The organism is Rhodobacter sp. NTK016B, from assembly GCF_017303295.1.
Taxonomy (GTDB): Bacteria; Pseudomonadota; Alphaproteobacteria; order Rhodobacterales; family Rhodobacteraceae; genus Pararhodobacter.
On record NZ_JAFKOK010000009.1, the window covers coordinates 51178 to 107185 of the forward strand.

A 56008-nucleotide genomic window follows, 5' to 3' on the forward strand; every position below is an offset into this window, starting at 1 on the left:
ATATTCGAACCCGTTGGGCAGCCGATACGTGCCCTGCCCGTGCTGCAGCCCGTCGAGGAACGTCCCCTCATAGATGCCGCCATCGGCATATTGACGGGTGATCACCTCGCCCAGATCCGGCGTCGCGTCCTGCGCGGCGGCGGGGCCGATCAGCGCCGGGATGAACGGCGCAGTGACAGACGGAAGGATAGAGGGGGCGAATGACTGGGCGAGGATCAGCGACAATCCGAGCAACAGGGAACTGGTCGGGCGTATCATGGGTCTCCTGGCCGTCTCGTGACCGCATCTTGGTAAAGCTGCCGCCAACCTAGAATAGACGGGCGCTGCAAGACAAGACGCGAGCGCATTCCCATGCGCTCGCGCCTCGCTTCGTGATCGGTTTTCAGCCGATGTCGTCAGCGCAGCGCGCCGTCGACAATCCGCCAGGAATAGCGGCCCCGAACGCCGGTATTCGAGTTCTCGGCCAAAGCCCGCGGGCCACCGTCGAGGAAGCTGCCGGGCACCGCCGAACCGGTCAGCTCGAACGCCGAGCCACTGACGCCGGGCACGAGGCTGAAGCCCGCGCGCGCGCTGCTGCCGCCAAGGCCGCCCTGTCCGCCCGACGCGTCGCCGGTCTCCCATTCGATATGGTCGTAGTTGAACTCAATGGTGAAATCGCCGCTGTTCCAGCCATTCTCGATCAGCACCACCTGAAAGGTGTTCACTCGGTCGGCATGGCGCGAATAATACCCGACATCTTGCCAGATCGCCGAGAAGACCCGGCTTCCGCCGTGCCAGCCGCTTCCGTAATAGACGATGCGGCTGTCGGAATCGCGGGTATCCACATCGGCGAAGAACGGCGCGATCACCGGCAGCGACAGGTTGGCGAGCAGCGTGTTCGGCGTGAAGGTCGACATGCTGCTGCCGAAGGTCAGGTTGCCGTTATTGTTGACGAAAAGCTGCCAGTAGGTCCGGTCGCCCACCTGAACGGGGAAGCCGATCGGCACCGGACCCGCGGCGGAATCATCATTATGCGGCACGCCGAAACAATCGAAGCCATAGGGCCGGCGGAAGGTCCACGGCAGGTGCGTGTCGATGCAGGCGGCTCGGTCGGCCACTACCTGATCGATCCAGGCGCGATACGATGCCACGCGGGTATAGACGCCGGGCAGGCGCGGGCGGGCGCAGCCATAGCCCCAGCTCGTCACGCCGACCTGAACCCAGCCATTGGGCGTCCAGGAGACCAGCGGACCACCGGAATCGCCCTGACAGCTGTCGCGTCCGCCATTCCAGTAGCCCGCACAGAGCATCGAATAGGGGATCGTCTCGTCCGCATAATTGTTCTGGCACTGGCGCGGCCAGATGACCGGCACTTGCACCTGCTGCAGACGGTCGGGGCTATCGCCGCCCTCAGACAGCGCGCCCCAGCCGATCGCCCAGACATTGCGGCCCGGCGCGGCATAAGTGCGGTTGGCCGCCCAGTCGGCCGGTGTCACGGTCGGGCCCCAGACGGGTTCGGCCAGACGCAGCAGCGCGATGTCGTTCTCGTGGGTGTTGTCGTTATAGTCCGGATGGGGGACCATCCCCGCAACCGCGACGCGACGACCGCCGCTCGACAGCGTGGGTGTGCCCACGAGGATCTCGATCTGCGAAGCGACCAGCCCGGGAAGGCAATGCGCGGCGGTCAACACCCAGCGCCGGTCAATCAGGCTGCCGCCGCAGAATTGCTGCCCGGTCGGCTCATAGGTCAGTGCGACCATCCAGCGGAAATTGTTGCGATAGCGCCAGTCCCAGACGGGCGAACCGCCGACGATATCGGGCGCCATCGACGGCTGCTCCCGGTCCTGCGCGACCTGTTCGGCATAGTTCAGGTCTTCGGGCTTGGGCGCGTCAGCCTGCGCGGAGGCGCCCCAAAGGCCGAAGCCGCACGCCAGCGCGAGGGCCAGCGCCCGGGGGGCCAAATACGTTTTGGATAATGAATTGAGGCTCATTTGCACACCTAACATGTCTGAAGACAACAGGACCAAGGTGAAACCACATAGCCGCTCTTCCGGCGATTGTGTCAAACAAAATCCCGGCACCACAGGGCGAAAGGCCCTTGTTTTGAAGGCTACGGGCGGGTCAGGTCCCCGTCTGGTCCGGGTGTAGCAAGGCCTCGATCACCACGAAGGCCTGCGCCCAGGGGTGATCGTCGGTCAGCGACACATGCACCACGGAGTAATGCCCGTCGGGCGTCATGGCAGCCAGCCGCTCGGCGGCCCAGCCGGTCAGCACCATCGTCGGCTGCCCGCCGCGCCGGTTCACGACCGCCATGTCCTTCCACGAAATCCCCATCGCCAGCCCGGTGCCCAGCGCCTTCGAACAGGCCTCTTTCGCCGCCCAGCGTTTGGCCAGCGTGCCCGCCTCGTCCTTGCGGCGTGCGGCCTTGGCGAGCTCGGTCTCGGTGAAGACCCGGTTGCGGAACCGGTCGCCGAACCGCGCGAGCGTGCCCTCGATGCGGTCGATATTGGCCAGATCGGTGCCGACGCCCAGAATCACGGGATCACTCGACCGAAACCGTGCCGGTCGCTTGGTTGATGCGTACCCGCACCGCCCCCGGAAGTCCCGGCTCACCGCGTTCGACGCCATCGTGCCAGTAGCGCACCGGCACCGTCAGCAGCAGGCCCTTGGCCGGGTCATAGCTGGCGGTGACGCCGGGCACGTCGACATCGTAAAAGCCGGTGTTGCGATCCGCCGAGAGCAACGAGCACATGCGGAAGACCGGCTCTTGCGAGCCGTCGCCCGAAGGATGCAGGATCATCAGATGCGCGGCGCAGCAGGCCGGTTCGCTGGTATCGGACCACGCGATGCGGATCGCGCCATTGGCGAAGGTGCGCGACGTCTGCTCCCACGGTTCGACGATCGTCGCCGCAGTGCCCGCCCAATCGCATTCGGCGACGATCTGCGCGGTGGCGCTCAGGGGCAGGGCCACCAGCCCGGCGGCGAGAAGAACGGATTTCATGGCAATCTCCCTCGGATGACGCGGGTCCCAGTTTCGACCACCCGCGCGGTTCCGCCAAGCCCCGCTTGCGCAAGTGTGATCACGTCAGCCGCGCGGTCAGGATCTTCAGCGCCGCGAAACCGAACAGCGCCGCGAAAACCGCGTCGAACCCCCGTTTCGCCCGCAGATACGCGCGCGAGACGGGACCGGCGGAAAAGGCCAGCGCCATCAGCGTGAAGCTGACAACCGAAACCGCCAGACAGGACAGCCCGACCTCCCACAGAACTGCGGCAGAGGCGCCCGACGGAACGGCAACGGCAAAGACCGCGCCCCAGAACAGCACCGCCTTGGGGTTGGTCAGGTGAATGAGCGCGCCCTTGACCCATGACCGGCGCAGCGAGCCTTCGACCACCCGCGCCTGCGCGGCACCGCCGCCCTGCCATGCCGAACGCGCCGATTTCCACGCAAGCCACGCCAGATACCCGGCCCCCGCATAGCGCAGAACCTCGACCAGCCACGCATGGGCGAGCATCGCAGCCCCCAGCCCGGCCCCGGCGACCAGCCCCCAGACCGCCGATCCCGACGCCACGCCCCAGGCCAGCGCCAACCCGTGCGCGCGCCCGCGCTCCATCGCCGTGCCGCTGATCGCCAGCGTCGCAGGCCCGGGCGAGGAAATAGCAATCACCCAGGCCACGAGGATCGGCAACAGGTCGGATATCGGCATGGCAGGCCTTTCGGGGAAAAGCGGGCTCAGCCCCGCGCGGCGTCCATCAGGCGGCGCATTTCGCGGATCGCCGGATCAAGGCCCAGAAACACCGCTTCGGAGATCAGAAAATGGCCGATATTCAGCTCGCGGATCTCGGGCGTCGCGGCGAAGGGCGAGACGGTGGCATAGCTCAGCCCGTGGCCTGCATGAACCTCAAGACCCGCTTCATGCGCGCGACGGGCGCCTGCCAGCAGTTCCGCCAGTTCCAGCGCCGCCTCTTCCGCCGCCCCTTCGGCCACCAGATCGCAATAGCGCCCGGTATGCAGTTCGATCACCGGGGCGCGCACGCGGAGAGCCGCCTCGATCTGGCGCGCATCGTGGCCGATGAACAGCGACACGCGGCATCCGGCCTCGGACAGGGCCGCGATGAAATCCGCCAGCCGGTTCATGTCGGACGCGACATCCAGCCCGCCCTCGGTCGTGCGCTCTTCGCGCTTTTCGGGCACCAGACAGACGGCATGCGGCTTGTGGCGCAGCGCGATGGCCTGCATTTCGGCGGTCGCCGCCATCTCGAAATTCAGGGGCACCTCAAGCGCTTCCATCAGCGCCTCGATATCGGCATCGCGGATATGACGCCGGTCCTCGCGCAGATGCGCGGTGATGCCGTCGCAGCCGGCTTCCTGCGCAATTCTGGCAGCGCGCAACGGGTCGGGATAGGCGCCGCCGCGCGCGTTGCGCAGCGTGGCGACGTGGTCGATATTCACCCCGAGGCGCTGACGAGGGAACTGCGTGGCGGTCATGACGTCTCTCCGGTCTCTTGCGTGCGCTGACGCTGGCGTTCGCGCGCGGCCTTGAACCGCGCCTCCAGCCGCTTCTGGCGGCTGCGCTGATAGGCCTGCACCAGCGGCAGATGCACGAAATACGCCGCCACCGCAAAGGGCAAGCCCAGAAGCAGCCCACCGATGAAATAGGGCAAATAGACGTTGGAATAGAACCCCGCCAGACGCCCCCAATGCGCGGGCTCCCCCGTCACCACGGTCAGCAGGTTATGCGTAAGCTCGCCGCCCGCGCGCCCCACGGCGGCCATCACGCCGCCCACCGACATCTGCACGTCGCGCCCCAGCAGCCAGCCGCCCAGTTCCATTCCCCCCGCCGCCATCAGCGGAAAGGTGATCGGATTGCCATAGAACGTGCCCAGCAACGCGGCCAGCACGTTGCCCCGGATTGCCCAGGCGACCAGAGCGGCGGACAGGAAATGCAGCCCGAAGATCGGCAGGAACGACACGAACAGCCCCGCCGAGATCCCCAGTGCGATCCGTTCGGGCGAGTCGGGCAGCCGGCGCATCCGATGCAGCACATAGGTTGCCGCCCGGCGCCACCCGCCGCGCGGCCAGAAGAACTCGCCAATCGCGGTCAGCAAAGGTCTGGGATTTCGACGCTTGAAGATCACGCGCGGCCGTCCTGTTCAGGGGTGGCGGTGTCGGATGGCGAAGATCGCCGCTGAGGATAGTTCGAAAGGATGGTCAGGGTTTTCGGGTCGGGTCGCGGTCTCGGTTCACCTGCGCGATATCGGTTTCTGCCGACAGGATCGTCAGGATACGGTGAAGATGCGCGGCATCCGATACCTCGATCTCGACGAAAATACGGAAATAATCGGGCTTCCGGTCGAGAAAATGCAGGTCCGAGATATTCGCCTTCTGCTCGCCGACAAGGCTGCAGACCCGGCCCAGCACGCCTGCGCTGTTGGTAATCGTCAGCGTCAGCGAGACATTGTGCACCGCCGCGTGCTTGCCCTCGTGCCAGTGCAGATCGACCCAGCGCTCGGGCTGTTCCTCAAGCGTCGCAAGCACTTCGCAATCGATGGCATGGGCAACGATGCCCTTGCCGCGATAGGTAATCCCGACGATCCGCTCGCCCGGCACCGGCTGGCAGCAATTGGCGCGGCGGAACGGAATATCGGGATCAAGGCCCACCACCGGACGGCTGGCATCGACATCGGCCTGCCCCATCGAGGCGATCTCGGGATAAAGCTGCTCGACCACGGCGCGGGCGCTGATCTCGGCCGCGCCGATCTTCGCCAACAGCTCGGTCGGCCCCTTGATCGCCATCGAACGCGCGGCGGTATCGAGCGCCTTGTCCGTGACCTTGCGCCCCACCCGGTCGAAGGCCACGCGGCTCAGCTCGCGTCCCAGCCGCACGAAGCGCTCGCGATCCTCTTCGCGCAGGCTCCGGCGGATCGCGGCTTTAGCGCGCCCGGTATGGACCAGCTCGATCCAGCTGGTCTGCGGGCGCTGACCGTCGGCGGTGATGATCTCGACCTGCTGGCCGTTTCTGAGCCGCGTCCACAGCGGCACCCGCATCCCGTCGACCTTGGCCGAGACCGTGGCATTGCCGATCCGCGTATGGATCGCATAGGCGAAATCGAGCGGCGTCGCCCCTTTCGGCAGCTGCACCACGTCACCCTTGGGCGTGAAGCAGAACACCTGATCGGCGTACATTTCCAGCTTCACATGTTCGAGGAACTCGTCGTGATCCTCGTCGCGATCCAGCCGCGAGGTCAGGCTTTCGATCCATTTCGCCGGGTCGATGGCAAACGGGTTCACCGAGCGCGCGCCGTCCTTGTAGGCCCAGTGCGCGGCGACCCCGGCCTCGGCGACCTCGTGCATCTCGCGGGTGCGGATCTGCACCTCGACCCGCTTGCCGTCACGCCCCGACACCGTCGTGTGGATCGAGCGGTAGCCGTTAGATTTCGGCTGGCTGACGTAATCCTTGAACCGGCCCGGCACCGCACGCCAGCGCTGATGGATCAGGCCCAGCGCCTCGTAGCATTCCTGCACATGATCGACGATGATGCGGAACCCGTAGATGTCGGACAGGCGGCTGAATTCCAGCTCTTTGTCCTGCATCTTGCGCCAGACCGAATAGGGCTTTTTCGCGCGGCCATAGACGGTGCCGTCGAGCCCGGCTTTTTCCAGCTCGAAGCGGATATCGGCGGTGATCCGCGCGATCACGTCGCCCGATTCGCGCTGCAGCGTGATGAAGCGGCGCAGGATGGCGTTGCGGCGCTCGGGGTCGAGCACGCGGAACGCCAGATCCTCGAGCTCTTCGCGCATCCACTGCATACCCATCCGGCCCGCGAGCGGCGCGTAGATCTCCATCGTCTCGCGCGCCTTCTGGGCCTGTTTCTCGGGCCGCATCGAGCGGATCGTGCGCATGTTGTGCAAACGGTCGGCCAGCTTGACCAGAATGACGCGCAGGTCGCGCGACATCGCCATCAACAGTTTGCGAAAATTCTCGGCCTGCTTGGCCTCGGGCGAGGGACGCCCGGTCGCACCCACGGGCTCGACGGCATTCAACTGAAGATTGGTCAGCTTGGTGACGCCATCGACCAGCTCGGCCACCTCGTGGCCGAACATCTGCTCGACCTCGCTATAGGTCGAGCGCGTATCTTCGATCGTGTCGTGAAGCAGGGCGGTGACGATGGTCGCATCGTCCAGCCGCATCTCGGTCAGGATTGACGCAACCGCCACCGGATGTGTGAAATACCGCTCGCCGGAATGCCGCATCTGCCCGGCATGCATCGATTCGCCGTAATCCCATGCACGGCGAATCAGCGCTTCATCACAAGTCGGGTTATAGTTGCGGATCAGAGCAACGAGATCATCGGGCGTGATCACAGCTCGGGCCCGCCCGTTTCAGTTCAGTCGTTATCGATCTGGGCAGCGACGAGCTGGCGCAGCATCTGCTCTTCGGTCAGATCGTCCAGCTGCGGACGGTCCGGCTGCGAGCCCATGCGCATCGCCATGTCGTCTTCTTCCGGCATGTCGACCTCGTTCTGGGTGCGCATGCTTTCGATCAGACGCTCACGCAGCGCGTCGGCGCCCTGAGTCTCGTCCGCGACTTCGCGCAGGGCGACAACCGGGTCCTTGTCATTGTCCCGATCGACGGTCAGCGCCGATCCGGCGCCGATTTCGCGGGCGCGATGGGCAGCCAGGATCACCAGCTCGAACCGGTTCGGTACCTTGTCAACGCAATCTTCGACCGTCACGCGGGCCATGGAGCACTCCATCTACGACAAAGGGGAGGATCAGCCCCCGGCATGTAACCGCATTTGCCTGCCTTGACAAGCGCAGCGCAACCCCAATCGGCCGCAATCGGGTCAAATCGGCCTGATCGCGGCAATTTCTTCGGGGTCCAGCCTATCGCGCATCTGCGTCACGCTCAAGCCCAGCACCGGATGAACCCAGTCGGGCGCCACGTCTGCCAGAGGCACCAGAACGAAACCGCGCTCGTGCAGACGCGGATGCGGCAGGATCAGTTGATCGGGCGCCTCTTCCATCTGCCGGGCCAGCGGAAGCTCCATCCAGTGCCGCAGCGTTTCACGGTCGGGCAGCACGGTATCGCCGGTCGCCAACAGGTCGATATCGATCACCCGCTGGCCCCAGCGCTTCTTGCGAACCCGTCCCATCTCGGCTTCGATCCGGTGGCACAGGGCCAGCATTTCCTCAGCTGTATGAGGGCTTTCCACGGCCATGCAGGCATTGACGAAATCGGGCCCGGCACCAGGGGGAAAGGCCGGCGTGACATACAGATGGCTGCAACGCAGCGTTACATCTTTCAAGCTATTGAATGTGTGAACCGAACGATTAAGTACCGCAGTGTTCGCGGACGATTCGTCCGATGCATTGCTCCCCAGCGCCAGAAGGTGCAGGTTGCGGTGGACGGAGGCCAGAATTTTGTCCAAGTTGGTATCGGTCGCTATTTCGTCGACCCGCCAGACCAGGTCACCACGGTGTTAAGGCTAATAGCCGGTCGCGGCCAGAGTGTTTTAAGACGCTGCGATTTTGAAAGGAAAGACGATGTTTTACAAGGATGAGCGTCTCGCCCTCTTCATCGACGGCGCGAACCTTTTCGCTGCGGGGAAGGCGCTTGGTTTCGACATCGACTACAAGCTCCTGCGTCAGGAATTCATGCGTCGCGGCAAGTTGCTGCGCGCCTTCTACTATACGGCTCTGCTGGAGAACGACGATTATTCGCCGATCCGGCCGCTGATCGACTGGCTGAACTACAACGGCTACGCGATGGTGACCAAGCCCGCCAAGGAATACACGGATTCCATGGGCCGCCGGAAGGTAAAGGGCAACATGGATATCGAGCTGACGGTCAACGCGATGGAAATCGCCGACCGCATCGACCATGCCGTACTGTTCTCGGGCGATGGCGATTTCCGGCCGCTGGTGGAATCGCTGCAGCGTCAGGGCGTGCGGGTCTCGGTCGTCTCGACCATCCGCTCGCAGCCGCCTATGATCGCCGATGAACTGCGCCGTCAGGCCGACAATTTCATCGAACTCGACGAGCTGCGCGACGTGATCGGCCGCCCGCCCCGCGAACCGCGTGAGCCGCGCGACATGCGCGCCCCGCGCGAGGATGCCGAGGCCGAAAGCAGCAGCGACCAGCAGGACTGACCGCTGTTCCTGTCGCTTGCCGGCCTGTTCGCCGCGGCCTTCGTGGCCGCGACGATCCTGCCCTTCCAGTCCGAAATCATCTTTGCCGCGCTTCAGGTCGGCGACATGGCGCCCGTCTGGGCGCTTGTCGTCGTGGCCTCGCTCGGCAACACGCTGGGCACCTATGTCAATTATTGGCTGGGTTGGCAGCTTGAAACGCGCGGCGGCCATCGCTGGCTGAAGATCCCCGATGAAACCTTCGCCAAGGCGCGCCGCTGGTGGGATCGCTGGGGTTACTGGACGCTGTTGCTATCGTGGCTTCCCATCGGCGATGCGACCACCGTTCTGGCGGGTGCGATGCGCACGCCGCTTTGGCTGTTCACCCTGCTTGTGGGTGTCACCAAGACCACCCGCTATATCGCCCTCGCCCTGATCACCGCCGGAATTTTTGGCTGACCCCGCCCCCGGCGCAATCGTAATCGCCCCCGATCCGGGCTAACGGCTGGACGTCGCGGATACGATTGCTTACCTGTGGGGCCAAGCGGAGTAAGCCATGACCAAGCCCCCCCTGACCCTGTATCTCGCCGCCCCGCGCGGCTTCTGCGCCGGTGTCGACCGCGCCATCAAGATCGTCGAAATGGCGATCGCGAAATGGGGCGCGCCGGTCTATGTCCGCCACGAGATCGTGCATAACAAATTCGTCGTCGACAGCCTGCGCGATCAGGGCGCGGTCTTCGTCGAGGAACTGGACGAATGCCCCGATGACCGTCCGGTGATCTTTTCGGCCCATGGCGTGCCGAAATCGGTGCCCTCGGCCGCGCAGGCGCGCAACATGACCTTCGTCGATGCCACCTGCCCGCTGGTCTCCAAGGTTCATATCGAGGCCGAGCGCCACCACGCCGCCGGTCTGCAGATGGTGATGATCGGCCATGCCGGTCACCCCGAGACGGTGGGCACAATGGGCCAGCTTCCCGATGGCGAGGTACTGCTGGTCGAAACCGTCGAGGATGTCGCCCATATCGCGCCGCGCGATCCGTCGAAGCTGGCATTCATCACGCAGACCACGCTGTCGGTCGATGACACCACCGACATCGTCGCCGCTCTTCAGGCCCGCTTTCCGGCCATCGTGGGCCCCCACAAGGAAGACATCTGCTACGCCACCACCAATCGGCAGGCGGCGGTCAAGGCGATCGCCGGGCAGATCGATGCGCTGCTGGTGATCGGTGCGCCCAACTCGTCCAATTCCAAACGGCTGGTCGAGGTCGGCCGCGCTGCTGGCTGCCGCTATTCGCAACTGATCCAGCGCGCCGCCGATATCGACTGGCGCGCGCTCAAAGGTGCGGCCTCGGTCGGTGTGACGGCGGGCGCCTCGGCCCCCGAAGTGCTGATCCAGGAAGTGATCGACGCGTTCGAGGACCGCTTCGACCTGACCCGCGAGATCGTTGAAACGGCGGTCGAATCGGTCGAGTTCAAGGTCCCGCGCGTTCTGCGTCAGGCGGGTTAACCACGGCTTCGAAGGCTGGCGCTTTGGCGGGACCGCGTTATGATCCCGGTTCAGCCCCAGACCGGAGTCCGCCATGAGCCCCGAATTTCTTCTCACCGCCTTCATCGTCTGCCTCGCCCCCGGCGTCGGCGTGATCTACACGCTCTCGACCGTGCTGGGTCGCGGTCTGGGGGCCGGGCTCTGGGCGGTATTGGGCTGCACGCTGGCCACTCTCGTTCATCTGGGCTTTGCCATGGCCGGGCTTGCGGCCGTGCTGCAGACCTCGGCGCTTCTGTTCACAGCGATCAAATACGCGGGCGTCGCGTATCTTCTGTGGATGGCCTGGGGCACGCTTCAGGGCACCGGCGCCTTGCAGGTCACGCCCGACACCACGCGCCACGCCCCCGCAGCGCTGGTGCGGCGCGGCGTTCTGCTGAACCTCCTCAACCCGAAACTGCCGATGTTCTTCGTGGCCTTCCTGCCGCAATTTATCCCCGCCGGCGCCCCGAACGCGACCGCCCTGCTGATCGAGCTGGGCTTCGGCTTCGTGGCGATGACGGCGGGCGTCTTCCTGCTCTACGCGCTGGCGGCGGGCTGGCTGCGCAGCCGCGTGCTCGGCTCGCCCCGCGCAATGACCTGGCTGCGCCGTGTCTTCGCCGCCTCCTTCGCGGGTCTCGGCGCGAAACTGGCCTTCGAGCGCGCGTGACCGACTCCGAAGCTCTGCGCTTCTACGATGCCGCGGCGAAACGATTGGGCGACAGACTGCCCGACGCCCCGCCCAGCCTTGCCGCTTTCGCCGCTGCCCTGCCCGCCGGAGCCACGATCCTGGATCTGGGCTGCGGCCATGGCGTCGCGGCGGCGCATCTTGCAAAAGCCGGCTTCGACGTGACCGGGCTCGATCCGTCCGGGGGGCTGCTGGCGGTGGCGCGCAAGCTTGCGCCGACCGCGCATTTCCGGGTGGGCGGGTTTGACGACCTGCCCGGCATGGGGCCTTACGACGCGATCTGGTGCCATTTTGCCCTGCTCCACGCGCCACGCGCCCGGATGCCCCGCCACCTGGCCGCGATGGCGCAGGCGCTGACACCCGACGGCACGCTCGCGCTGGCAATGCTCGAAGGCGAGGGCGAGATCCGCGACCCGCGTGGCCTGCCCTACACCTTCGTCACCGAAACCTTCATCACCGCGCTTCTGTCCGAGGCGGGCTTTCGCGATATCAACGCCACCCGCGCCCCTGCCCCGGCCGGGGTCGCGGGCCGCGACATCGCCCTGCATCTGCGCGCGACCCGCGCTCGGGCGGTTGACCCCGGCGCCGTTTGACGGCACCCCCTGCCCCGGAAACAGCCGCAAGGACGATGCCCCATGCCTGAACTCTTCGCCTGGACCGATGGCGCCTGCTCCGGGAATCCCGGCCCCGGAGGCTGGGGCGTGCTGATGCGCGCGATGGAGGGCGAGAGCGTGCTCAAAGAGCGCACGCTCAACGGCGGTGAGCCGGACACCACCAACAACCGCATGGAACTGATGGCGGCGATCTCGGCGCTGGAAACCCTGACCCGGCCCTCGACCATCACCATCACCACCGATTCGGCCTATGTGAAGAACGGCGTCACCCAGTGGATCCACGGCTGGAAACGCAATGGCTGGAAAACCGCCGACAAAAAGCCCGTCAAGAATGCCGAACTCTGGCAGCGGCTGGACGCGGCGCAGAAAACCCATTCGGTGACGTGGAAATGGATCAAGGGCCATGCCGGCCATGCCGAGAACGAGCGCGCCGACGAACTGGCCCGCGAAGGCATGGCGCCCTATAAGGGCTGATCCTGAACGGAGCGTCCTATGACCGTCGTCGCCTTTCTCGAATACCTCTCGGTCTTCGTCTTCGCGCTGACCGGCGCCTTGGTCGCGTCGCGTGCGCAGCTCGACCTGCTGGGCTTTCTGTTCATCGCCTCGCTCACGGCGGTGGGTGGCGGCACCGTGCGCGACCTCGTCCTGAACCGCGAAACGATCTTCTGGATCGCCAATCCTCGCTATATCGGCGTGGCCTCGATTGCCGCCCTGCTGGTCTTTTTCACCGCCCACCTGCTTGAGAACCGTCGCCGCGCCATCGACTGGTTCGATGCGGGCGCGCTGGCGGTCGCCGTCCCGGCGGGCGTCGGGGTGGCGCTAGACCTGGGGCATGGCGCGGCGGTGGTGGTGATGATGGGCATGATGACCGGCGCGTTCGGCGGGCTGATGCGCGACGTCGTCTGCAACGAGGTGCCGCTGGTGTTGCGTCAGGGCGAGCTTTATCTCTCCGCCGCCTTCGCGGGCGCCACCGCCGCGCTGCTGATCCGCTGGGGTTTCGGCCCCACGCCGCTCGCGCTGCTGGGCTGCGCCGCCGTGACCTTCCTTTTGCGCGCGGGGTCGATGATCTATGGCTGGAAACTGCCGGTCTATAAATCGCGCCCGCCGCGCAACCGGATCTGACCCCTCTTGATTCCGCGCGCGCCCGACCCCATTTCGCATTCAACATAGTGAATACGAGGCATCGCCATGGCCACCAAGATCAAGCTGACCTGCCCGGAATGCGCGCAGGTGAACCAGTTCCCCGCCGACAAGGCCGAGGCCTCGCCGAAATGCGGCATCTGCGGTCATGCGCTCAATGACGGCAAGGTCGCCAAGCTCGACCTCAAGACGCTCGAGAAGATGGCAAAGAACGACGATCTGCCCCTGCTCGTTGATTTCTGGGCGCCGTGGTGCGGACCCTGCCGACAGATGGCGCCCGAATTCGAAAAGGCCGCGCGCGAGCTGAAAGGCAAGGTGCGACTGGCCAAGATCGACACCCAGTCGAACCCCGACGCCACCGTGCGCTTCAACATTCGCGGCATCCCGGCCTTCATCCTGTTCCATCGCGGCCGCGAAGTGGCCCGCCTCGCCGGCGCCCGCCCGGCCCGCGATCTGCTGCGCTTCGTCGAGGAAAAGCTCGCCCTCACACGCTAGGGCGCGCAAAGCGGATCCGGACAGCAAAAGGGTGCCCCGTCGCGGGACACCCTTTATCTTTAATCCGGAAATATACTCGGGGGGTGAATTTGCCGTCAGGCAAAGAGGGGGGCAGACAGCCCCCCTGCTTCCTTAACCCGGGCTCATCCCCCGCAGCCGCTCATTGCGCCGACGCAGGATTTCCAGCGTCGCGAGCAGCAGGATCGACAAGGCCACCATCAGCGAGGCCACGGCAAGGATCGTCGGCGAGATCTGCTCGCGCAGGCCGATGAACATCTGCCACGGCAGCGTCTTCTGCCCGGCCGACCCCACGAAGATCACCACCACGACTTCGTCGAACGAGGTGATGAAGGCAAACAGTGCGCCCGAGATCACCCCCGGCAGGATCAGCGGAAGCTGAACCTTGAAGAAGGTTTTCACCGGCCCCGCCCCCATCGATGCCGCCGCCCGGGTCAGCGAGCGGTCGAAGCCCACCAGCGTCGCGGTCACGGTGATGATGACGAAGGGAATACCCAGGATCGCGTGCGCCAGCACAACGCCCCAATAGGTCCCCTGCAGGCCGATCGCCGAGAAGAAGAAATACATCCCCGCCGCCGAGATGATCAGCGGCACGATCATCGGCGAGATCAGGATCGCCATCATCGCGCGCTTGAACGGCACATGCGTCTGGCTGAGGCCGATCGCCGCCAGCGTACCGAGGCTGACCGAAATCAGCGTCGCCATCGGTGCGATGGTCAGCGAGTTCCTCATGGCCAACTGCCAGTCGGGATTGGTGAAGAAGTCCACGTAGTGCTTGAGCGAGAACCCTGCCGGATCCAGCGCCAGCATCTCCGGCGTGAAGGTGAAGAAGTCCTCAGCGTTGAAGCTCAGCGGCAGGATCACGAGGATCGGGAACATCAGGTAGAAGAACACCAGCGCGCAGATCACGCGGAAAGCGTAGTACCAGACCCGTTGCAGCGGGGATGCGTAGCTTGGAAGCGCCATGTGTCGTTACCCCAGCTTGACGTTATCGATGCCGACCACGCGGTCGTAGACCCAGTAGAGCACCAGCACGGCCACCAGCAGGATCGTGCCCAGAGCGCCGACCAGCCCCCAGTTGCCCGAGACGTACCATTGGTGCGCGATCCGGTTCGAGATGAACATGCCCGACGGGCCGCCCACCAGTTCGGGCGTGATGTAGTAGCCCACCGCCATGATGAAGACGAGGATTGCGCCCGCGCCGATACCGGGGATCGATTGCGGGAAATAGACCCGCCAGAACGCCGTCCAGTCATTCGCGCCAAGGCTCTTGGCCGCGCGGACATAGCTCGGCGGGATGGTTTTCATCACCGAGTACAGCGGCAGGATCATGAAGGGCAGCAGGATCTGTGTCATCGCCACGATCACGCCGAACTTGTTGTTGATCATCGTCAGCCGGTTGTCGTCGGCCACCAGTCCGATCCAGACCAGCGTCTGGTTGATCACGCCCTGTTCCTGCAACAGCACCTTCCAGGACGATGTCCGCACCAGAAGGGATGTCCAGAAGGGCAACAGAACCATGATCAGCAACAGGTTCGCGTAGCGCTCTTTCACATTCGCCAGAAGGAAGGCGATGGGATAGCCCAGAACCAGCCCCAGGAAGCAGATCAGCCCCGACATCCACGCCGTGCGCCAGAACAGCATCAGGTGGATAGACCGATCATCCGGCAGCGGCTCGATATGGCCCGAGACCATCGTGCGGTCCACGGCGGACAGGTAATACCCGATGGTCGGAGACGAGGAATACGCCTTGAGCGCGCGCCACGTTTCCAGCTCGCCCCAGCCTTCATGCGACTCGATCATCATGTCGCGGAACGGGCCGTCGGTTTCCAGATCGATCCGGCGGACCAACCGCTGGGCGCGGCGCACCATCGTGGTGAAGCCCGCCAATTCGTAATTCATCCGCCGCGCGAAGGTCAGCGCTGTGCGGTTTTCGGCAGCGACCTGCAGGTCGGCCACCAAGGCGCGGAAGGTTTCTTCCGGCGGCAATTCGGTACTGTCGACGTCCCAGCTCTCGAGCGCCGCGACGGTCTGCGGCATGATCTCTTCGACCACTTCGTTGTCGATGGAGCGCGTGAGCATCGAGCCGATCGGCATCAGGAAGCCCAGAATAACGAACGCCAGAAGCGGCGCGATCAGCAGCAAGGCGCGGATCTTTTGTCGGCGCAATGCGCGACCGAGGCTTTTCTTGAGCGGCTCACCGTCGTGTGTCGACAGCATATCCGGTTTGGTATCGCTGGAGCTCATCCTCGGGTCCCTGTCAGGGTCGGCGCCCGGACAAGCGAAGTCGCTCGGGCGCCGGTGCATCGGTCAGGTACCGGCCTCGGACCGAGGCCGGTACCAGTTCACTTTATTATTGGGCCAGCCAGGCCTGGAAGCGCGCGTCCATCTCGTCGCGGTAATCTGCCCACCAGGTGTAGTTGAACAGGAACGCCCCTTCGAGGTTATCCGGCGCGGTCGGCATGTGCGGACCCATCGGAATACCCAGCTCGGCGTGATCGCCAACCAGCGGCGCCGACGACGTGCGGGCCGGACCATACGAGATATAGGCGGCCTGATCGGCCAGACGCTGGGTGTCGGTCGCGAAATAGAGGTAATCCAGCACGCGAGCGAGGTGATCTTCGGGCAGACCCTCGGGGATCACCCAACCGTCCAGGTCGAACATCTGGTAGCCCCAGGCCATGCCGATCGGCTGGTCCTGCTCGGCAATGGCCGAGAACAGACGACCGTTATAGGTCGACCCCATGAAGACTTCGCCATCGGCCAGAAGCTGCGGCGTTTCGGCGCCGGCGGTCCACCAGATGGTCTCATCCTTGATCGTGTCGAGCATGGCGAAAGCGCGCTCGACGCCCTCGTCGGTCTCAAGCATGTCGTAGACGTCTTCGATGGCCACGCCGTCGCACAGCAGCGCCCATTCCATGTTGCCGATCGGACGACGCTCAAGCGCGCGGCGGCCCGGATAGGTTTCCAGATCGAACACGGCGCAGGCATCGGTCGGCGCCTCGGCACCCTCGGGCACCATGTCGGTGCGGTAGCCGAAGGTGGTCGAATACACGATCTGCGGAATGAAGCATTCCGAGACGATCATGTCGCCGAAGTCTTCCGACGCCGAGGTGCCGTCCGGCGCTTCGGCCAGAACTTCGTCGGCGTCGATCGGCATCGCCAGACCTTCGTCGCACAGGCGCATCGCGTCCGAGGCAACCACGTCGACCAGATCCCAGGTCACGTTGTTGGCTTCGAACATCGCGCGCATGCGGGCCACGGCATCAGCCGAGCTTTCGTCGGTGATGATCTGCACCTCGGGGTGCATTTCCTGATAGGGCTCGTGATAGGCGTTGATCTGAGACTGCTGGTAAGCGCCGCCCCAGGACACGATGGTCATTTCGTTGGCCATGTCCTGAGCGAACGCGCCACCAGCGGTCAGCGCGAGGACTCCGGCGGCCCCCATCATTGTGGTCTTGAGTTTCATTGAAGTACTCCCTAGTCGAGTTGCCCGCTGTTGTCGCAAGCCGTCCTGCGGGCAAGGAATCGGCAAGAGTTTCCCACGCGCCGCGCCGTCAGGCGTCGAGCGCACGGCAATCCTCGGCCTGCCATCCGATTTGAATCTTTTGACCCGGCGAATAGCGGCCCTGATCCTGAGCGTTCCGATACTTCATGATGAAGTCGTCATTCCCGGCAACGCGCAGCCGAACCCGGAATGTATCGCCCATATAGATGAATTCCAGCACTTCGGCGTCGATCAGGTGCGCGTCGGACGCCAGACGCTCGGGATTCGATTCAACCCGCTCGGGGCGGATCGAGACCCGCGTGCGCTCGCCAGACTTGGTCACATTGACCGGCTGCGCGTCGATCACGCTGCCATCGTCAAGCCGCACCGTACAACGATTGCCGTTGATCGTTTCGATAACGCCTTCGAGCTTGTTGTTCTCGCCGATGAACTGCGCCACGAAGCTGTTTTCGGGGCGTTCGTACAGATCCTCAGGCGGGGCAAGCTGCTGGATGCGCCCGTCGTTGAACACCGCCACGCGGTCCGACATGGTCAGCGCCTCGGTCTGGTCGTGGGTGACATAGACCGTGGTGATGCCCAGCGTGTGCGCAAGGTTGGTGATCTCGAACTGCATGTGCTCGCGCAACTGCTTGTCGAGCGCGCCAAGCGGTTCGTCCATCAGCACCAACTCAGGTTCGAAAACCAGCGCCCGGGCCAGAGCGACACGCTGCTGCTGACCGCCCGAAAGCTGTGCCGGACGGCGGCTGGCGAAATCGCCCATCTGAACCATGTCCAGCGCGCGGCGGATCTTGCCCTCACGCTCGGACTTGCCCATCCCACGCACTTCAAGAGGAAAACCGAGATTCTCGGCAATCGTCATATGCGGGAACAACGCGTAGTTCTGGAAAACCATGCCAATCCCGCGTTTGTGCGGCGGGATGTTGTTGATCGGCTTGTTGTCGAGAAGGATTTCGCCATGGGTGGCGGTTTCAAAGCCCGCCAGCATCATGAGACAGGTTGTCTTCCCCGACCCGGACGGACCGAGCATCGTCAGGAATTCACCCTTCGGCATGCTCAGGTTCAGGTCTTTGACGACAAGCGTCTCACCATCATAGCTTTTTTGCACACGATCGAATACGACGAAACCGTCGGTGCGTGTTTCTGACACTTAGCTTCCCCCTGTGGAAGTGCTTTTTTGTTCTTGTGATTGAGTAAAACGGCCCGACCACTTGAATTCAAGCGTTAAACCGCCCATTCCCGCAATCGACGCCCAAAGGCGACAATAGGCGCATCATTCCCGTCATTTGCAGGAACATGGACCGAAATTGTGGCGGGATGCAGGCGAATCGACTTCCGGCATGCAGGACAAACTGCTCGGAAACCCTGATTCACAAAGGGGAAAATGGTGCGGTCGAGAAGACTCGAACTTCCACGGGGGTTAGCCCACAGCGACCTCAACGCTGCGCGTCTACCAATTCCGCCACGACCGCACTTGGATTGGTGCGCAGCGTTTAGCCGGTTCGTTCCGGGATGTGAAGAGGGAAATCGGCCCCTTTTGCGCATTTCTGCTCAACACGCGGCGCGGGGGCCTTCGCAAGCCTTTTGCGCAGGTCGCACGCCCACCTGCGCCGTGCCAAAGCGCCACATGGACGGGTCGTTGGCGGCAGCGCGGGCTTGCCATTAGGGGGCCGCGTCGTGTCTCTGGGTCCGGTCCGAAACGATATCCGCCCCGCCTGTGAATGCTCGCCGAGTCGCGTCCCTCCGGAGAAAACCAAGTGTCCGAAAACCCGCTGCACCTTGCCTATGACGACCTGCGCCGCGTGCTCTCGCGCCCGTCATCGCTGGTGATCATCGCGGCGGTTGTCGCGGCACTGGGTATCTCGGGGCCTTTCGGCACGATCGATTCGCTGACCTTCGTCCCGCGACTGGGCTATTGGGTGGCGATCGTCGCGATCACGCTGCCCAGTTGCTGGCTGGCCTGCCTGACCGTCGTCTTCGCCTTGCGCGCGCGCGGGTTCGGCAGGATGGCGCTTTGGATCGCGGGCAGCGTCGTCGCGGCCCTTCTCGCCACGGCCGAGGTCGCGGTCATCAACCTGCTGGTCTACAACCAATCGATCTTCGCGGCGGGCGAGACCTCCGCCCTGTTGCTGTCGACCGTCCCGATTGCCGTTTTGATCACCGCAGCCTTCACTTGGGGCTATCGCGACATCGACCCGGATCAAGCGGATGACAGCCCCCCTGCCCCCGCCCAGACCGGCCCGCAAGCCCCAAGGCTGCTGGCCCGGCTGCCCCTCGATAAGCGTGGCGCGCTGATCTCGCTGTCGGTACAGGACCATTATGTCGAGATCGTCACCGCGAAAGGCCGCGCGATGCTGTTGATGCGGCTGGGCGACGCCATCACTGAGGCCGAGGGCTGCGCCGGATTGCAGGTTCACCGCTCGCATTGGGTGGCGCTGGATCAGGTACGCGCAAGCCGCCGCGATGGCGCGCGGGGCGTGCTGACACTGTCGGACGGGCGCGAGATCCCGGTCAGCCGCACCTATCTGCCCGAAGCGAAAGAGGCCGGGCTTTTCTGAGCCCGGCCTCGATCCGTGTTCTGAGCGTTCGGCGTTACTTGCCGCTGGGCGCTGCGGGGGCCGTCGGCGCCGCGGGCACCGCCGGGGCCAGCGGCACGGCGGCGCGCATCGGTGCCGGGGTCTCGCCCGACGCGGCGGCGAGCGCCTGAAGCACAAGCTGGTTGCGCGAGGCCGGGCCGGGCTGGAACGCGACCTCGGTCGTCAGCGAAACGGGCACCGACGCGTTGAACCATTCCGACGCCAGATCACGCCGCTGCACCGCGCCGATCCCCTGCATCAGGTGATGGGCGGGCAGCTCGCCATAGGCGGTTTCGCCCAGCGCCGACAGGACCAGAGCCGAAGCGATGGCAACATCCAGATTGTCCGCCGAATAGCCCGAGGACAGGCAGATCCGGGCATAGGTCGCCAGATCCGTGGTGCTCATGCCCGAGCCGAGCATCCATTGCGTCGTCGCGCCCAGCACGACGTCGCGCGCCTGCAGCGACAGGGCGGAAACCTGCGGTTGAAGCTCTTGTCCCAGCGTTTCGCAATCGCCGGTCACGCTGGCCGGGGTCACACCCAGCTGGGTCATCAGCGCCTCGCCATCGGCGATGGCATAGCCGCGCGCGACGCAGAACTGTTCGTTCAGGGTGAAGACCGGGTCGGTCATGTTGCCCAGATCGCTGTAGCCGCCATTGGCCGATGTCACGAGCCCCACACGGTTGCAATGCGAGGCAAGCGACGCCGATTGCGCGCGCGCGCCGCCGCCCAGAAAGCTGGGACGCGTGGGCGTCGCAGCGGCTGTCGCACCGGCCGCCGGGCTGGCGCCGGGATTGGGGACCATCGGCTGCGCGGCGGCGACCGGGGCGGCCAGCGTGCCCGCCGGGGCGGTTCCCTGCGGCATGGCCGGGGCCGAGACGGCGACTGTCGCGCCCTCGCTCAGCCGGCAGGCGGATTGCAGACAGTCAAAGGCCGCGGGCGTCGCGTCGTTCGACTGGAAGTCGTTGCGCGCATAGCCGTCGGGGGTCGAGACGAAGACCTGCACGGTGCAGGCCTGTGCGTTGCACCAGAAGGCCGAGCCGGTGACCGAGGTGTCGATGATATAGTCGGTGCGCCCGTCGCCGTTGAGATCGCTGAGCTGGACGAAGCCCGAGCGCGTGACCAGCTGTTCTGCCGACGGGTCCGAGCTTTCGGCGATGGTATCGACCGCATCGGCCACTTCGGGCGGCAGGCCATAGGCCCCGGCGCTGCGCGAGCCGCCGCCGCGCATCTCGTCGCGGACGGTTTCCAGAAGACCGCGCACGCCGTCGCGATGGCGCGACGAGATGCGCGACACTTCGGCCCCCCCGGCGATGGCCCGCTGGTAAGCCGTGACCAGCACGAGGCGTTCGAATTCCAGCAACTGGCCGGTAACGGGGAAATTCAGATAGGTCTGGTAATTGCGAATGCCGTTGCGCGAATTGGGCCCCAGCGAGCCATCGACGACACCGACATTCCAGCCGAAATGGTTCAGCGCGGTCTGAATCTCGCGGGCCTGTTGACGGGCCGCGCTGTCGACGACGACCGTGCGACGCACGACACGGGTGCGCTGTTGCGACTGTGCGGCGCCTGCGATGATGGCGCCGCCGATGATCCCGCCCAGCACACCGGCGGCAAGGCTGCGTTGGGCTTCGGCGCGTTCGACGCTGGTGGCGACAAGCGCGGCGACAAGCGCTGTAGTGGTGAAAATCTTAGAGGTCATGATAAGCATCCCGAACGAAACAACTGTATGGCGAGCAGGCTAGCACCGGCTTGCGGCTTGCGCCAAGCAATGTCTGCAGGGCCGGTGAATAAAATAAGGTGTATTCACACCGGCCATGCGGCGATCACCGGCAACGCGGCGAGCGAGGCCACCAGAAGAACGGCGGCCAAAGTCGTCTGACTGAGTTGAAACATGATCCCTCCTTGTCATGCGGGCGGCCTTTTTCGCGGCGCGCTTGCTTGATCCTTTTCCGTCTGTCGCTACTTTGCGCCCGAAGGTTCAATCGGCGATCAGGGAAAGTTCAGCGCATGGAATGGACGGTGCTCGAAGGGCTTCAGCCCTATGCCGAGACGCTGGCGGCGATGGAAGAGCGTGTTGCGGCGATCGCGCGCGGTGACGCGGACGAGGCCATCTGGCTACTGGAACACCCGCCACTCTATACCGCCGGCACCTCGGCCCGCGCCGAGGATCTGACCCAACCCGACCGTTTCCCGGTCTTCACCGCCGGGCGCGGCGGGCAATACACCTATCACGGCCCCGGTCAGCGCGTGGCCTATGTCATGCTGGACCTCAACAAGCGCGGGCGCGACGTGCGCTGCTTCGTGCACCGGCTGGAAGACTGGGTGATCGGCACGCTGGGCGAGTTCAACGTCACCGGCGAACGGCGCGAGGGGCGCGTGGGCGTCTGGGTCGAGCGCCGCGACAAGGCCCCCAATGCCGACGGCTCGGTGCGCGAAGACAAGATCGCCGCGATCGGCATCAAGCTGCGCCGCTGGATCAGCTTCCACGGTATCTCGATCAATGTCGAACCGGACCTGTCGCATTTCGACGGCATCGTGCCCTGCGGCATCCGCGAGCATGGCGTGACCAGTCTGGTGGATCTGGGCCTGCCGGTGACGATGACGGATCTGGACGTGGCGCTGAAACGGCAATTCGATCAGGTCTTTGCCGAAGACATCGCCTGCAAGGCTGGCTGACGCGAGTGATCGCCGCGGCGCCGTTTATGCTAGGGCCGCCGGGCACACACCGCTACTGTACGAGCTGCCGCCTTTCGCGGCCGGGAAGCCCTTTCATGACATCGTTTCAGGCCGCATCGCGGCATCTGCTCGGCCTTGCGGCCGCCTGTTGTTTTGCGGCGCTGCCGGCGCTGGCGCAGGATCTTCACGGCGACCCGTCCGGCTTCAACCTGTTCAACGATTCCAGCCGGGTGATGATTGCCTTCGCGGTCGAACTCGACAGCGGCAATTACACCGAGAACCTGCTGGATCAGCCGATGCAACCGGGCATCGGCCGAACCATGGATCTGCAGGGGATTCTGGACGGCGCCTGCGACCACCGGACCCGCATCGTCTGGGCGGGCGGAGAGACGCAGGATGTCCTCGTGCCCTACTGCACCATCGCGTCGCTTTCGCTGACCGATACCGAGGTGCTGTACGACTGATCGGCGCGGATGAGGCGGCCCAGCCGCTTCATCCCTTCTTCGATCATCGACTCGCCCGCGCAGGAAAAGCTCAGCCGCAGCGTGTTGCCGTTCGAGCCATCGGCAAAGAAGGCGCGTCCCGGGACGAAGGCGACCTTTTCCGTCTTCAGCGACTGCGCCAGCAGATCGGCGCCGTCCATGCCCGTGGGCAAAGTGAGCCAGACGAACATGCCGCCTTCGGGTTTGGTGAAGCGCACGCCCTCGGACATGTAGCGCCTGAGCGCCGAGAGCATCGCATCGCGCCGCGCGGCATAGGTCGTGCGCAGCATCGCGACGTGATCGTCGAAGATCGCGCGGGCGACATGGTTGGTGGCGATCTGGTTAAGCGTCGGCGAATGTAGATCAGCGGCCTGCTTCATCAGCACCAGCTGCTGGATGACCGGCCGCGCTGCCACCACCCAGCCCACCCGCAAGCCCGGCGACAGCACTTTCGAGAACGAGCCCGAATAGATCGTCCGGCATTGCTGCAGATCGCCCTTGCGCGCGAGTTCCAGCGCCAGAATCGGCGGGATCGCCGCGCCATCATAGCGCAGCGCCTGATAGGCCGCGTCCTCGATCACCGCGATATCCAGCTCTTCGGCCAGATCTAGCAGCGCCTCGCGTCCCGAGCGGTCCAGCGTCTCGCCGGTGGGATTGGCGAAATCGGCGGACAGATAGGCAAATTTCACCCGCCCTCCCCCGGCCCGCGCCGCCTGCGCGATGTCCGAACCGGGGCGGTTGCCCTTGGGGTCGAGCCGGTCATAACGCGGCTCATAAGCGTTGAAGGCCCCCAGCGCGCCCATATAGGCGGGCCATGTCACCAGCGCGGTGTCGCCGGGATCGAGCATCAGCTTGCCGAGATAATCGAGCGCCTGTTGCGACCCCGACGTGATCAGAACGTCATCGGCGCTGCAGGGGATGCCGATCTGGCCCATCTGCCCGGCGATCCATTCGCGCAGGGGCAGATACCCCTCGGACACCGAGTATTGCAGCGCGGCACCCGCCGCGGGGCCGGTCAGGGCCGCAGACATCGCGTCGCGGAAGGTTTCCGTGGGAAAAAGCGCCGGATCGGGGATGCCGCCCGCGAACGAGATGATGTCGGGCTGATCCAGAAGTTTCAAAAGTTCGCGGATTTCGGATGCTTTCATGCGTCCGTTGCGAGCTGCGAGCACGTTTTGCCAATCCATCGTCATTCTCCGGCGTTGTCTGGCGGACAAGGCACCGGGCCGGGATATATGTCAATCTTGCTGACCTTAATGTTTCAGCGAAGCGCCCAATTTGTGATCGCGAACGCCGTTTCGCAGGGAATTCCGCCCGCTTGCCGCCGAATCGTGGGTGTCGCCGGGACAGAGCGTGATTCGGCCCATCCTCCCTTCGCCCCCGTCACAGCCGCGCGAGCGGTCCTTGACTTGCATCAAATTTTTCCACTCTGCGACATCAGGGACATTGCCGCCGCAGCACGAGCATTCTAGAACGGGACCAAGTCTTTGCCGGGGTCTTACGATTCACGGGCGAAGATTGCGTGAGAAAAAATGTTCGCAAGGGAACGGGAGCAACGAATGGCCAACGCAGCCGCCCACGGACATGAAGACCAGCGCGGGTTCTTTACCCGCTGGTTCATGTCCACCAACCACAAGGACATCGGCATCCTTTACCTGTTCACGGCAGGGATCGTCGGTTTCGTCGCGGTGGCCTTCACCGTTTACATGCGTCTCGAGCTGATGGAGCCGGGCGTTCAGTACATGTGCTCGCAATGGGCCGATGACGGCTCGTGCGCCACGCCGAACGGCCATCTGTGGAACGTGCTGGTGACCGCGCACGGCGTGCTGATGATGTTCTTCGTCGTCATCCCGGGCCTGTTCGGCGGCTTTGGCAACTACTTCATGCCGCTGCAGATTGGCGCGCCGGACATGGCGTTCCCGCGTCTGAACAACCTGTCCTACTGGCTCTATGTCGCCGGCGCCTCGCTGGCCGTGGTGTCGCTGTTCGTTCCGGGCGGCGAAGGCGGTCGGGGCGCAGGGACGGGCTGGGTTCTGTATCCGCCGCTCTCGACTCGTGAATCGGGCTTCTCGATGGACTTCGCGATCTTCGCGGTCCACCTGTCGGGTGCCTCGTCGATCCTCGGTGCGATCAACATCATCACCACCTTCCTGAACATGCGTGCCCCCGGCATGACCATGCACAAGGTGCCGCTGTTCGCCTGGTCGGTCTTCATCACCGCATGGATGATCCTGCTGGCCCTGCCCGTTCTGGCCGGCGCCATCACGATGCTGCTGACCGACCGCAACTTCGGGACGACCTTCTTCGACCCGGCCGGTGGCGGCGACCCGATCCTGTACCAGCACATCCTGTGGTTCTTCGGCCACCCGGAAGTGTACATCATCATCGTTCCGGGCTTCGGCATCATCAGCCACGTGATCGCCACCTTCTCGCGCAAGCCCGTCTTCGGCTACCTGCCGATGGTCTACGCGATGGTTGCGATTGCCGCTCTGGGCTTCGTCGTCTGGGCGCACCACATGTACACTGTCGGCATGTCGCTGACCCAGCAGACCTACTTCATGCTGGCCACCATGACGATCGCCGTGCCCACGGGCGTGAAGATCTTCTCGTGGATCGCCACCATGTGGCGCGGGTCGATCAGCTTCGAAACCCCGATGCTGTGGGCCTTCGGCTTCCTGTTCCTGTTCACGGTGGGCGGTGTGACCGGCATCGTGCTGAGCCAAGCTCCGCTGGACCGGATCTATCACGACACCTATTTCGTCGTGGCGCACTTCCACTACGTGATGTCGCTGGGCGCAGTCTTTGCGCTGTTCGCCGGCATCTATTACTGGATCGGCAAGATGTCGGGCCGCCAATACCCGGAATGGGCCGGCAAGCTGCACTTCTGGACCATGTTCATCGGTGCCAACCTGACCTTCTTCCCGCAGCACTTCCTCGGCCGTCAGGGCATGCCGCGTCGTTACATCGACTACCCGGAAGCCTTCGCGCTGTGGAACTATGTCAGCTCGATCGGCGCCTTCCTGTCGTTCGCCTCGTTCCTGTTCTTCATCGGCGTGGTCTATTACACGCTGACCCGCGGCAAGCGCGTGACCGAGAACAACTACTGGAACGAATACGCCGATACGCTGGAATGGACCCTGCCTTCGCCGCCGCCCGAGCACACGTTCGAGCAACTGCCGAAGCGTGAGGACTGGGACCGCAGCCACGCCCACTGAGGCAAGGCCCACCAGACATGAAAGGGCCCCGGAGACATCTCCGGGGCCCTTTTCCGTTGAGCCCCCCACATTCGTCACCAAAGGTGATAGAGCAGACAGGCCGCCATACCCCCGGCCGCTGCCTGTCGTGACTGGCGGCAAGGGGACATCCGCGTGAAGGCGGCCAAGGGAGAAACCGAATGCTGACACTCTGGGGACGCCGGGATTCGTCGAACGTGCAATCCGTGGCCTGGACGTTGGCCGAGCTGGGCCTGACCTATGAGCGCCACGATGTCGGCCACCGATTCGGCGGCACCGATACGCCCGAATACATCGCCATGAACCCAAACCGCACCGTGCCGGTGCTGAAGGATGGCGACGGGCCTGCGCTGTGGGAATCGGCGGCGATCGTGCGCTACCTTGCCAACCGTTACGCGCCCGAGGAATTCTGGCCCGCCGACCCGCTGGCGCGCGCCGATGTCGATCGCTGGGCGGAATGGGCGAAGGTCAATGTGAACGTGCCCTTCGGGCTTTCGATCTTCTACCCGCTGACCTTCCTGCCGCCCGAAAAGCGCGACAGCGACGCTATCGCCCGCGCCATGACCGCCATCGGCCAGAAGCTGCAGATCGCGGACGCACGGCTGCGGGATCGCGATTACATGATGGGCCCGGCCCTGACGCTGGCCGATATCCACATGGGCAATCTGCTCTATCGCTATTACGCGATGGATCTCGACCGCCCCGACCTGCCCGCACTGGCGGCCTATTACGACCGTCTTAGCGCGCGCCCGGCCTATGCCGAGCATGTCATGGTCTCTTTCGACGCCCTTCGCCCCCGCTGACTCCCCGATGCCCTATACCCTGACTTATCACACCCCGACCGAGGCCTCGCTCAGCGCCCGCCCCTATAACGCGCTGAACCCGCGCGGCTTTGCCATGACCATCGGCATGACGGCGGCGACTCTGGCGCTGCCGCTGATCGCGGTGCTGGGCTCTCCGGTAATGTGGGGGCTGTTGCCCTTTGCCGGACTGGCGCTGTGGGGGTTGTGGTTCGGGCTCGACCGCAACTGGCGCGACCGGCAGATCCTTGAGGAAATGACCCTCTCGCGCCAAGGGTTGTCGCTGGTCCGCAAGAACCCGCGCGGCCCGCAGCAGGAATGGCAGGCGGATCCGCACTGGGCGACGATCCGCATGATCCCCAAGGGCGGCCCGGTCGAGAACTACCTGATTCTGGGCGGCGGCGGGCGAGAGGTCGAGTTGGGCGCCTTCCTGACGCCCGACGAGCGCGACTCGCTGCATGAGGCGCTGGCCGCGCTGCTGATCCGGCTGAAATCCTACGCCTGAGCGGTCAGGACACCGCGCCGCTGAGTCGCGCTTTCACCTGCGGGCCCACCGCGCCGAAATCCATCTGGCCGGTATAGCGCGACTTCAGCGCGTTCATCACCGGCCCCATGTCGCGAATCGATCCCGCTTCAAGCTCGGTGATTACCTCTTCGATCGCGGCGCTCACCTCGTCTGCGGACAATTGGCGCGGCAGATAGGTCTCGATCACCTTGATCTCGGCCTCTTCGCGTTCCACCAGTTCCAGCCGCCCCCCCTCTTCATAGGCGCGCGCGCTTTCCTGACGCTGCTTGACCATCCGCGACAGGACGGCGGTAATCTCGTCATCCGACATTTCACGGTCTTCGCCGTCGCCTCGCAGCGCGATGTCGCGATCCTTGATCGCGGCATTGATCAGGCGCAGCGTGGAAAGCCGCAGCTGATCCTTGTTCTTCATCGCTTGCTTGAGGTCTTCTGAGATCCGGGCGCGAAGCGTCATCAGGTCTGTGTCCTGCTTGGGTCAACAGTCGCCGACCATACGCTCATGACCCCGCGAGGGCAATGTTTTCGCCGCACCTGCAAACAGCGAAAACCGGGGTCGGGAATTCCTGTATCAGACCCGCCCGGGGGCCTTGACACGCGCGCGGCGATACCGCAAATAGCGCCGCGTGGGGGCTGTAGCTCAGATGGGAGAGCGCGTCGTTCGCAATGACGAGGTCAGGGGTTCGATCCCCCTCAGCTCCACCACTTCCTTCCACCGCTGAACCGCAATCCCGGGCCCGCCGCAACGGGCTACGGCTGACTGCGCCTATGAGCACCGGCAACCCGCGCGCGAAGCCGGGCGTTGTATACCCGCGAAACTTTTTGTTTGCGTTTCACGCACCGCGCGGGCGGTGATCGGCGAAAAATCGCCTTTACACACCGAGTTGTGGCTTTACAGTGCGTTTTAGTGAGTGGTGTGACCTATTGTTCGTGTATTCACCGTCCTTGCGTTCCCAGTAACAGAACATCGGTCAAAGCGTGTTCCGGAAGGAGCTATGAAACTTCGAATTCTACAGGTCGATGACGATCCTCACGTCCTGGAAATCTCGCGGATTGCCCTGCAGGACATTGGCGGGAATGAGGTTTTTCAGTTCTCGAACGGCCGTGAAGCGATCGACAATGCGGCAGCGTTGTCACCGGATGTGATCTTGCTTGATCTCATGATGCCCCAATTTGGGGGGCGTGATGTCTTGCAGGGATTGCGCGAGATCGAGTCATGTTCCGATACTCCGGTTCTATTTTTAACCGGGCGGACAGATTCCGCCAGTACGAGCATTGGAAGCGAACCCGGCGTGATCGGTTTTTTAAGAAAGCCTTTCGATGCGATGACTTTGTCCCAAAGCATCCTAGATGCAATGGGATTGGGAAAGGCGTCGTAGGTATTCTGTTGCAGCATTATCCTTGTTCGCCCAGCGCAGATTAAGAAAGACGGCCCCGGCGTGGATCAGAAGGATCACAGCATGAAGCGAGCAACTATTGGTCTGGGCCAAGACCACGCTGCCGACACGGAAAACGACGATCAGCCCTACATGCGGATCGCGGTTGTCGATGACGACCCCTTCATTCTTGAACTGGTCGAGCTGTTCATCAACGAAATCAACCCCTGCGATGTCTTCGCCTTTGACTCGCCGCTCAAAGCGCTAGAGGCCGTGCGCGACGGAACTCAGAAATTCGACTGCCTTCTGCTCGATATCAGCATGCCGCGCATGGACGGAATTGAGCTGTGCGGCGAAATCCGCAAAGTCGAAGGATATGCCCGCGCGCCGATCATCATGCTGACGGCGATGACCGAACGCGATTATGTCGACCGGGCCTTCCGTGCGGGCGCCACCGACTATCTGACCAAGCCCATCGACATGCTCGAATTGCGGGCGCGGCTGAAAAGCGCCGAACAGATCGTCGCGGCTCTGCGCGATGCACAGGATGGCGAGCAAGCCGCCAAGGACGACGCGACCGCCTTTGCGCGCTCTGCGCCGGTTCTGGGGATTTCCGGTCTTCTGGATTACGCCGCGCTGGTCAATTACCTGATGCAGCTGTCGCGCGGCAAGCTGGGTCAGGTGCAGGTCGCTGCGGTGGCCCTGCGCGACGCCGATCAGATCGCCCGCGACTGCGACTCCGAGGTGTTTCTCGAACTGATGGCCGAGATCGCCCAGAGCGTCAGCAAGGTCTTCGACCCGCTAGACAGCGTGCTGGCCTATTGCGGCGGCGGCAGCTTCGTCGTGATGTTCCGCGATGAGAGCATTCGCGAATCCGCCGAGATCGAGAAACAGGTCCAAGAGGTTCTGGACCGGGCAGTCGCGCAGAACCAGGAAAAGAAATTGCCGTCGGCTTCAATCACCATCAGCAATCCGATCAACTCGGTTGCAGGGGATGCAAACCGGGTGCGCAAGATCCTCGACCGGGCGATCGAACGCGCCCATGCCAAAGCCGCAAGCTAAGAGCCGCAGCGCTGCGGCTCTTTTTCATTTCGTCGGCAGGGTTAATTGGCCCGCATCGCTGTTTACTCAGCCGCCTGCGCCAGATCCGTCGGCACGGTAAACCAGAATTCGGTCTGCCCCTCCGGCTCGCTCTCGAACCCGATGGCGCCGCCCGATTGCTCGACAATTTCCTTGCAGATACTCAGGCCCAGCCCGGTTCCCCCGCGGCAGCGCTTCGATGACATCTCGGCCTGAGCGAACGGCTTGAACACGCTTTCGTGGAAGTCGTCGGGAATACCGGGGCCTTCGTTGATGACACTCACCCGCACGCTGTCCCCCGACGAGACGGCGTTCACCCGCACGGTCGAACCCGGAGTCGCGAATTTCGCGGCGTTGGACAGAAGATTGGCCATGACCTGCTGGAATTTCTTGGGATCGCAATACGCCTGCAACGAGCGGTCCTCGACGACGATACTGCAATCCACTTCGAATTTCTTGGCGGTCGGCTCGTTGGAGAACACCGCTTCCTCGAGCAGCGGCACGATCTCGCATTTGCTGATCGAGAACGCGGCACGGCCATTCGAGAAACGCTCGAAATCGAGGATGTCGTCAATCAACGCGTGCAGTTTGTGGCCGTTTTCCTCGGCAATATAGAGCAGCCGCGCCGCCTGTTCGGGCAACGTGCCGGCGGTCATTGAATTGAGCAGCGTCATCGCGCCCAGAATCCCCGTCAGGGGCGTGCGCAATTCATGGCTGACGGTCGCGATGAACTCGCTTTTCATGTCGGACAGGCGATGATGCTCGGACACGTCGACGATCTGCAGAACCCATTCGATGGGCTGCCCTTCGCTGTCACGCACCACGCCCGCGATCATCAGGCCCCAGACCTCTGACCCGTCCTTGCGCACGAACTTTTTCTCGATCTGATAGGTGCCGATTTCACCGGCGATCATGCGCCTGATCCGGGCCGAGGCCTTTTCGAAATCCTCGGGACGGATGATGTCTTTGAAGCTGAGTTGCGACAATTCCTCGGGCGTGTAACCCAGCAGATCGGCCAGCGCCTGGTTCGCCCGCAATATCCGCAGGTCGAGCCCATTGATCGCCTTGCCGATCGGCGCAGAGTCAAATGCCAACCGCAACGTTTCCTCACTGCGCCGGATTTTGTTCTCGGATTCCTTCATATTGGTCACGTCGGTCATGGCTCCGGTCAGACGGATCGGCGTGCCGTCGGTATCGCGTTCGTCCACCGAGACGCCCGCCCGTACCCAGCGCCAAGCCTCGTCTTCGGACCTGCGCACACGATAATCAGAATGCGCATGACTGGCGCGACCGTCCAGACATTTTTCGACCGGGTCTAGCGCGCGGTGCAGGTCGTCGGGATGGACCTTTCGGCGCCATTCCGCCTGAACCTCATCCGAGTCGCCGCCGAAGATGTTCATCAGTTCCCGCCAGACACGCGAGACTTTCACCGACCGGGTTTCGGGATAGTATTCGAACACTCCGATCTGTGCGCTTCGGACCGCGCTGTCCGACAGCAGCAATTCGTCGCGCAGAAGCCGCTCGGTCTTCACCTCGTTCTTGATGTCGCGGATCACGACGGAGCAGCAGGTTGAGCCATCCTGGTCGACGAAGGGACAGATATACATCGACAGGTCGAGATCCCGCCCCTTGAGATCGCGCCCGTGCACGCCCCGCATCACCGCGTCCTCGGCGGCGGGGTTCACCTGTTCGACCAGACCGGCAAGCGTGAGGCTGGGCAGGAAATCGGTAATCGGATGACCGACGATCTCGTCCGCCGTTCCGTCAAACAGCGGCTCTAGCAGGTGACAGCAATCGACGATTCGCCCATCCCCCCCGACGATCAGCATCGGCACGCCACAGTTTCGACAGTTCGGCTTTTCTTGGGCAGTGATCATTCGTCGTTTATCCGTCTTTGCCTTGTCTGTTCGCAAACATCGCTTCACCACGATTCGTCACATATTCTCGGACAAGAATGTGGCTAAACTCTGGATGGAACGGAAAAAATACATGTTATCGACGCGTGCCTCGCACCGCCACGGTTACAGCCTGCGATAAGCGTCGCGAGTTGCGCACACAACCCAGCAGTTGTTCTAAACATTACTTAAAACACGCCAAACTTGCGCCACATTCGCCAACCAATGTTGAGTAAGCGAAGGAGAAACCGGCGCGATGAAACCATATCACAGGTACGATTCCGCTCCGGACTGGCGGGCCACAGGGCTGAGTATGCTCGTGGTAGATGACGATGAAATCGCGTGCGAGTTGCTCAAAGCCGGTCTGGACGCGTTTGGAACTTATAATATCGAGACGGTCAACAGCGCCGAAGAGGCGATGAACGCGATTGCTCAGCGCGAGCATCCGTATGATTGCTTCTTTCTCGATATCGAGATGCCCGGAACCAACGGTATCGCGTTGTGCAGCTGGATCAAGAGCCACGATCAGTACCGGGAAACCCCGGCGATCATGGTCACGGCCCGGTCCGAGCGCAGCTTTATCCGCAACGCGTTCGCTGCCGGCGCCATCGATTATGTCACCAAGCCGTTCGACATGAACGAGCTGCAGTCGCGGATGCGGATGGCCGAACGGCTGATTATCGCCAAGCGCGACGCGGCGAGCGGCGACATGCTGGACGGGACGGGGCAAAGCGCCGCGGCTCTGCGCATGGATTTCGACGAGGCCATCGCGATCGAGGGGATCCCCGGCGTGATCGACTTCGTCGCGATGAAGAACTACCTCAAGCAGCTTTCGCGCTCGCGGCTCTTTTCGACCGCGCTGGTGGCGTTCCGGCTCGACGGGCTGAACCATGCGTACGGGCGGCTGCCGCAGGGCCAGTTCCTGTCGCTGCTGGCGCTGGCCACGCGCAAGCTGAAAGGCGCGATGCGCCATCCCGATGCGCTGATCGCCTATGCCGGCAACGGCTGCTTCATCGCCGAGCTTGAAAGTGCAACCGGCCTCGACGGCACGGACATTGCCCGCGATGCCAGCCTTGCGCTGTGGAAAGCGGGTTTCACCGGCAGCTTCGATTGCAGCACGGTCGCGTTCCATGGCGGCACGCCGCAGCGGATCGGTGTCCTGTTCTCGCATGGGGCGGTGGACCGTTCGCTCGATATCGCGTTCGCGTCGGTGCATCACCGGACAGAAAGCATGCGGCCCGCCAATGCGAATGCCCGCAGTTGGAGCATCGCATGAGCAGGAACCTACGAATTGTGGTTGGGAATGGATCGGACGCAATGGACAACTCGCAGCGTCAGCTAAGCGCGGCCATTGACCGCCTCAGGCCTCGCTACGTCTCGACGATGACGGAATACAGCGAACGTCTGACTGCGGCCCTGGACGAACAGGCCCATGTCGGGCCCAACGACACGGCGCTGGAAGAGATCCGTTTCGTTGCGCATCGACTTGCGGGGACAGCCGAGTCCTTTGGTTGGGGAGAGATCGGCGCCCATGCCTCGCATGTCGATACGCTGATGGAAGGCTGCGATGCAGAAACCTGCGATTCGCACCGGCATCTGACGCCCGTGCGCAGATTGCGGGACATGTTGCTCAAGGCCATCCGGGTCGAGGCCGCGCCGCGCCGCGCCTAGCCGCGCCGATGTGGCCGCCTTGCGGGTATCCCGCTTCCGTCCGATAACAAGCAGGCAAGACCTTAGCCCCCGCCCTCACCGGCGGGGGCTTTCTTGTGCGCGCGCGAACAGCCCCTCAGATAACCGTTGACATAACAACGTCGATACGCCATCCCTGAACCGTTGTCATGGCAACGCATTCCCGGCGTCCTCCGATTTCGCGGCGCGGGATACGCCTGTGACCCGAGGAGGAGAAAGAACAATGACGGCCCAAGACAAAGCCATGTCGCTCAGCGACCTGATGGAAACCGTTCCCAACATCACCGACCATCTGTTCAGCAATGCCCCGAAAGCCGCGCTGACGATCTACAGCCAGATGATGCCCGGCGACGGCGTACGCCCCGAATTCACCACCTGGCGCGACGAACAATGGGCATGGCGCAACACGATCGCGGTGCATGACCAGAGCTATCACATGCAGTCGCTGCATGTGCGCGGCAAGGATGCGCTGGCCTTCACGCAATACCTGTCGGTCAACACGTTCAAGAATTTCGGCATCGGCGCGGCCAAGCAGCTGGTCTGCTGCTCGCCCGAAGGCTACCTGATCGGTGACGCGATCCTCTACCGCATGGACGAGGACGACTACATGGTCGTGGGCAACCCGGCGACCACCGAATGGGTCGAGTTCAACGCGCAGACGCTGGATTACGACGTCACCACCGAGCTTGACCCGATGTGGACGCTCAACAAGGCCAAGAAGCGCGAATTCTATCGTTTTCAGGTCGAAGGCCCCAAAGCTTGGGAATTGCTGGAAGAACTGAACGGCGGCCCGCTGCCCGAGATCAAGTTCTTCAAATCGGCCGAGATCAACATGGGCCCGCACAAGGCACGCGGGATGCGCCATTCGATGGGCGGCATGCCGGGGCTGGAAATCTCGGGTCCCTGGGCCGAATACAAGGACGTCAAACGGCTGCTGCAAAAGGCGGGCAAGAAATACGGCCTGCGCATGGTCGGCTCGATTGCCTATTTCACCACCGTCATCGAAAGCGGTTGGTGGGCCGTTCCGGTCTCGGGCGTCTATACCGGTCAGGGCACGAAACCCTATCGCGACTGGTGCTCGGCCAAGAACGCCGCGATGCGGATGTCGCTGGGCGGCAGCCTCTATAGCGAGAATATCGAGGATTACTACGTCACGCCCTATGACGTGAATTACGGTCACATCATCAAGTTCGACCACGATTACATCGGCCGCGAGGCGCTGGAAGCGATGGCCGACAAGCCGCATCGCCGCAAGGTGACGCTCGTGTGGAACGCCGATGACGTCCTGTCGGTGATGCAGGCCCAGTTCGAGGGCGGCGAGTCCAAGGACAAGCCGCTGGCGATCACCCTCCCGCTGGCCGCGATCGGGCGGATGCATTACGACAAGGTGACGGACAAGGACGGCAAGATGATCGGTCTGGCCACCTATCCCGGCTATACCGAGAACGAGCGCGCGATGATGTCGCTGGCCTCGGTCGATGCCGAATTCGCCGAGCCGGGCACCGAGGTTGTGCTGTACTGGGGCGAAGATGGCGGCGGCAGCCGCAGCGCGGGCAATATCGAGCCGCACAAGCAGGTGAAAATCCGCGCCACCGTCGCGCCCAGCCCGATCAGCCGCGCGGCACAGAGCTACCGCTCGGATATCGGCGTCAAACGCGGCTCGCTGCAGGACGTGTGATCCAGAATGCCCCGGCGCCGTGCTGCCGGGGCATCCGCTTGGAGCACCCTCGGTCTGAGCTCTGCAGAAGAGGAGAACACCCATGCACACCTACATTCCCTACGGGGCCTATTGGTCGACACCCTTTGCCCGCTGGCAGGGGTCGCTGTCGCATCTGCATTCGATGGAATTCCTCGCCCATACGGCGAAATCCGAACTGGCGCGGCGGAATATCGACGCCGGCGTCTTCGACTTCGCCGCGCTTGGCATCACGATGATCCAGCATCACTCGTTCTATGGTCTGCCCTGGGTCACCGCGATGATGGGCATCGAACATCTGCCCGGCCCGACCATTAATCAGGTCTGCGCCACCGGCGCGCGGCTGGTGGCTACAGGCGTGGGCGAGGTGGCGGCGGGCAATAGCGAGGTGGCGCTGTTGATGTCGGGCGACCGTACCTCGAACGCGGCGCAGGTCTATTATCCCGCCCCGCACGCGCCCGGCGGCGCCGGTGTCACCGAGAACGTGATGTTCGACAACTTCATGGACGATCCCTTCGCGAAATGCGCGATGGTCGATACCGCCGAGAATGTCGCGCGAAAATTCGGCATCACCACCGAGGAACAGCATGATGTCGCGCTGTATCGCCACGAACAATATCAGGCCGCTCTGGCCGACGACCGGGCGTTCCAGAAGCGCTATATGGCCGAGCGGTTCGACGTGCCCGATGCCAAATTCCGCAAGACGCTGAAGTCGCTCGAGGGCGACGAAGGGATCTATCCCACCAGTGCCGAGAAGATGGCGGGCCTGAAGCCCATGCGCCCCGGCGGCACCGTGACCTATGCCGGACAGACCCACCCCGCCGACGGCAATGCCGCGCTGGTGATGACCAAGAGCGCCGAGCGCGCCCGCGACCTGTCGCCGGTCAAAGACGGCCCGCTGGTCAAGGTGCTGGCGACCGGATCGGGGCGCGAAGACCCGGCTTTCATGCCCGCCGCGCCGATCCTTGCCGCAAAGCAGGCGCTGGACCGCGCGGGGCTGGACATCGCGCAGATCGACGTCATCAAGTCGCACAACCCCTTCGCGGTCAACGACATCGCCTTCGCGCGCGCCTTTCAGCTCGACTGGAAGAAAATGAACAATTTCGGCTCGTCGCTGATCTGGGGCCACCCGCAGGGTCCGACCGGCGTGCGGGCGATTATCGAGATGATCGAGGAGTTGGAAATGCGCGGGGGCGGCTATGGTCTGTTTCAGGGCTGCGCCGCGGGCGACACCGGCATGGCGGTGATCGTCGAGGTCCGCTGACCGGGGTCCTTGACGGCGAAGACAGGACCGGCGGACGCTGCCGGGCAAATTGAGGGAGGGAACGATGACAAAAGAACCGACGCGGGCCGAGGAAACCCGTACGGCGTGGAAAGCGGTGCTCGAAAAGTACTACGAGGACCGCAGCACGCCGCTCAACGCGCTATACTGGTCCGACAAGGATACGTGGTCGCGCGACAAGATCCGCGCCGTGCAGGACGAGAAAATCGCCGCTGTCGCGCCGTTTCTCTATGAGAACAGCGATTTCTACCGCCGCCGCTTCGACAAGCTGGGCGTGGCGCCGACCGATATCCGCGACGTCGACAGCATGGTCGCGAACTGGCCGGTGGTCACCAAGCAAGAGATGATGGAGGACGCCGTCGCGCATCCGCCCTATGGCACCTACACCACCTGCGGGCCCGAGGAATGGGCCGATCGCGGCTGGATGCATTTCTCGTCCTCGGGCTCGACCGGTGTGCCGCGCGTCTTTCGCTACACCCATTTCGACCGCCGGTTCTGGGAACAGGCCAATGCCCGCGCACTCTATTCCGGCGGGCTGCGCAAGGGCGACACCGCCTTTCCTATGGTCGGGTTCGGGCCGCATGTCTTTGCATGGGGCGTGCAATACACGCTGGCCAAGATGGAACTGCCGGTCATTCCGGGCGGCGGCATGGACGGCAAGGCGCGGGTTCACCATATCGACCGGTTCAAACCGACGATTCTGGTCTGCACGCCCTCTTACGCGCTCTATCTGGGCCGGGTGATGCAGGATATGGGCCTCGACCCGGCCGCGTCTTCGGTCAAGTGGCTGGTGACCGGCGGCGAGCCCTTCTCGGGCGTCGAGGGTACGCTGGAGCGGCTGCAGGACCTCTGGGGCGCAAAGTCGCTGGAATTCTACGGCTGCACCGAGGTCTCGCCCCATTGCGGCGGCTATTCTTGCCCGGAATATCAGGAGGGGGACGAGAATTTCATCCACCTGATGGAAGACATTCAGGTCTGGGAAACCGTCGATCCCGAGAGGCTGCAACCCGTGGCAGAGGGCGAAAAGGGCCTGACGGTCTGCACCAATCTCAACAGCGAAAGCTCGGCGCAGCTACGGTTTCTGGTGGGCGATTACACGCGCCTGTCGACCGAACCCTGCGCCTGTGGCCGCAACCATGTCCGCGCCATGGGCTGCATGACCGGGCGCTCGGACGACCTGATCAACCTGCGCGGCATCAAGTTCTTCCCGGTCCAGATCGAGGAAGCGGTGCGCGCGGTGCGCGGCACCGGCGACGAATTCCAGATCAAGCTGGTGACGCAGGAAGACGGGCTCGACGTGATGACGGTGCTGGTGGAACATACCGACCCGGCAGCGGGCGAGGCCGTCGCCAAAGAGATCCGCTCGCGCTGCGAAATCCGCTGCGCGGTCGAGGTTCTGGCCCCCGACACGCTGCCCAAATCCGAAATGAAAGCCAAACGCGTGAACGACCTGAGGAACAAGGGCTGATGCTGAAATCAACACTGAACCGCCGTGTCGAATGGGGCGATTGCGACCCCGCCGGCATCGTCTTCAACCCGCAATTCTTCCGCTGGTTCGACCACGGCACGACCATGCTGTACGAAGCGGCGGGCTGGCCCAAGCAAGAGATGCTGAAGCGCTTCGATGCGGCGGGCTGCCCGCTGGTCGATACCCGCGCGGTGTTCAAGGCGCCCTGTCGCTATGGCGACGATGTCGAGATCACCACCGAGATCGCCGAGGTGAAGGACCGCAGCTTCGACATCCGCCACACGCTGACCCTGAACGGCAAGCTCTGTGTCGAGGGGTTCGAAACCCGCGTCTGGACCGTCAAGGACCCCGAGCGCGGCATCAAGTCGGCGCCGATCCCGGCTGAACTGGTCGCGCGCTTCAAGGGCGAGGGATGATGAGCGAGACGCATCAGGGGCGCTGCCTGTGCGGCGACGTGGTGTACGAGGCACAGGGGCAGCCGTCGACCGTGACGGTCTGCCATTGCCGCTTTTGCCAGCGCGCGACCGGCGGCGCCTATCTGGTCGATGCGCTCTACAAGCGGTCGCGGTTCAGGGTGGTTCAGGGGCAACCCGCCACCTATGACCATCTGTCCGAGGGCAGCGGCAACATCGTGCATATCCGCTTCTGTCAGCGCTGCGGCACGAAGCTGTGGCTCGAATTCCAGCGTTGGCCCGAACTGGTCGGGATCTATGCCGGAACGCTGGACGATCCCAACGGCTTCGACCGCAGCCCCGCGCGTACGCATTACATCTTCGCCGATCAGGCCGCCGACTGGACGGTGATGCCCGAAGGCGCCCGCGTCTATGGCGGGGATCTGTCAACGCCCGAGGGCGCGCGCATTGCGCCGCTCTGTCTGGACGCGCCCCGGATCGCCGGAGGCTAGCGGGGAGACGGTCAGAAATCCTGACTGTCGATGGCCAGCAGGTCGGGAATGCGCTTGTGCATCCGTCGCAGAAGCGAGGCCAGCGTGGCGACCTCGTCGCGGCTGAGATCGGCCAGCATCAGCGCCTCGCGTCGCCGGGCGACGACGATGATCCGGTCATGCAGCACCCAGCCCGCATCCGTCAGCTCGATCAGCTTGCGGTGGTTCTGCGGGTCTTCCTGCCAGCTGCGCACAAGACCGCGCGCCTCCATCGCCTTCAGCCCGCGACTGGCCGCGGCCTTGTCCAGACCGATGACCTGACACATGCGGTACGCCGTGATCCGGGGCTCGATGGCCAGCATCGCCAGCATCCGCCACTCGGTCACACCGATGCCGAATTCCTTCAGGTACAGGCCCGACGAACTGCGCGACCATTTGTTGCCGACGGCGCTGATCAGGAAAGGGATATAGCCGTCGAGATCGAGCACGGAATGCCCGTCGCGGTCCAGCGTCGGCAGGTTCGATCCGTCATCCGGGCCAGTCGGCGCCGCGCGGCTCTGGTCGCGGGTCATGGCGTCTCTCCACTCAACTCATGTCCCCTTCTACTGACGCAGAACGACGATGACCACTGCCGCAATGCAGCGTCTGCCGTGAATGACGTGGCATCAAAAGCGTTGACATGACAAATATTGCTATGACAACGTATCGCTGTCCATGGCTTTGCATGGACCGGCTGCGCAAGCAGTCCGGGGAGGAAACCGTCCAGGGGAGGACACCATGATTTCGCGGACCATCGCCCTAGCGGCGGCGGCCGGCCTTTTGGGCACGGCAGCTGGCGCGCAAGACGCCTATCGCATCGGGTTGAGCGGCGCCCTGACCGGCCCCGTTGCCGGCAGCTACGCACCGGCCATCGAGGGGCTGCAGCTTTACATCAACCGGCTCAACGACAATGGCGGCATCAACGGCCACCCGGTCGAGCTGATCGTGCTCGACGACAGCGGCGAGCCGTCGCGCGGCGCCACCAATTCGCGCCGCCTGCTGGGTCAGGAAGACGTTGTCCTGATGATCAATGCCAGCCTGTCCTCGACCTATGCGCCGATGATGGCCGATGCCCGCCGCGCGGGCGTGCCGCTGCTCTTCGCCTCGTCGGCCTGCCCGGCCGAGGTCTATCCGCCTGCCGAGCCGCTTCTTTTCTGCACCACCGCTTTCGCGGCGCGCTATGACAGTCAGGCCACGCTTGACTTCATCGAGGCGCAGGCGGGCACCGATATCTCGCTGGGCTTGTCGGCCATGGCGATCCCGCTGTCGCGCGGCGAGATCGAGGCCGCCGAGGGACTGGCCGCCGAACGCGGGATGCGCCCGCAATCCCCGACCATCGTGCCGCCGCCGACTGCCGATTACACCCCCTTCGCCACCACGATCAGTCAGGCGGGGGCGGATTGGGTCTATTCCTGGGCGCCGTGGGTCACCGAAGTGCGCACCTTCGAGGCCCTGCGCCGTTTGGGCTGGGAGGGCGATTACATCGCCTGGGCCCATCTGGAAGCCGAGGGTGAACTCGCCCGCCTGCAGGACCCGAAATTCTACGCCATCGGCGCCAATTCGCTGTTTGCCGAGGATCTGCCGGTGCATCAGGAGATCCGCGACGCCGCCGAAGCGGCGGGCGCGACCTATGCCCCCGACCAGATGGCCGAGGGCTGGATCGCCGGGCTGGCCATCGAGGCGGCGCTGCAATCGGCGGGCTGGCCCGCGGATGCCGAGGCGGTCAACGCGGCGATGGAAAATCTGAACGTCGATACGCAGGGCCTGCGCGGCGGGCCGATCGAATGGACCGCCGAGAACCATTTCCGCGCGACGCAATACTACCGCGTCTACCGCTGGAATGCCGATGAGGGCGATATCGACGTGGTCCAGGACTGGGCCGCCTACACCGTCGAATAAGGACGTCCCATGCAGCTGGTTGCCAATATCATCGTCCTGAGCGCGATCTATGCGCTGATTTCCTGCGGCTATGTGCTGATATACCGCGTCAGCCGCGTTCTGAACCTTGCCCATGGCGAGCTGATGATGGTGGGGGCGTATCTGCTTCTCATGACGGCCAGCTTCACCTCGAACCCGATGGTCGCGATCCCGGTCGCGGCCGTCCTCAGCCTGACGATGGGAGCGCTGGTCTATCTGCTGCTGATGCGGCGGATGACCGGCGAATCGGTGCTGGCGGCGATCCTGACGACGATCGCGCTTGGCATCCTGTTGCGCGGGCTGATCGTCATCTTTTTCTCGGCCGCGCATCAATACCCGGCTGTGCCGCTGGGCATTCATTCCAGCTCGGTGCAGGTACTGCCCGGCGCGCGGATTTCCAGCCTGTCGCTGATCCTCGTCGTGGTGACGGCGCTGGTCTATGCCTCGCTCTTCGCCTTCCTGCGGCTCAGCCGCTGGGGGCTGCGGATGCAGGCCGCGGGCCAGAACCCGCTGCTGGCCGCCCAGCGCGGCATCAACCTGCACGCCATCTATGCCATGGTCTGGGCCATTTCGATGTTCACGGGCTCGGTCGCGGGGATGCTGATCTCGCTGGATGCCGGGCTGGACCAGACGCTTATCATGATCGGGCTCAAGGCCTTTCCGGCGGCGCTGGTGGGCGGGCTCGACAGCCTGCTGGGCGCGCTGATCGGCTCGCTGATCGTGGCCGCGGCCGAGGTACTGCTGATCCAGTACGTCAACCCGCTGCTGGCCGATGTGGTGCCCTTCCTGATCCTGATCGTGATGCTGGTCGTGCGGCCCTGGGGCCTGTTCGGCACGCGGGAGGCGCTGGACCGTGTCTGACCTGTCCCCTATGCGCGTCGTGACGGCGCTGATCGCCATCGCGGCCCTGATCGCCCTGCCCTTCCTTGCCTCGGGCGCGACGCTCGACATCGCCAACCAGATCCTGCTGGCCACGATCGGCGCCATCGCACTGATGCTGCTCACGGGCTTTGCCGGGCAGATCTCGCTGGGACATGCCGGGCTTCTGGCGGCTGGGGCCTTCACCGCCGGGATCCTCGCGCAGGAAATCGCCGCGCCTTTCTGGATCGGCATCCCCGCCGCCGCGCTGACCGGCGCGCTTCTGGGCGTGATCTTCGGCCTGCCATCTCTCAGATTGCGGGGCATCTATCTGGCCGTCAGCACCTTGGCGCTGCATTTCCTCGTGGTCTATGTCGGCGGCGAATACGAGACCCGGCGCGGTTTCTCGACTGGCATCCTGATCGACCCGCCCGTGGTCTTCGGCTTCGAATTCTGGGACCCGGTCGCGTGGTATCCGGTGCTGTTGTTCGTCGCCGTGATCGTCTGGCTTCTGGCGCGCAACCTGCTGCGCTCGCGCACCGGGCGGGCCTGGGCCGCGATCCACGACACCGAGCCGGTCGCGGCGGCGCTGGGGATCAACGTTGCGCGCACCAAGCTGTGGGCCTTTGTCATCAGCTCGGCCATCACCGCGATGGCGGGCGCGCTGTTCGCCTATTACCGCGGCTTCGTGTCGATCGAGGCGTTCTCGCTCTTCGTCACCATCCAGTATGTCGCGATGATCATCATCGGCGGCATGGGCAGCCTGCTGGGCGCGGTGCTGGGCGCGGCCTTCGTCACCGTCCTGCCCCACGCGATCGAAGCGGCAAGCGCCCTTCTGCCGTCGAGCGGCGGTCTGGCCGGGTCGATCTTCGCCATGAACTACGCAGCTTTTGGGCTGATCATGATCGCCTTTCTGGTGTTCGAGCCGGGCGGGCTGGTCGGCATCCTGCGCCGCATCGGCGGCAAGAGGGGGACGCGATGAGCACGCTTCTGACGGTCAAGAACCTGCATGTCTCGTATCAGCGCGCGATCACGGCGCTGACCGGCGTGTCGCTTAGTGTGGATGCGGGGCAGATCGTCGCCATCCTCGGCGCGAACGGCGCGGGCAAGACGACCACCCTGCGCGCGATCTCGGGCTTCATCGGGCTGGACAATGCGCGCGTCACGCAGGGCAGCATCCGCTTCGACGGCACCGAACTGGCCCGCCGCCCGCCCTATCAGATCACCCGACAGGGCATCGCCCTTGTGCCCGAACGCGACAAGGTTTTCCCCAATCTCAGCGTGCACGAGAATCTCGAGGTCGTCTCGTCGCGCAGCGCCGGGGCTGAACGCGCGCGGCTGCAGGATCTGGTCTATACCCATTTCCCGCGTCTGGCCGCGCTGAAGAAACGCGAGGCGGGGCTGTTATCGGGCGGCGAGCGGCAGATGCTGGCCCTTGGCAGCGCAATCGTCTGCGCCCCCCGGCTGATGCTGATCGACGAGCTGTCGCTGGGTCTGGCCCCGGTGATCGTGGAAGAGATCGTCGAGCATCTGAAATCCATCCGCACCGATCTGGGCCTGACCATCCTGCTGGTCGAGCAAAGCGCCGCCGTGGCGTTCCGTCTGGCCGAGCATGCCTTCGTGATGGAGCATGGCGAGGTGGTGCTCAGCGGCAGTTCAGCCGAGCTGGAATCGAATGACGCGGTGCGCAACGCCTATCTGGGCACCGGCAGCGAGGGGCGGCGCAGCTACCGCGATCTGGCAATGGCACGCGACAAGGAGCTGAAGGCATGAGCGAGCTGGTGGTCGACAAGATCTCGCTGTCCTTCGGCGGCTTGCAGGTCCTCAACGAGGTGTCGCTCTCGGTGGCCGAGGGCGAGCTTCTGGCGCTGATCGGCCCCAATGGCGCGGGCAAGACGACGGTGTTCAACTGTATCAGCGGGCTTTACCGGCCCACGGGCGCGGTGCGCTTTCGCGGGCAGGACATCATCGGCAAAAAGCCGCATGACGTGGCCGCCCTTGGCATCGCGCGCACGTTCCAGCATGGCGAGGTCTTCGCGCGGCTCAATGTCGCCGACAACCTGATGGCCGCGCGGCATTTGGCGATCGGCTCGAACCCGCTATCCGAGATGCTGGGCCTGCCCGGCGCGCGGCGGCAGGAACGCGCGCACCGCGCACAGATCGCCCGGATCCTCGATCTGTGCGATCTGACGGGACTGGCCGACACGCCCGTGACCGATCTGCCCTATGGCACCCAAAAACTGGTGGGTTTCGCACGCGCGCTGGCGCTGGGGCCGTCGCTGCTGCTGCTCGACGAACCCTCGGCCGGGCTGACCCGCGAAGAGCGCGAGGATCTGGCCTATTACATCCTGAAGACCAAGGCCGAGCTGGGCATCGCGATGATCTGGATCGAGCACGACATGCAGATGGTCGCCGACCTTGCCGACCGTATCCATGTGCTCGATTACGGTCGCTCGCTGGCCGATGGTCCGCCCGGGGCGGTGCTCAACGATCCCGAGGTGATCAAGGCCTATCTCGGGACCGTCTGAGCCTTACTCGGCCGGCGTCTGCTGCACACGCATCCAGTCACGGCTCACCGCCGGCTCGTCGGCCTGCACCGGCTGGGGCTTGTGGGGCAGGCGCGCCTGCCACTCGGCCAGCGCGGCGATGGCGATGCTCAGCGCGATCCCGAGGGGCGGCAGCACCCATGCCATCCATACCGGGTCGCCATAGCCGTCCATCACGACCTGAAACGCCAGCGACATCGCGGTGCCCGCCGAGAAGACCAGCAACCCCTGCCGCCCCATCAGCCGCAACGGCGCGGCCCAGTTCAGGGCGGTCAGGCGACGCACAAAGTCGAAATAGGACAGCACATAGACCATCGACAGAACATGCAGCAGGCGGGGCAGCGACAGGAAGGTCTTGTCATGCGAAACGATATGGAACGGCACGCCAAGCCCGCCCAGCCGCGCCATCTGGTGGTTCATGAACGCGCCCAGAGCGGGGATGTATTTCCACGCCACGACCAGCAGAAGATACCCCGCCGCCAAAGCCAGAAGAACGCGGCTTTTCGGGACGAAGCGCTGTTCGCGCCGCAGCGCCATGCCGATCAGCAGCCCCACCACGAAGACCAGCTGCCATGCCACCGGGTTGAAGAACCATCCGCCCGGATTGGGAAAATTGGGCAGGTTGAGCCGCCACCAGCCCGCCGCAAACCACAGCCCCACCGACGCCGCCGCCAGCGCCCAGGGCCGCCAATGTCCCAGCAGCATTGCGAGGGGGGCGAAGAACAGCAGCACTGCATAGGCGGGCAGGATGTTCACATAGCCCAGTTGATGCGTCATCAGCGGGATGCCGATGAGCGCCTCGGCGGTGTTGCCGAAAACCTGCCGCAGGTTGATCTTCTCAAGCAGCTCGGGAAGGTTGAACAGGATCGCCCCCGCCGCGAAGATCGCGATGGCCCAGAGGGTCAGCAGGATCTGCGCCTGATAGAGCGTCCATGCGCGCATCCACATCGGCTTGACCGCCGCCCACCATCCATTGCGCGCGCGGTTCTCGCCGGTGAAGCGCCCGCTATAGGCCAGCCCGGCGGCGATACCCGACATCACGAAGAAGGATTCCGCCGCATCCGAGAAGCCCCAATTGCGCAGCGTCAGCGTCTCGTAGGGGTTTCCCGGCACGTGATCGACGAAGATCATCACCAGTGCCACGCCGCGAAACGCATCGATGCGCGGATCGCGCGGGCGACGGGCCGGGGCGGCGCCCGGAAACCGGACCAGCTTGGCGTCAGAGTGCGGCATCGGCGACCCCGGTTTCCGGCGTCGCTTGGGGGGCTTTGCCTTGTGCGCCGCTTTGCCACGACGCATGGGTAACGGTGTAGAGCCGCACGATTTCGGGCGTGTCGCGCTCTTCGGGGATGTCGAACAGGCTGCGGCCCAGACGACGCGAAGTCAGCGTGATCAGCGCGGGCGCGGCCAGCATCGGCAGGCAGACGGGCAGCAGCCACGGCGCCAGATCCGGCGCCACGCTCGACGCGACAAGCAGCGTGACTGCGCCCACCGCCGAGATCCACAGCCCCGCCTGAACCCCGTCGCGCCAGCGCAGCCGACCTTCGCCGCGCTGATTGGCGGGCCAGCCGCCGTCGCGGCCGGAAAGCACCTGCAGCACCGAGCGGCTCTGATACATCAGCATCACCGGCGCGATGACCGAGCTGAGGGCGATTTCGGTCAGCACCGACAGCCCGGCTTTCAGCGTGCCGCCGAAACCCCGGTCGCGGCGCGACAGGGCTGCCCCTGTCCAGATCGCCACCTTGGGCAGGACCAGAAGCCCCGCGATGCCGAAAACCAGCGCGGTGATCTCTTTCGACCGGTCCGAAGGAAAGACCGGGAACAGCGCATGGGGTTCGGGAAAATAATCCGGCGCGGGCGCGGTCAGCGTCGCGGCGATCGAGGCCAGCATGAACCCCGCCCAGAGCAGCGACACCAGATAGGCGAAGATCCCCTGCACAAAGACGAACCGGCTCCAGGCCGACAGGCCGGGCGCGGTCAGAAGACGCATGTGCTGCAGGTTGCCCTGACACCAGCGGCGGTCGCGCCGGGCATAGGCAAGCAGGTTGTCGGGCCCTTCCTCGTACGAACCTTCGATGGCGCCATCGACACGAACCGACCAGCCCGCCCGCGCCAACAGCGCGGCTTCGACATAATCGTGGCTCAGGATATGGCCGCCAAAAGGGGGCCGCCCGGTCAATTCCGGCAGCGCGCAGCTTTCGGCAAAGGCGCGGATGCGGACGATGGCGTTATGGCCCCAGAACGGGCCGGTATGCCCCTGCATCCGGGCAAGGCCACGGGTGAAGACCGGGCCGTGGAACGCGGCGGCGAATTGCATGGCCCGCCCGAAGAGCGAGCGCGAGCCGATCACGCGCGGCAGCGTCTGCAACAGGCCCAGCTGCGGATCGGCCTGCATCCGCGCGATCATCGTGCGGATCGCGGCGCCGTCCATCAGGCTGTCGGCGTCAAGGATCACGGCGAAATCGTAGGCCCCGCCCGAGGTGCGGATGAATTCCTCGATATTGCCCGCCTTGCGTCCCCGGTTCGAATTGCGGCGGCGATAGAAGATCCGCCCCTGCCCGCCGGTTTCTTCGAGCAGGCGCACATAGGCATGACGCTCTTTCAGCGCCGCAGCCTCGTCGCGGGTATCCGACAGGATGGCGAAATCGGCGCGCACACCAGCGGCCTGAACCGACGCGTCCATCGCGGCGATACGCGCAAAGGTCGCCACCGGCTCTTCGTTGCAGATCGGCACCAGCACCACGGTCGGCGGCTGCGGCGCGGCCGGGACCTCGTCCCGCAGCCGCGCGGCGCGCCCCGGAAGCCCCGAAAAGGCCAGCGACGCGCCCCAGGCGAGCCAGGCGGTGGTGATGAAGATCAGGCCCGAACGCACCACGTCCCAAGCATCCAGCCCGTCCTGAATTGCGGCTTCGGCAAGCAGAACCGTGGCCGCCAGCGCCGCGACCACGGAAAGCGTGATGGCGAGGATGCGCACCACGAGAGTGCGGGTATCGGGGGCAAGCGGTTTACGCATGCGGCCCGACCTCAGACGCGCTGACGGAAGGAAAGCGAGGGCCAGAAGCGCCATCCGCGCGCGCGGGCGCGAGACCGTGCGGCGGCCCGGGCACGGGGACGCTCGAGCTGCTGCTCGGGCATCTCCATCGGAGCATGCGGCGGCATCCAATGTGCGGCCTCGACGATATCGAGATCCGATTGCGAAGGCAGTTCAAGTTCCGGTTTCATTCACGAACCCATTGATACAACCATGTCTCCGAGAGCGTCCTGTCATAACCCTTCAAGGCCGCGCGCAGTTCCACCACGGTGCCGGGTTCTGCCCTGACCTCAAGCACCAGACGCCAGGTATCGCTCCCACTGATTTTGCTCAGCACCGCATCGACCAATTCGCCGCGTCCCGTGCCGATATCCGGCTCAACCTCGGACTCGGCGGAAAGTTCCGACAACAGGCCGCCTTTGAAATCGATGACGAATTTCCGCATGTCGGGATCGACATCCGCGCCCGCGACGCCTGCGATTCCGGCACGCGTGCGCAAGACCTGTGCAAGCTCGGTATTGACCGCCCCCCTCGGCGCCGCGCCCCAGAGCAGGCGATACCCCACCTCGAACGCGTCGCCGCGACGGGTCGGCCGATCGGGCACCCAATAGGCCACGATGTTGTCATTGCCCTCGAACGCCGAGGGGATCTCGATCAGGCGCACGGTGCCCTGCCCCCAGTCGCCGATAGGCTCGACGATCAGCGAGGGGCGGCGCTCGTAATGCGCCTCGGCATCGAGATAATCCTCGAAAGCGCGGCTGCGCTGGACCAGCCCGAAGGACAGCGGCGATTCCATGCCCAAATAGGACGACGCCAGACGCGGCGGGTTGTTCAATGCGCGCACATTGCTCTCGCCGCTGCGCATGTTGAGCACCAGATACTCGCTGTCATGCACGGCAGGGCGGAAATCCTGCGATTCGTCGGGATCGGCGCCACCGAACATGAACATCGATGTCAGCGGCGCCACGCCCAACTGGCGCACGTCGCGGCGCAGGAAGATCCGTGCCGTCACCTCGATCTCGGTCGTGTCGCCGGGGGCGATGACGAACCGGTAGGCGCCGGTGACCGAGCGGCTTTCAAGCCGCGCATAGACCGTCACCGGGCCGTCGCCCGCCTGTGGCCGCTCCAGCCAGAAATCGCTGAAACGCGGGAATTCCTCGCTGTCGGACAGGCCGGTATTCACTGCAAGTCCGCGCGCCGACAGGCCATAGACATTGCCGCGACCCAGCGCCCGGAAATAGCTGGCGCCAAGGAACGAGATCACCTCGTCGAAATGATCGGCCCGGTTCAGCGCCGCCAGCAGGCGGAACCCCGCCACGCCCGGAAGCTCGGCATCGGCGGGCACTTCGCCCTCCAGCTCGCCCCGGTATTCGAAATCGGCGGTCGAGAAGGTCAGAGGCTGCGCGCGTCCGTCGGAGACTTCGAAGACATGCACCGGCTCGCGGAACAGCCAGCCCAGATGGAAGGCCTGCAGCCGCATCCGCTGCCCCGGGTCGGACCAGCGCGTGTGATCCGTGCGGAACTGGATCATCTGATAACGGTCATAGGTCAGGTCGGAAAGAAAGCCCTCGACCTGTTCGGCGGGCGCGGGATCCACAAGGCTGGCTTCGCGCACGCGCTCGGTCAGCCAATCGAAGGAAAACGGCTCGCCGGGTTCGGGCACCGGCGCGTCCGCGACGGGCTCGGGTGTCGGCGCTTCCGCCTCGGCGGCTTCCTGAGACCAAGCGGGTGTCGCGCGCAGCAAAGCTACCGAAGCAACCGTTCCCGCCAGTCCGGCGAGCATTTGACGGCGGTTGCTGCTCAAGCGAAGGGGCACCGCCAAAGCGGCGTCAGACAAGGACTTCAATCCGGGACTCCGTAGAAATTCACTGACCGCAGTTGATCATGGTTTTGCAGATGCAAAAGAAAAGAGCTGTCGAGTACCGCATGGCGAAATCCCGCCAAGCGGGAATCCGGTTCACGCTCCGTTTCCCGTCACGCGATTCAATTCCGCTTCGAATTAAGGCGCTGCGGTGGTTTCCGCCTTGTTGCTGCGCAGGAGCTTTATGGCCTGCGGGTGGCGGACATCGGGATGTCGGAAAGGACACGGAAAGGCAGACGGCATAGAGGGCCTCGAACAAAAGATCTGCGTCGTGACCGGAGGCGCTGGCAGCACCGGCTGGCCTGCGCGCGGCAGCTGATCGCAAGGGCACGCGGCCAGCGCTCTTGAATTATGACGCGGTTGCGCCCAGTGCAATACCCCATGCGAGACCGCCGGCGGTCCTTGGCTTACGGATTGAACTTACGCGGAAAACCCGGCTGCAACGGCAGCGCCTACAATGCCGCTTGCGGGGGCATTCAGAGACCCGTCGATCCCGAGCGACAGACAGCCTAAAGCCCCGGCCCGCCAAGCCGCGAGGGTTGCTCGACGATGACCGGATTGTGGCTGCTCGACGTATCGAACGAGGCGATATCGGCATTCGGCGCAAGGAAAGGCGCACGCGAGCGGGCAAAGACTTCGCGGCGGATATCGTACCAGAAGGTCGGCGGATCGAAGGTTCCCCCGGCAATGCCGGTCAGGCCGGGAAAGACTTCGAGCGACCACAGAACCGTAGTCCCGCATTGCGTGCAAAAACGCTGACTGAAGCGACGGTCCGATTCCGTCTGGAAACTGTATTCCTTCAGATCGCCGGAAACCAATTCGACGGCCTCGTCCGGGAAATAGACCGAGATTCCGAAAGCCGAGCCGGTACGCAGCTGGCAATAGCGGCAATGACAGATCGCCGCCTTGTCGGGCGCGCCGCTGACGCGGTAGCGCACAGCGCCGCAGGCGCATCCGCCCTCGTGAAACTCGCTCATGCTCGGTCCTCCTCTGCGCGCAACCTGCCGGTGATCGGGCGTTCAGGCAAGGCGCTTGTCATGGCCGGGGGCGCGCCCTAGCCTGCCCGCGCAACCGGCAGGGATGGGGTATGGCCGACGGCGTCAAGACGATCCGGGCATTGGCACGCGGGCTTGAGGTGCTGCAGCTTCTGCAAAGCGCGGGCGCGCTGACCCTGCACGCGCTGCACCAGCAAACCGGGCTGCCCAAGGCCACCCTGTTGCGCATCCTCAAGACCCTTCGCGAACGCGGCATGGTCTGGCAGCGGATGGCCGACGACGCCTATGTGCCCTCGTATTCGCTTGTCGAACAGGCAGGCCGCATGGACCGTGAGCTTGCGCTGGTCGAGGTCGCCTCGCCGCTGCTCGAGGATTTGTCCGACCGCATCAAATGGCCCTCGGTTCTGGCCGTGCCGCGCCTGACGCATATGGAGGTGATCGAGACCAACGCCTCGCGCGCTTATTTCGATCAGATCCCGCTGGGCCCGGTCGGGTTCCGGGTGAACATGCTGCGCTCGGCCTCGGGGCGGGCCTTTGTCACCTTCTGCGAACCCCCGGTGCGCGAAGCGATCCTCGACACGCTCCGGCGCTCGGAGCATCCGGGCGACGCCAAGGCGCGCAACCCCGACTATATCGACCACCTGATGCGCGAGACCCGGGCGCAGGGCTACGGGTTGCGCGATCCCGATTTCGGCGGGGATTTCGACAAAGGGCGCGCGCTGGTCGATGACGGGCGGGAGTCGCTGGCGGTGCCGATCCGGCTGGGCGAACACGTGCCCGGAACGCTCAATATAACATGGAGCCGCCGGGTGCATGGCCGCGAAAGCGGTGCCGCGCTGTTTTCCGGCCCGGTGCGCGACGCGGCCGAGGCGGTGGCGGATCGGCTGAGCCGTCAGCGCTGATGTTTCACCTAGTGAAACCTTGGGTCTGGCCAGATTGCCGCCCGCGCGGGCCGCGCCCTAGTCTCGGCGTGAACCGGGAGGATTCTATGGCAGACCTGACACGCGCCGATATCGACGAGATTCTGAAACTGGTGGACAGCTCGGATTTCGATGAACTGAAGCTGGAAATGGGCGATCTGAAGCTGGAGCTTCGGCGCCGGGGCGCCGCCCCTGTGGCGCCCCCTGCGTCGGCCCGTGCCCCGGCCGCGAAAGCGCCCGAGGCGGTTGCCGCGCCGGTCGTGGCGTCGGGCGGTGGCTCGGAAATCCCGGCGCCTTTGCTGGGCACCTTCTGGCACGCCCCGCGCCCCGGCGCCGACCCGTTCGTCAAGCCCGGCGACGTGGTGCAGGCCGATACGGTGATCGGCATCATAGAGGTGATGAAGCTGATGAACTCGGTCGAGGCGGGCATCGCCGGCACGGTGATCGAGATCACCGCCCCCAATGGCGAGCTGGTCGAGCATGGCCAGTGCCTGATCCGCATCCAGCCGGCCTGACCCATGGCCAGCATCCGCAGGATCTTTATCGCCAATCGCGGCGAGATCGCCGTGCGCATCATCCGCACCGCGCGGGCCCTGGGCATCGAGACAGTGCTGGGCGTCTCGGCGGCCGATGCCGACAGTCTGGGCGCGAAACTTGCCACTCGCGCGGTAGTGCTGGGACCGGCACCGTCGAAGGACAGCTATCTGCGCGTGGGAACCGTGATCGAAGCCGCCAAAGGCACCGGCTGCGACGCCGTGCATCCGGGCTATGGCTTTCTTTCGGAAAATCGCGAATTAGCGCAGGCCTGCGCCGATGAGGGCCTGATCTTCATCGGCCCCTCGCCCGACAATCTGACCGCTGTGGGCGACAAGCTGACCGCGCGCTCTCACGCGGTTGCAGCGCAGGTGCCGGTGGTGCCGGGCGGCACGGTCGAGACGCTCGACGATGCGACGGCGCTGGCCGAAGAGGTGGGCTTTCCGTTGCTCATCAAGGCCGTGTCGGGGGGCGGCGGGAAGGGGATGAAGCGCGTCGATGACGCGAAATCGCTGCCCGCCCAGCTCGACATGGCGATGGCCGAGGCCGAAGCGGCCTTTGGCGATCCGCGCGTCTATCTGGAACGCTTCGTCACTGTCGGCCGGCATGTCGAGGTGCAGATCCTGTCGGATGGCGACACGGTCCTGCATGCGGGCGAGCGCGATTGCTCGGTCCAGCGCCGCTATCAGAAGGTGGTCGAGGAAGCACCCGCGCCCAATCTGCCGGACGCGCTGCGGCAGGGTTTGCTCGACGCCGCGGTGCGCTACGCCACGCATATCGGCTATCGCTCGCTGGGCACGGTCGAATTCCTCGTCGATGTCGAACGCTCGGAATTCTACTTTCTCGAGATGAACGCGCGGGTGCAAGTCGAGCATCCGGTGACCGAGGCGATCACCGGCCTCGACCTGATCGCCCTGCAGATCGCCATCGCTGAGGGCAACCCCCTGCCCATGACGCAAGACGACATCCACCTGAGCGGCCACGCCGTGGAATGCCGCCTGAATGCCGAAGATATCGCCCGCGACTTCATGCCCTCGCCCGGTCGGGTCACACAGGCATGGTTCCCCGCTCTGCCGGGTTTGCGGGTCGACACCCATATGCAGCCCGGCGCGATGATCCCGCCCTATTACGATTCGATGGTGGCGAAGCTGATCACATGGGGGCCTTCGCGCGACGAAGCGATTGCGCGGATGCTCACGGCGCTCGATGTCTGCGTGCTCGAAGGCATCACCACCAACGCCCCCCTGCACCGCGCGATCCTGTCGGATCCGGCCTTTTGCAAGGGCGGCGTCGATACGACCTATCTTGGCGGGCTGTTGCCCAAACTGGGAGAAAACGCATGAGTATCGAGCTGATCGACACGACGCTGCGCGATGGCAACCAGTCGAACTGGGGGGCCACGGGTCTCGATACCGGCATGATGCTGCAGATCGCCCCGGTAATGGAGCGCGTGGGCTTTCACGCCATCGACTTCCTTGCCTCGACCCATATGGGCGTCGCGGTGCGCTTCAAGAAGGAAAACCCGTGGGAACGCCTGCGCCTGATGGCCGAGGCCTGTCCGACCACGCCGCTGCAATTCCTGACCACCGGCATGCGCTTTATCTCGTGGGAAGTGGCGTCGGACGAGTTGATGGAATTCGCCTTCCGGCTGCTGGTTAACAACGGCATTCGCCGGTTCGCCATCATGGACCCGATGAACAACGTCCCCGCGATGCTGAATATGGCGGGCATCACCCGGCGCGCCGGCGGCAGCCAGATCGTCGCCGCGCTGACCTTCACCCTGTCGCCGCTGCATGACGACGCCCATTTTGCCGAGGCCGCGCGCAAGCTGACCGCGACCGGGCAATTCGACCGGCTGTATCTGAAAGACCCCGGCGGGCTGGTCACGGCCGAGCGGGCGAAAACCCTGATCCCGGCCCTGAAGGCGGTGATGGGCGAGGTGCCGCTGGAATTCCATTCCCACACCACGATCGGGCTTGCGCCTTTCAGCTATCTCGAAGCGGCCCCGCTGGGCGCCACAACCCTGCACACGGCGGCCAAAGGCGCAGCCAACGGCACCGCGCAGCCTTGGGCGACCTCGGTCATCGGCAACCTGCGCGATCTGGGGCATTCGGTCGATGTCGATGACGAGGCCGTCGCGCAGATGGACGCCTATTTCGACGCGCTGGTCGCCGCCGAGGGGCTCGTTCACGGCCAACCCGGCGAATTCGACCGCGCCTATTTCCGCCACCAGATGCCGGGCGGGATGATGGGCACGATGAAGCGCCAGCTGGGGGAAATCCGCAGGCTGGACCTGCTGCCCCAGGTGCTGGACGAGGTCGAGCAGGTGCGCGCCGAGCTGGGCTATCCGATCATGGTCACGCCGTTTTCGCAGGTCGTGGGCACCATGGCGCTGATGAATGTCATGCAGGGCGAGCGTTACAAGACCATCCCCGACGAGGTGACGCGCTACGTTCTGGGCCGTTTCGGTCAGCCTGCGATGTCGATGGACAAGGATGTCGAGTCGCGGATCCGCGACACCAAGCGCGCGCGCGAATTGGAGGAAGAGCCGCATATGGGCTCGCTCGATGAATTGCGCGCGAAGATCGGGACCGGCTATAGCGACGAGGAATTCCTCTTGCGCGCGGTCATGCCCGGCGATCAGGTGGACGCCATGGTCGCCGCCGGACCGGCGCGTCGCGGCTATGACCCCAAATCGCGGCCCGTTTTGCATCTGATGAAAGAGCTGACCGCGCGCAAGGGTCTGGGCGCGATCCGGATCGAAAAGCCGGGGCTGAAACTGGAACTGAAAGGAAGCCCGTAATGCACACCCATCCGATCAAGGCCGTGGTCTTCGACATCGATGGCACGCTGGCGCTGATGGACAAGGAAAAGGGCACCTATACCGCCCTGCCCGGCGCCGTGCAGGCGCTGGCCGATTGCAAAGCGATGGGTCTGCCCGTCGTGGCCTATACCAACGGCACGTTCTTTCCGCCCGCGCATTACTACCCGCTGCTGGCCGAGGCCGGGCTGGTGCTTGAGCCCGGTCACATCCTGACCCCCGCTGTCGTGGCCGCCCGGGCGCTCAAGGCGATGGGCTATACGCGCATCATGGTCATGGGCGCCGACGGCACGACGGTTCCCGTGCAAGACGCCGGGATCGAGGTGATCGCGCCCACCAAGGACGCGCCCGCCGTCGATGCCGTGCTGCTGGGCTGGAGCAAGGATTTCAACGCCGAGCAGGTTGAGGCCGTGGTGCAGGCCGTTTGGAACGGCGCCAAGCCCTTCGCGGGTTCGGTCGCGCCTTATTTCGCGGGTGCGGGCGGAAAGAAGCTGCTGGGCATTTCGGGCGCCATCGCCGCCGCGCTGACCAATGCCACCGGCGTGCCCGTCACCGTCTTCGGCAAGCCCGAAGCGGCGGGGCTCGATATCGTCAGCGCGCTTACCGGGGCGCGCCCCGAGGAAATGGTGATCGTCGGCGACGACCCGAAGCTCGAAATCCGTATGGGCCGCAAGGCCGGGGCCTTCTGCGTGGGGGTGACCACCGGGGTGGTGGACCTTGCCGGGTTCAACGAGTACCCCTCTGCCGAACGCGCGCAAGTGGTGCTCGCGTCACTCGACGGCTTCGCAGACCAGCCCTGGTTCGCGACGCAGACAGATACCGAGGAGAGGGCATAATGGTCACCGAAGGCGATATTCTCTGGCAGGCATCGGAAGAACGGCTGTCGAAAGCCGTCGTCACCGATTTTCTCGCATTCCTTGCCGAGCGCGGCCACGTATTCGACGACTACTTCGCGCTGCATCGCTGGTCGGTGACCGATCTCGACGGGTTCTGGTCGGCGCTGCGCGACTTTTTCGGCATCGAGATGGAAGGCGAGCTGCAGCAGGTCGTCACCGACGATCCCATGCCCCGTACCCGCTGGTTCACCGGCACGCGGATGAATTTCGCCGAGCAGGTCCTGCGCCACGAGGCAACCGGCGACCCCGCGCGCACGATGCTGCACCATTGCTCGGAAACCCGCCCCCTCGCCGCGCTGTCCTGGGCCGAGGTCGGCGGACAGGTGCGCAAGCTTGCCACCCGGCTGCGCGAGTTGGGCGTCACCAAGGGCGACCGCATTGTCGCCTATATGCCCAACATCCCCGAAACCGTGATCGCCATGCTGGCCGCGACCGCCCTTGGCGCGACATGGGCCACGGCGGCCCCCGAATTCGGGCCGCAGACGGTGATCGACCGGTTCAGCCAGATCGAGCCCAAGCTGGTTTTCGCCGTCAACGGCTATCGCTATGGCGGCAAAGATTTCGACCGCACCGGCGATCTGACCAAGATCCTCGCGCAATTGCCGACGGCAACGACGCTGGTGATGCTCGACTACCTGCCCGGCGCGGCGAAAGCGCCCGAATTCGGCGGTGAGGTGCTCGGCTGGGACGACCTGTTCACCGGCCCGGATATCGCGCGCGAGGATTTCCACTACGAGCGCGTCGCCTCGGATCACCCGCTCTGGACGCTGTTCTCTTCGGGCACGACCGGCCTGCCCAAACCGATCGTGCAGTCGCACCACGGCATCGTGCTCGAGCATC

The 56008-nt window shown here is 64.5% G+C and carries 58 protein-coding genes and 2 tRNA genes (2 of these 60 running past the window's edge); 35 read left to right on the forward strand and 25 right to left on the reverse strand.

What is annotated here, in order from left to right; genetic code table 11:
• The 10 genes from JI664_RS12950 to folK all read right to left on the reverse strand — a co-directional run.
• A protein-coding gene (locus JI664_RS12950; RefSeq protein ID WP_207014178.1) for an MORN repeat-containing protein crosses the window boundary here: on the reverse strand, positions 1-258 show its 5' end (the start). Its footprint begins 1242 nt before the window's first position; 258 of the gene's 1500 nt are visible here — the first part of the coding sequence; its start codon is at positions 256-258; its stop codon lies off the left edge, out of view.
• Positions 259-395: 137 nt separating this feature from the next.
• Positions 396-1940: a trypsin-like serine protease gene (locus tag JI664_RS12955; protein WP_207014179.1), complete on the reverse strand. Its 1545-nt coding sequence runs from the start codon at positions 1938-1940 to the stop codon at positions 396-398.
• A gap of 160 nt (positions 1941-2100) precedes the next feature.
• Positions 2101-2517, reverse strand: coding sequence for a holo-ACP synthase (gene acpS / locus JI664_RS12960; RefSeq protein ID WP_207014180.1), 417 nt, complete (start codon positions 2515-2517; stop codon positions 2101-2103).
• A gap of 4 nt (positions 2518-2521) precedes the next feature.
• Positions 2522-2980 carry a hypothetical protein gene (locus JI664_RS12965; RefSeq protein ID WP_207014181.1) on the reverse strand — a complete coding sequence of 153 codons (459 nt, stop codon included), beginning with the start codon at positions 2978-2980 and terminating at the stop codon, positions 2522-2524.
• Positions 2981-3059: 79 nt separating this feature from the next.
• Positions 3060-3683 carry a LysE family translocator gene (locus tag JI664_RS12970; RefSeq protein ID WP_207014182.1) on the reverse strand — a complete coding sequence of 208 codons (624 nt, stop codon included), beginning with the start codon at positions 3681-3683 and terminating at the stop codon, positions 3060-3062.
• A gap of 26 nt (positions 3684-3709) precedes the next feature.
• The gene (locus tag JI664_RS12975) at positions 3710-4465 is read right to left on the reverse strand and encodes a pyridoxine 5'-phosphate synthase (RefSeq protein ID WP_207014183.1); all 756 of its coding nucleotides are present in this window, start codon (positions 4463-4465) and stop codon (positions 3710-3712) included.
• A complete protein-coding gene (locus tag JI664_RS12980; protein ID WP_349768723.1) occupies positions 4462-5115 on the reverse strand; it encodes a DUF2062 domain-containing protein in 654 nt (217 codons plus the stop codon). The genes JI664_RS12975 and JI664_RS12980 overlap by 4 nt, the downstream gene beginning before the upstream one ends.
• A gap of 73 nt (positions 5116-5188) precedes the next feature.
• On the reverse strand, positions 5189-7342 hold the full coding sequence (locus JI664_RS12985) for a RelA/SpoT family protein (protein WP_207014184.1): 2154 nt from the start codon (positions 7340-7342) through the stop codon (positions 5189-5191).
• A gap of 23 nt (positions 7343-7365) precedes the next feature.
• Entirely contained in the window at positions 7366-7722 is a 357-nt protein-coding gene (gene rpoZ / locus JI664_RS12990) for a DNA-directed RNA polymerase subunit omega (protein ID WP_207014185.1), read from the reverse strand.
• Positions 7723-7824: 102 nt separating this feature from the next.
• Entirely contained in the window at positions 7825-8409 is a 585-nt protein-coding gene (folK, locus tag JI664_RS12995; RefSeq protein WP_207014186.1) for a 2-amino-4-hydroxy-6-hydroxymethyldihydropteridine diphosphokinase, read from the reverse strand.
• A gap of 115 nt (positions 8410-8524) precedes the next feature.
• Between folK and JI664_RS13000 the strand changes: the two genes are divergently transcribed.
• The 8 genes from JI664_RS13000 to trxC all read left to right on the forward strand — a co-directional run bounded on the left by JI664_RS13000 (position 8525) and on the right by trxC (position 13565).
• A complete protein-coding gene (locus JI664_RS13000) occupies positions 8525-9130 on the forward strand; it encodes an NYN domain-containing protein (RefSeq protein ID WP_207014187.1) in 606 nt (201 codons plus the stop codon).
• A 42-nt stretch (positions 9131-9172) separates the two neighbouring features.
• On the forward strand, positions 9173-9565 hold the full coding sequence (locus JI664_RS13005) for a YqaA family protein (RefSeq protein ID WP_349768724.1): 393 nt from the start codon (positions 9173-9175) through the stop codon (positions 9563-9565).
• A gap of 97 nt (positions 9566-9662) precedes the next feature.
• On the forward strand, positions 9663-10613 hold the full coding sequence (ispH, locus tag JI664_RS13010) for a 4-hydroxy-3-methylbut-2-enyl diphosphate reductase (RefSeq protein ID WP_207014188.1): 951 nt from the start codon (positions 9663-9665) through the stop codon (positions 10611-10613).
• A 73-nt stretch (positions 10614-10686) separates the two neighbouring features.
• Positions 10687-11298: a LysE family translocator gene (locus JI664_RS13015; protein ID WP_207014189.1), complete on the forward strand. Its 612-nt coding sequence runs from the start codon at positions 10687-10689 to the stop codon at positions 11296-11298.
• Positions 11295-11909 (forward strand): class I SAM-dependent methyltransferase, encoded by a 615-nt coding sequence (locus JI664_RS13020; protein WP_207014190.1) that lies wholly within the window; start codon positions 11295-11297, stop codon positions 11907-11909. Before JI664_RS13015 ends, JI664_RS13020 begins: the two co-directional genes overlap by 4 nt.
• Before the next feature lie 42 nt (positions 11910-11951).
• Positions 11952-12404 carry a ribonuclease HI gene (rnhA, locus tag JI664_RS13025; RefSeq protein WP_207014191.1) on the forward strand — a complete coding sequence of 151 codons (453 nt, stop codon included), beginning with the start codon at positions 11952-11954 and terminating at the stop codon, positions 12402-12404.
• 18 nt (positions 12405-12422) lie between these two features.
• Complete coding sequence (locus tag JI664_RS13030; RefSeq protein WP_207014192.1) at positions 12423-13052, forward strand: trimeric intracellular cation channel family protein; 630 nt, start codon at positions 12423-12425, stop codon at positions 13050-13052.
• A gap of 66 nt (positions 13053-13118) precedes the next feature.
• On the forward strand, positions 13119-13565 hold the full coding sequence (gene trxC / locus JI664_RS13035) for a thioredoxin TrxC (RefSeq protein WP_207014193.1): 447 nt from the start codon (positions 13119-13121) through the stop codon (positions 13563-13565).
• Between the two features lie 132 nt (positions 13566-13697).
• On the opposite strand, the gene JI664_RS24025 is transcribed toward trxC, so the two are convergent.
• The 5 genes from JI664_RS24025 to JI664_RS13060 form a co-directional block, all read right to left on the reverse strand.
• Positions 13698-14549 carry an ABC transporter permease gene (locus JI664_RS24025; protein WP_207014194.1) on the reverse strand — a complete coding sequence of 284 codons (852 nt, stop codon included), beginning with the start codon at positions 14547-14549 and terminating at the stop codon, positions 13698-13700.
• Positions 14550-14555: 6 nt separating this feature from the next.
• The gene (locus JI664_RS24030) at positions 14556-15830 is read right to left on the reverse strand and encodes an ABC transporter permease (protein ID WP_286174079.1); all 1275 of its coding nucleotides are present in this window, start codon (positions 15828-15830) and stop codon (positions 14556-14558) included.
• 106 nt (positions 15831-15936) lie between these two features.
• Positions 15937-17052, reverse strand: a complete 1116-nt coding sequence (locus JI664_RS13050) for an extracellular solute-binding protein (protein ID WP_207014195.1) — start codon at positions 17050-17052, stop codon at positions 15937-15939.
• An 88-nt stretch (positions 17053-17140) separates the two neighbouring features.
• A complete protein-coding gene (locus JI664_RS13055; RefSeq protein WP_207014196.1) occupies positions 17141-18238 on the reverse strand; it encodes an ABC transporter ATP-binding protein in 1098 nt (365 codons plus the stop codon).
• Between the two features lie 235 nt (positions 18239-18473).
• Positions 18474-18560, reverse strand: a tRNA-Leu gene (locus JI664_RS13060).
• Positions 18561-18845: 285 nt separating this feature from the next.
• On the opposite strand from JI664_RS13060, the gene JI664_RS13065 reads away from it, so the two are divergent.
• Positions 18846-19646, forward strand: coding sequence for a LytTR family DNA-binding domain-containing protein (locus JI664_RS13065; RefSeq protein ID WP_207014197.1), 801 nt, complete (start codon positions 18846-18848; stop codon positions 19644-19646).
• Positions 19647-19680: 34 nt separating this feature from the next.
• On the opposite strand, the gene JI664_RS13070 is transcribed toward JI664_RS13065, so the two are convergent.
• On the reverse strand, positions 19681-21366 hold the full coding sequence (locus JI664_RS13070) for a peptidoglycan-binding domain-containing protein (protein WP_207014198.1): 1686 nt from the start codon (positions 21364-21366) through the stop codon (positions 19681-19683).
• A gap of 254 nt (positions 21367-21620) precedes the next feature.
• On the opposite strand from JI664_RS13070, the gene lipB reads away from it, so the two are divergent.
• A complete protein-coding gene (gene lipB, locus JI664_RS13075; RefSeq protein WP_286174091.1) occupies positions 21621-22343 on the forward strand; it encodes a lipoyl(octanoyl) transferase LipB in 723 nt (240 codons plus the stop codon).
• 95 nt (positions 22344-22438) lie between these two features.
• On the forward strand, positions 22439-22807 hold the full coding sequence (locus tag JI664_RS13080; RefSeq protein ID WP_207014200.1) for a hypothetical protein: 369 nt from the start codon (positions 22439-22441) through the stop codon (positions 22805-22807).
• On the opposite strand, the gene JI664_RS13085 is transcribed toward JI664_RS13080, so the two are convergent.
• Complete coding sequence (locus JI664_RS13085; protein ID WP_207014201.1) at positions 22753-24012, reverse strand: PLP-dependent aminotransferase family protein; 1260 nt, start codon at positions 24010-24012, stop codon at positions 22753-22755. The genes JI664_RS13080 and JI664_RS13085 overlap by 55 nt on opposite strands.
• 372 nt (positions 24013-24384) lie before the next feature.
• Here JI664_RS13085 and ctaD point away from each other — a divergent pair, with 372 nt between their 5' ends.
• From ctaD to JI664_RS13100, 3 genes are all read left to right on the forward strand, one after another.
• Positions 24385-26040: a cytochrome c oxidase subunit I gene (ctaD, locus tag JI664_RS13090; RefSeq protein ID WP_207014202.1), complete on the forward strand. Its 1656-nt coding sequence runs from the start codon at positions 24385-24387 to the stop codon at positions 26038-26040.
• Positions 26041-26219: 179 nt separating this feature from the next.
• Positions 26220-26861, forward strand: coding sequence for a glutathione S-transferase family protein (locus JI664_RS13095; protein ID WP_207014203.1), 642 nt, complete (start codon positions 26220-26222; stop codon positions 26859-26861).
• A gap of 7 nt (positions 26862-26868) precedes the next feature.
• On the forward strand, positions 26869-27363 hold the full coding sequence (locus JI664_RS13100) for a DUF2244 domain-containing protein (protein WP_207014204.1): 495 nt from the start codon (positions 26869-26871) through the stop codon (positions 27361-27363).
• A gap of 4 nt (positions 27364-27367) precedes the next feature.
• On the opposite strand, the gene JI664_RS13105 is transcribed toward JI664_RS13100, so the two are convergent.
• Complete coding sequence (locus JI664_RS13105; RefSeq protein ID WP_207014205.1) at positions 27368-27838, reverse strand: GatB/YqeY domain-containing protein; 471 nt, start codon at positions 27836-27838, stop codon at positions 27368-27370.
• A gap of 172 nt (positions 27839-28010) precedes the next feature.
• Between JI664_RS13105 and JI664_RS13110 the strand changes: the two genes are divergently transcribed.
• The 3 genes from JI664_RS13110 (at position 28011) to JI664_RS13120 (ending at position 29819) form a co-directional block, all read left to right on the forward strand.
• Positions 28011-28086: transfer RNA gene (locus JI664_RS13110), tRNA-Ala, on the forward strand.
• A gap of 290 nt (positions 28087-28376) precedes the next feature.
• Positions 28377-28760 (forward strand): response regulator, encoded by a 384-nt coding sequence (locus JI664_RS13115; protein WP_207014206.1) that lies wholly within the window; start codon positions 28377-28379, stop codon positions 28758-28760.
• Positions 28761-28841: 81 nt separating this feature from the next.
• Positions 28842-29819, forward strand: a complete 978-nt coding sequence (locus JI664_RS13120; RefSeq protein ID WP_207014207.1) for a response regulator — start codon at positions 28842-28844, stop codon at positions 29817-29819.
• A gap of 62 nt (positions 29820-29881) precedes the next feature.
• Here the strand turns inward: JI664_RS13120 and JI664_RS13125 are convergent, their stop codons facing one another.
• Complete coding sequence (locus tag JI664_RS13125) at positions 29882-31714, reverse strand: PAS domain S-box protein (protein ID WP_207014208.1); 1833 nt, start codon at positions 31712-31714, stop codon at positions 29882-29884.
• Positions 31715-32051: 337 nt separating this feature from the next.
• On the opposite strand from JI664_RS13125, the gene JI664_RS13130 reads away from it, so the two are divergent.
• From JI664_RS13130 to JI664_RS13160, 7 genes are all read left to right on the forward strand, one after another.
• Positions 32052-33008, forward strand: a complete 957-nt coding sequence (locus tag JI664_RS13130; protein WP_207014209.1) for a response regulator — start codon at positions 32052-32054, stop codon at positions 33006-33008.
• Between the two features lie 41 nt (positions 33009-33049).
• Entirely contained in the window at positions 33050-33403 is a 354-nt protein-coding gene (locus tag JI664_RS13135) for an Hpt domain-containing protein (RefSeq protein ID WP_207014210.1), read from the forward strand.
• 241 nt (positions 33404-33644) lie between these two features.
• On the forward strand, positions 33645-35099 hold the full coding sequence (locus JI664_RS13140) for an aminomethyl transferase family protein (protein ID WP_207014211.1): 1455 nt from the start codon (positions 33645-33647) through the stop codon (positions 35097-35099).
• A gap of 82 nt (positions 35100-35181) precedes the next feature.
• Complete coding sequence (locus JI664_RS13145; protein WP_207014212.1) at positions 35182-36381, forward strand: thiolase family protein; 1200 nt, start codon at positions 35182-35184, stop codon at positions 36379-36381.
• Positions 36382-36445: 64 nt separating this feature from the next.
• The gene (locus JI664_RS13150) at positions 36446-37867 is read left to right on the forward strand and encodes a phenylacetate--CoA ligase family protein (protein WP_207014213.1); all 1422 of its coding nucleotides are present in this window, start codon (positions 36446-36448) and stop codon (positions 37865-37867) included.
• Positions 37867-38283, forward strand: a complete 417-nt coding sequence (locus JI664_RS13155) for an acyl-CoA thioesterase (RefSeq protein ID WP_207014214.1) — start codon at positions 37867-37869, stop codon at positions 38281-38283. Before JI664_RS13150 ends, JI664_RS13155 begins: the two co-directional genes overlap by 1 nt.
• Positions 38283-38771 (forward strand): GFA family protein, encoded by a 489-nt coding sequence (locus JI664_RS13160; protein ID WP_207014215.1) that lies wholly within the window; start codon positions 38283-38285, stop codon positions 38769-38771. Before JI664_RS13155 ends, JI664_RS13160 begins: the two co-directional genes overlap by 1 nt.
• A gap of 11 nt (positions 38772-38782) precedes the next feature.
• Here the strand turns inward: JI664_RS13160 and JI664_RS13165 are convergent, their stop codons facing one another.
• A complete protein-coding gene (locus JI664_RS13165) occupies positions 38783-39322 on the reverse strand; it encodes a MarR family winged helix-turn-helix transcriptional regulator (protein ID WP_207014216.1) in 540 nt (179 codons plus the stop codon).
• A gap of 205 nt (positions 39323-39527) precedes the next feature.
• Between JI664_RS13165 and JI664_RS13170 the strand changes: the two genes are divergently transcribed.
• Genes JI664_RS13170 through JI664_RS13190 form a run of 5 tightly spaced genes read left to right on the forward strand, consistent with a single transcriptional unit; the run spans position 39528 to position 44092 of the window.
• Positions 39528-40688, forward strand: coding sequence for an ABC transporter substrate-binding protein (locus tag JI664_RS13170; protein WP_207014217.1), 1161 nt, complete (start codon positions 39528-39530; stop codon positions 40686-40688).
• 9 nt (positions 40689-40697) lie between these two features.
• Entirely contained in the window at positions 40698-41567 is an 870-nt protein-coding gene (locus tag JI664_RS13175; protein ID WP_207014218.1) for a branched-chain amino acid ABC transporter permease, read from the forward strand.
• On the forward strand, positions 41560-42546 hold the full coding sequence (locus tag JI664_RS13180; RefSeq protein ID WP_207014219.1) for a branched-chain amino acid ABC transporter permease: 987 nt from the start codon (positions 41560-41562) through the stop codon (positions 42544-42546). Before JI664_RS13175 ends, JI664_RS13180 begins: the two co-directional genes overlap by 8 nt.
• Positions 42543-43337 (forward strand): ABC transporter ATP-binding protein, encoded by a 795-nt coding sequence (locus tag JI664_RS13185; RefSeq protein WP_207014220.1) that lies wholly within the window; start codon positions 42543-42545, stop codon positions 43335-43337. Before JI664_RS13180 ends, JI664_RS13185 begins: the two co-directional genes overlap by 4 nt.
• Complete coding sequence (locus JI664_RS13190) at positions 43334-44092, forward strand: ABC transporter ATP-binding protein (RefSeq protein WP_207014330.1); 759 nt, start codon at positions 43334-43336, stop codon at positions 44090-44092. The genes JI664_RS13185 and JI664_RS13190 overlap by 4 nt, the downstream gene beginning before the upstream one ends.
• A 3-nt stretch (positions 44093-44095) precedes the next feature.
• Here the strand turns inward: JI664_RS13190 and JI664_RS13195 are convergent, their stop codons facing one another.
• The 5 genes from JI664_RS13195 to JI664_RS13215 form a co-directional block, all read right to left on the reverse strand.
• Complete coding sequence (locus JI664_RS13195; RefSeq protein ID WP_207014221.1) at positions 44096-45343, reverse strand: OpgC family protein; 1248 nt, start codon at positions 45341-45343, stop codon at positions 44096-44098.
• Positions 45330-47123, reverse strand: coding sequence for a glucans biosynthesis glucosyltransferase MdoH (gene mdoH, locus JI664_RS13200; protein ID WP_207014222.1), 1794 nt, complete (start codon positions 47121-47123; stop codon positions 45330-45332). The genes JI664_RS13195 and mdoH overlap by 14 nt, the downstream gene beginning before the upstream one ends.
• 11 nt (positions 47124-47134) lie before the next feature.
• Positions 47135-47332 carry a hypothetical protein gene (locus tag JI664_RS13205; protein WP_207014223.1) on the reverse strand — a complete coding sequence of 66 codons (198 nt, stop codon included), beginning with the start codon at positions 47330-47332 and terminating at the stop codon, positions 47135-47137.
• Entirely contained in the window at positions 47329-48924 is a 1596-nt protein-coding gene (locus tag JI664_RS13210; protein ID WP_207014331.1) for a glucan biosynthesis protein, read from the reverse strand. Before JI664_RS13210 ends, JI664_RS13205 begins: the two co-directional genes overlap by 4 nt.
• Positions 48925-49511: 587 nt before the next feature.
• Positions 49512-49979 (reverse strand): GFA family protein, encoded by a 468-nt coding sequence (locus tag JI664_RS13215; protein WP_207014224.1) that lies wholly within the window; start codon positions 49977-49979, stop codon positions 49512-49514.
• A 110-nt stretch (positions 49980-50089) separates the two neighbouring features.
• Between JI664_RS13215 and JI664_RS13220 the strand changes: the two genes are divergently transcribed.
• The 6 genes from JI664_RS13220 to JI664_RS13245 form a co-directional block, all read left to right on the forward strand.
• Positions 50090-50899 carry a helix-turn-helix domain-containing protein gene (locus JI664_RS13220; RefSeq protein ID WP_207014225.1) on the forward strand — a complete coding sequence of 270 codons (810 nt, stop codon included), beginning with the start codon at positions 50090-50092 and terminating at the stop codon, positions 50897-50899.
• An 86-nt stretch (positions 50900-50985) separates the two neighbouring features.
• The gene (locus tag JI664_RS13225) at positions 50986-51432 is read left to right on the forward strand and encodes an acetyl-CoA carboxylase biotin carboxyl carrier protein (RefSeq protein ID WP_207014226.1); all 447 of its coding nucleotides are present in this window, start codon (positions 50986-50988) and stop codon (positions 51430-51432) included.
• A 3-nt stretch (positions 51433-51435) separates the two neighbouring features.
• Positions 51436-52794 carry an acetyl-CoA carboxylase biotin carboxylase subunit gene (locus tag JI664_RS13230; protein WP_207014227.1) on the forward strand — a complete coding sequence of 453 codons (1359 nt, stop codon included), beginning with the start codon at positions 51436-51438 and terminating at the stop codon, positions 52792-52794.
• A complete protein-coding gene (locus JI664_RS13235) occupies positions 52791-54254 on the forward strand; it encodes a hypothetical protein (protein WP_207014228.1) in 1464 nt (487 codons plus the stop codon). Before JI664_RS13230 ends, JI664_RS13235 begins: the two co-directional genes overlap by 4 nt.
• A complete protein-coding gene (locus tag JI664_RS13240) occupies positions 54254-55108 on the forward strand; it encodes an HAD-IIA family hydrolase (protein WP_207014229.1) in 855 nt (284 codons plus the stop codon). Before JI664_RS13235 ends, JI664_RS13240 begins: the two co-directional genes overlap by 1 nt.
• On the forward strand, positions 55108-56008 hold the 5' portion of the coding sequence (locus JI664_RS13245; protein ID WP_207014230.1) for an acetoacetate--CoA ligase. 1088 nt of this gene lie beyond the right edge of the window; the window shows 901 of its 1989 coding nt (coding positions 1-901); its start codon is at positions 55108-55110; its stop codon lies off the right edge, out of view. Before JI664_RS13240 ends, JI664_RS13245 begins: the two co-directional genes overlap by 1 nt.

Bases quoted from the DNA above. Each gene is read 5' to 3' on its own strand.
- JI664_RS13100 (WP_207014204.1), top strand. From the start codon at position 26,869: ATGCCCTATACCCTGACTTATCACACCCCGACCGAGGCCTCGCTCAGC.
- JI664_RS13230 (WP_207014227.1), top strand. From the start codon at position 51,436: ATGGCCAGCATCCGCAGGATCTTTATCGCCAATCGCGGCGAGATCGCC.
- rpoZ (WP_207014185.1), bottom strand. From the start codon at position 7,722: ATGGCCCGCGTGACGGTCGAAGATTGCGTTGACAAGGTACCGAACCGG.
- JI664_RS13105 (WP_207014205.1), bottom strand. From the start codon at position 27,838: ATGACGCTTCGCGCCCGGATCTCAGAAGACCTCAAGCAAGCGATGAAG.
- JI664_RS13000 (WP_207014187.1), top strand. From the start codon at position 8,525: ATGTTTTACAAGGATGAGCGTCTCGCCCTCTTCATCGACGGCGCGAAC.
- JI664_RS24030 (WP_286174079.1), bottom strand. From the start codon at position 15,830: ATGAGCTCCAGCGATACCAAACCGGATATGCTGTCGACACACGACGGT.
- rnhA (WP_207014191.1), top strand. From the start codon at position 11,952: ATGCCTGAACTCTTCGCCTGGACCGATGGCGCCTGCTCCGGGAATCCC.
- JI664_RS13155 (WP_207014214.1), top strand. From the start codon at position 37,867: ATGCTGAAATCAACACTGAACCGCCGTGTCGAATGGGGCGATTGCGAC.
- JI664_RS13205 (WP_207014223.1), bottom strand. From the start codon at position 47,332: ATGAAACCGGAACTTGAACTGCCTTCGCAATCGGATCTCGATATCGTC.
- JI664_RS13095 (WP_207014203.1), top strand. From the start codon at position 26,220: ATGCTGACACTCTGGGGACGCCGGGATTCGTCGAACGTGCAATCCGTG.
- JI664_RS13150 (WP_207014213.1), top strand. From the start codon at position 36,446: ATGACAAAAGAACCGACGCGGGCCGAGGAAACCCGTACGGCGTGGAAA.
- JI664_RS13175 (WP_207014218.1), top strand. From the start codon at position 40,698: ATGCAGCTGGTTGCCAATATCATCGTCCTGAGCGCGATCTATGCGCTG.
- JI664_RS13145 (WP_207014212.1), top strand. From the start codon at position 35,182: ATGCACACCTACATTCCCTACGGGGCCTATTGGTCGACACCCTTTGCC.
- JI664_RS24025 (WP_207014194.1), bottom strand. From the start codon at position 14,549: ATGGCGCTTCCAAGCTACGCATCCCCGCTGCAACGGGTCTGGTACTAC.
- JI664_RS13115 (WP_207014206.1), top strand. From the start codon at position 28,377: ATGAAACTTCGAATTCTACAGGTCGATGACGATCCTCACGTCCTGGAA.
- JI664_RS13235 (WP_207014228.1), top strand. From the start codon at position 52,791: ATGAGTATCGAGCTGATCGACACGACGCTGCGCGATGGCAACCAGTCG.
- JI664_RS13125 (WP_207014208.1), bottom strand. From the start codon at position 31,714: ATGATCACTGCCCAAGAAAAGCCGAACTGTCGAAACTGTGGCGTGCCG.
- ctaD (WP_207014202.1), top strand. From the start codon at position 24,385: ATGGCCAACGCAGCCGCCCACGGACATGAAGACCAGCGCGGGTTCTTT.
- JI664_RS13220 (WP_207014225.1), top strand. From the start codon at position 50,090: ATGGCCGACGGCGTCAAGACGATCCGGGCATTGGCACGCGGGCTTGAG.
- JI664_RS13195 (WP_207014221.1), bottom strand. From the start codon at position 45,343: ATGCCGCACTCTGACGCCAAGCTGGTCCGGTTTCCGGGCGCCGCCCCG.
- JI664_RS13185 (WP_207014220.1), top strand. From the start codon at position 42,543: ATGAGCACGCTTCTGACGGTCAAGAACCTGCATGTCTCGTATCAGCGC.
- JI664_RS13210 (WP_207014331.1), bottom strand. From the start codon at position 48,924: ATGCTCGCCGGACTGGCGGGAACGGTTGCTTCGGTAGCTTTGCTGCGC.
- JI664_RS13070 (WP_207014198.1), bottom strand. From the start codon at position 21,366: ATGACCTCTAAGATTTTCACCACTACAGCGCTTGTCGCCGCGCTTGTC.
- JI664_RS12970 (WP_207014182.1), bottom strand. From the start codon at position 3,683: ATGCCGATATCCGACCTGTTGCCGATCCTCGTGGCCTGGGTGATTGCT.
- JI664_RS13160 (WP_207014215.1), top strand. From the start codon at position 38,283: ATGAGCGAGACGCATCAGGGGCGCTGCCTGTGCGGCGACGTGGTGTAC.
- JI664_RS13240 (WP_207014229.1), top strand. From the start codon at position 54,254: ATGCACACCCATCCGATCAAGGCCGTGGTCTTCGACATCGATGGCACG.
- JI664_RS13215 (WP_207014224.1), bottom strand. From the start codon at position 49,979: ATGAGCGAGTTTCACGAGGGCGGATGCGCCTGCGGCGCTGTGCGCTAC.
- JI664_RS13030 (WP_207014192.1), top strand. From the start codon at position 12,423: ATGACCGTCGTCGCCTTTCTCGAATACCTCTCGGTCTTCGTCTTCGCG.
- JI664_RS13140 (WP_207014211.1), top strand. From the start codon at position 33,645: ATGACGGCCCAAGACAAAGCCATGTCGCTCAGCGACCTGATGGAAACC.
- JI664_RS13225 (WP_207014226.1), top strand. From the start codon at position 50,986: ATGGCAGACCTGACACGCGCCGATATCGACGAGATTCTGAAACTGGTG.
- JI664_RS13165 (WP_207014216.1), bottom strand. From the start codon at position 39,322: ATGACCCGCGACCAGAGCCGCGCGGCGCCGACTGGCCCGGATGACGGA.
- JI664_RS13190 (WP_207014330.1), top strand. From the start codon at position 43,334: ATGAGCGAGCTGGTGGTCGACAAGATCTCGCTGTCCTTCGGCGGCTTG.
- JI664_RS13015 (WP_207014189.1), top strand. From the start codon at position 10,687: ATGAGCCCCGAATTTCTTCTCACCGCCTTCATCGTCTGCCTCGCCCCC.
- JI664_RS13085 (WP_207014201.1), bottom strand. From the start codon at position 24,012: ATGGATTGGCAAAACGTGCTCGCAGCTCGCAACGGACGCATGAAAGCA.
- mdoH (WP_207014222.1), bottom strand. From the start codon at position 47,123: ATGCGTAAACCGCTTGCCCCCGATACCCGCACTCTCGTGGTGCGCATC.
- JI664_RS13120 (WP_207014207.1), top strand. From the start codon at position 28,842: ATGAAGCGAGCAACTATTGGTCTGGGCCAAGACCACGCTGCCGACACG.
- JI664_RS13080 (WP_207014200.1), top strand. From the start codon at position 22,439: ATGACATCGTTTCAGGCCGCATCGCGGCATCTGCTCGGCCTTGCGGCC.
- JI664_RS12975 (WP_207014183.1), bottom strand. From the start codon at position 4,465: ATGACCGCCACGCAGTTCCCTCGTCAGCGCCTCGGGGTGAATATCGAC.
- JI664_RS13050 (WP_207014195.1), bottom strand. From the start codon at position 17,052: ATGAAACTCAAGACCACAATGATGGGGGCCGCCGGAGTCCTCGCGCTG.
- trxC (WP_207014193.1), top strand. From the start codon at position 13,119: ATGGCCACCAAGATCAAGCTGACCTGCCCGGAATGCGCGCAGGTGAAC.
- ispH (WP_207014188.1), top strand. From the start codon at position 9,663: ATGACCAAGCCCCCCCTGACCCTGTATCTCGCCGCCCCGCGCGGCTTC.
- JI664_RS13135 (WP_207014210.1), top strand. From the start codon at position 33,050: ATGGACAACTCGCAGCGTCAGCTAAGCGCGGCCATTGACCGCCTCAGG.
- JI664_RS13170 (WP_207014217.1), top strand. From the start codon at position 39,528: ATGATTTCGCGGACCATCGCCCTAGCGGCGGCGGCCGGCCTTTTGGGC.
- JI664_RS12965 (WP_207014181.1), bottom strand. From the start codon at position 2,980: ATGAAATCCGTTCTTCTCGCCGCCGGGCTGGTGGCCCTGCCCCTGAGC.